Annotated in this window: 57 protein-coding genes, 1 tRNA gene, 2 pseudogenes and 1 riboswitch (2 of these 61 cut by a window edge); of the genes and pseudogenes, 17 read left to right on the top strand and 43 right to left on the bottom strand. The window is 70.9% G+C overall.

Going from position 1 to position 55049, the window contains the following annotated elements:
* Together ABZT93_RS09190 and ABZT93_RS09195 are read left to right on the top strand one after the other, a co-directional pair.
* Positions 1–195, top strand: the 3' end of a protein-coding gene (locus tag ABZT93_RS09190; RefSeq protein WP_356101146.1) for an FtsX-like permease family protein. 1794 nt of this gene lie to the left of the window's left edge; only the last 195 of its 1989 coding nucleotides appear in the window; the start codon falls outside the window, past its left edge; it ends in the stop codon at positions 193–195.
* Between the two features lie 164 nt (positions 196–359).
* Entirely contained in the window at positions 360–1061 is a 702-nt protein-coding gene (locus ABZT93_RS09195) for a response regulator transcription factor (protein ID WP_356101148.1), read from the top strand.
* 1 nt (position 1062) lies between these two features.
* Here the strand turns inward: ABZT93_RS09195 and ABZT93_RS09200 are convergent, their stop codons facing one another.
* The gene (locus ABZT93_RS09200; protein WP_356101150.1) at positions 1063–1506 is read right to left on the bottom strand and encodes a potassium channel family protein; all 444 of its coding nucleotides are present in this window, start codon (positions 1504–1506) and stop codon (positions 1063–1065) included.
* Positions 1507–1674: 168 nt separating this feature from the next.
* Here ABZT93_RS09200 and ABZT93_RS09205 point away from each other — a divergent pair, with 168 nt between their 5' ends.
* From ABZT93_RS09205 to ABZT93_RS09220, 4 genes are read left to right on the top strand one after another with little or no spacing between them, the layout of a single operon-like run.
* Positions 1675–2487 (top strand): SAM-dependent methyltransferase, encoded by an 813-nt coding sequence (locus ABZT93_RS09205; protein ID WP_356101153.1) that lies wholly within the window; start codon positions 1675–1677, stop codon positions 2485–2487.
* 38 nt (positions 2488–2525) lie between these two features.
* On the top strand, positions 2526–3929 hold the full coding sequence (locus ABZT93_RS09210; RefSeq protein ID WP_356101156.1) for a glutamine synthetase family protein: 1404 nt from the start codon (positions 2526–2528) through the stop codon (positions 3927–3929).
* A gap of 2 nt (positions 3930–3931) precedes the next feature.
* Positions 3932–5116 (top strand): amidohydrolase family protein, encoded by a 1185-nt coding sequence (locus tag ABZT93_RS09215; RefSeq protein WP_356101158.1) that lies wholly within the window; start codon positions 3932–3934, stop codon positions 5114–5116.
* 2 nt (positions 5117–5118) lie between these two features.
* Positions 5119–5655 carry an NUDIX hydrolase family protein gene (locus ABZT93_RS09220; RefSeq protein ID WP_356101161.1) on the top strand — a complete coding sequence of 179 codons (537 nt, stop codon included), beginning with the start codon at positions 5119–5121 and terminating at the stop codon, positions 5653–5655.
* A gap of 13 nt (positions 5656–5668) precedes the next feature.
* Here the strand turns inward: ABZT93_RS09220 and ABZT93_RS09225 are convergent, their stop codons facing one another.
* The 3 genes from ABZT93_RS09225 to ABZT93_RS09235 all read right to left on the bottom strand — a co-directional run bounded on the left by ABZT93_RS09225 (position 5669) and on the right by ABZT93_RS09235 (position 7700).
* Positions 5669–5998 carry a DUF2218 domain-containing protein gene (locus ABZT93_RS09225; RefSeq protein ID WP_356101164.1) on the bottom strand — a complete coding sequence of 110 codons (330 nt, stop codon included), beginning with the start codon at positions 5996–5998 and terminating at the stop codon, positions 5669–5671.
* A 98-nt stretch (positions 5999–6096) separates the two neighbouring features.
* Positions 6097–7026, bottom strand: coding sequence for a carbohydrate kinase family protein (locus tag ABZT93_RS09230; protein WP_356101166.1), 930 nt, complete (start codon positions 7024–7026; stop codon positions 6097–6099).
* The gene (locus ABZT93_RS09235; RefSeq protein WP_356101168.1) at positions 7023–7700 is read right to left on the bottom strand and encodes a class II aldolase/adducin family protein; all 678 of its coding nucleotides are present in this window, start codon (positions 7698–7700) and stop codon (positions 7023–7025) included. Before ABZT93_RS09235 ends, ABZT93_RS09230 begins: the two co-directional genes overlap by 4 nt.
* A 93-nt stretch (positions 7701–7793) precedes the next feature.
* On the opposite strand from ABZT93_RS09235, the gene ABZT93_RS09240 reads away from it, so the two are divergent.
* From ABZT93_RS09240 to ABZT93_RS09255, 4 genes and pseudogenes are all read left to right on the top strand, one after another.
* On the top strand, positions 7794–8453 hold the full coding sequence (locus tag ABZT93_RS09240) for a TetR/AcrR family transcriptional regulator (RefSeq protein ID WP_356101171.1): 660 nt from the start codon (positions 7794–7796) through the stop codon (positions 8451–8453).
* 24 nt (positions 8454–8477) lie between these two features.
* Positions 8478–8765, top strand: a complete 288-nt coding sequence (locus ABZT93_RS09245; protein ID WP_356101174.1) for a DUF1905 domain-containing protein — start codon at positions 8478–8480, stop codon at positions 8763–8765.
* A 244-nt stretch (positions 8766–9009) separates the two neighbouring features.
* A complete protein-coding gene (locus tag ABZT93_RS09250; RefSeq protein WP_356101475.1) occupies positions 9010–10005 on the top strand; it encodes a glycoside hydrolase family 43 protein in 996 nt (331 codons plus the stop codon).
* Between the two features lie 286 nt (positions 10006–10291).
* Positions 10292–10393: pseudogene (locus ABZT93_RS09255) on the top strand (sarcosine oxidase subunit gamma); the annotation flags it as partial.
* A 125-nt stretch (positions 10394–10518) separates the two neighbouring features.
* Here ABZT93_RS09255 and ABZT93_RS09260 read toward each other — a convergent pair.
* From ABZT93_RS09260 to ABZT93_RS09295, 8 genes are all read right to left on the bottom strand, one after another.
* Positions 10519–10592 (bottom strand) — tRNA-Pro (locus tag ABZT93_RS09260).
* Positions 10593–10919: 327 nt separating this feature from the next.
* Positions 10920–11276 (bottom strand): MmcQ/YjbR family DNA-binding protein, encoded by a 357-nt coding sequence (locus tag ABZT93_RS09265; RefSeq protein WP_356101176.1) that lies wholly within the window; start codon positions 11274–11276, stop codon positions 10920–10922.
* A 30-nt stretch (positions 11277–11306) separates the two neighbouring features.
* Positions 11307–11840, bottom strand: coding sequence for a GNAT family N-acetyltransferase (locus ABZT93_RS09270; RefSeq protein ID WP_356101178.1), 534 nt, complete (start codon positions 11838–11840; stop codon positions 11307–11309).
* Positions 11837–12415 carry an XRE family transcriptional regulator gene (locus ABZT93_RS09275; protein ID WP_356101180.1) on the bottom strand — a complete coding sequence of 193 codons (579 nt, stop codon included), beginning with the start codon at positions 12413–12415 and terminating at the stop codon, positions 11837–11839. The genes ABZT93_RS09270 and ABZT93_RS09275 overlap by 4 nt, the downstream gene beginning before the upstream one ends.
* 51 nt (positions 12416–12466) lie before the next feature.
* A complete protein-coding gene (locus ABZT93_RS09280; RefSeq protein ID WP_356101181.1) occupies positions 12467–13369 on the bottom strand; it encodes a LysR family transcriptional regulator in 903 nt (300 codons plus the stop codon).
* A 27-nt stretch (positions 13370–13396) separates the two neighbouring features.
* Complete coding sequence (locus ABZT93_RS09285; protein ID WP_356101183.1) at positions 13397–14590, bottom strand: glycine C-acetyltransferase; 1194 nt, start codon at positions 14588–14590, stop codon at positions 13397–13399.
* Positions 14591–14688: 98 nt separating this feature from the next.
* Positions 14689–15717, bottom strand: a complete 1029-nt coding sequence (tdh, locus tag ABZT93_RS09290) for an L-threonine 3-dehydrogenase (RefSeq protein WP_356101184.1) — start codon at positions 15715–15717, stop codon at positions 14689–14691.
* Between the two features lie 317 nt (positions 15718–16034).
* On the bottom strand, positions 16035–16202 hold the full coding sequence (locus ABZT93_RS09295) for a hypothetical protein (protein ID WP_356101185.1): 168 nt from the start codon (positions 16200–16202) through the stop codon (positions 16035–16037).
* A gap of 345 nt (positions 16203–16547) precedes the next feature.
* On the opposite strand from ABZT93_RS09295, the gene ABZT93_RS09300 reads away from it, so the two are divergent.
* Entirely contained in the window at positions 16548–16871 is a 324-nt protein-coding gene (locus ABZT93_RS09300; protein WP_356101188.1) for a hypothetical protein, read from the top strand.
* 41 nt (positions 16872–16912) lie between these two features.
* Positions 16913–17506 carry a GPP34 family phosphoprotein gene (locus tag ABZT93_RS09305; RefSeq protein WP_356101191.1) on the top strand — a complete coding sequence of 198 codons (594 nt, stop codon included), beginning with the start codon at positions 16913–16915 and terminating at the stop codon, positions 17504–17506.
* Positions 17507–17534: 28 nt separating this feature from the next.
* Here ABZT93_RS09305 and ABZT93_RS09310 read toward each other — a convergent pair.
* From ABZT93_RS09310 to ABZT93_RS09335, 6 genes and pseudogenes are all read right to left on the bottom strand, one after another.
* A pseudogene (locus ABZT93_RS09310) lies at positions 17535–17699 on the bottom strand (TetR/AcrR family transcriptional regulator); the annotation flags it as partial.
* A 59-nt stretch (positions 17700–17758) separates the two neighbouring features.
* On the bottom strand, positions 17759–18337 hold the full coding sequence (locus tag ABZT93_RS09315) for a GAF domain-containing protein (RefSeq protein WP_356101194.1): 579 nt from the start codon (positions 18335–18337) through the stop codon (positions 17759–17761).
* Between the two features lie 58 nt (positions 18338–18395).
* Entirely contained in the window at positions 18396–18995 is a 600-nt protein-coding gene (locus ABZT93_RS09320; RefSeq protein ID WP_007386183.1) for an ATP/GTP-binding protein, read from the bottom strand.
* Positions 18973–19344 carry a DUF742 domain-containing protein gene (locus ABZT93_RS09325; RefSeq protein ID WP_031052041.1) on the bottom strand — a complete coding sequence of 124 codons (372 nt, stop codon included), beginning with the start codon at positions 19342–19344 and terminating at the stop codon, positions 18973–18975. The genes ABZT93_RS09320 and ABZT93_RS09325 overlap by 23 nt, the downstream gene beginning before the upstream one ends.
* 2 nt (positions 19345–19346) lie before the next feature.
* On the bottom strand, positions 19347–19781 hold the full coding sequence (locus ABZT93_RS09330; RefSeq protein WP_057610220.1) for a roadblock/LC7 domain-containing protein: 435 nt from the start codon (positions 19779–19781) through the stop codon (positions 19347–19349).
* Positions 19782–19849: 68 nt separating this feature from the next.
* Positions 19850–22726 carry an ATP-binding protein gene (locus tag ABZT93_RS09335; protein WP_356101197.1) on the bottom strand — a complete coding sequence of 959 codons (2877 nt, stop codon included), beginning with the start codon at positions 22724–22726 and terminating at the stop codon, positions 19850–19852.
* Between the two features lie 691 nt (positions 22727–23417).
* On the opposite strand from ABZT93_RS09335, the gene ABZT93_RS09340 reads away from it, so the two are divergent.
* A complete protein-coding gene (locus ABZT93_RS09340) occupies positions 23418–23633 on the top strand; it encodes a hypothetical protein (protein ID WP_356101200.1) in 216 nt (71 codons plus the stop codon).
* 297 nt (positions 23634–23930) lie between these two features.
* Here the strand turns inward: ABZT93_RS09340 and ABZT93_RS09345 are convergent, their stop codons facing one another.
* A complete protein-coding gene (locus ABZT93_RS09345) occupies positions 23931–25124 on the bottom strand; it encodes an MBL fold metallo-hydrolase (RefSeq protein ID WP_356101203.1) in 1194 nt (397 codons plus the stop codon).
* 176 nt (positions 25125–25300) lie between these two features.
* Between ABZT93_RS09345 and ABZT93_RS09350 the strand changes: the two genes are divergently transcribed.
* Together ABZT93_RS09350 and ABZT93_RS09355 are read left to right on the top strand one after the other, a co-directional pair.
* Complete coding sequence (locus ABZT93_RS09350; protein WP_356101205.1) at positions 25301–26479, top strand: Glu/Leu/Phe/Val dehydrogenase dimerization domain-containing protein; 1179 nt, start codon at positions 25301–25303, stop codon at positions 26477–26479.
* Positions 26480–26530: 51 nt separating this feature from the next.
* A complete protein-coding gene (locus ABZT93_RS09355) occupies positions 26531–27139 on the top strand; it encodes a TetR/AcrR family transcriptional regulator (RefSeq protein WP_356101208.1) in 609 nt (202 codons plus the stop codon).
* Between the two features lie 93 nt (positions 27140–27232).
* Here the strand turns inward: ABZT93_RS09355 and ABZT93_RS09360 are convergent, their stop codons facing one another.
* The 4 genes from ABZT93_RS09360 to ABZT93_RS09375 all read right to left on the bottom strand — a co-directional run bounded on the left by ABZT93_RS09360 (position 27233) and on the right by ABZT93_RS09375 (position 32586).
* Positions 27233–28018, bottom strand: coding sequence for an SGNH/GDSL hydrolase family protein (locus tag ABZT93_RS09360; protein WP_356101478.1), 786 nt, complete (start codon positions 28016–28018; stop codon positions 27233–27235).
* Between the two features lie 145 nt (positions 28019–28163).
* The gene (locus ABZT93_RS09365) at positions 28164–28880 is read right to left on the bottom strand and encodes a DUF6250 domain-containing protein (protein WP_356101210.1); all 717 of its coding nucleotides are present in this window, start codon (positions 28878–28880) and stop codon (positions 28164–28166) included.
* 236 nt (positions 28881–29116) lie between these two features.
* Complete coding sequence (locus tag ABZT93_RS09370; RefSeq protein ID WP_356101213.1) at positions 29117–30040, bottom strand: peptidoglycan DD-metalloendopeptidase family protein; 924 nt, start codon at positions 30038–30040, stop codon at positions 29117–29119.
* 4 nt (positions 30041–30044) lie between these two features.
* Positions 30045–30206, bottom strand: a riboswitch (cyclic di-AMP (ydaO/yuaA leader).
* Positions 30207–30510: 304 nt separating this feature from the next.
* Positions 30511–32586 carry an alpha-galactosidase gene (locus tag ABZT93_RS09375; RefSeq protein ID WP_356101216.1) on the bottom strand — a complete coding sequence of 692 codons (2076 nt, stop codon included), beginning with the start codon at positions 32584–32586 and terminating at the stop codon, positions 30511–30513.
* A gap of 206 nt (positions 32587–32792) precedes the next feature.
* Here ABZT93_RS09375 and ABZT93_RS09380 point away from each other — a divergent pair, with 206 nt between their 5' ends.
* Positions 32793–33590: a tyrosine-protein phosphatase gene (locus tag ABZT93_RS09380; RefSeq protein WP_356101219.1), complete on the top strand. Its 798-nt coding sequence runs from the start codon at positions 32793–32795 to the stop codon at positions 33588–33590.
* Positions 33591–33602: 12 nt separating this feature from the next.
* Here the strand turns inward: ABZT93_RS09380 and ABZT93_RS09385 are convergent, their stop codons facing one another.
* The 20 genes from ABZT93_RS09385 to ABZT93_RS09480 all read right to left on the bottom strand — a co-directional run bounded on the left by ABZT93_RS09385 (position 33603) and on the right by ABZT93_RS09480 (position 54641).
* The gene (locus tag ABZT93_RS09385; protein ID WP_037716072.1) at positions 33603–33725 is read right to left on the bottom strand and encodes a DUF6126 family protein; all 123 of its coding nucleotides are present in this window, start codon (positions 33723–33725) and stop codon (positions 33603–33605) included.
* Positions 33722–34327 (bottom strand): XRE family transcriptional regulator, encoded by a 606-nt coding sequence (locus tag ABZT93_RS09390; RefSeq protein ID WP_356101222.1) that lies wholly within the window; start codon positions 34325–34327, stop codon positions 33722–33724. The genes ABZT93_RS09385 and ABZT93_RS09390 overlap by 4 nt, the downstream gene beginning before the upstream one ends.
* A gap of 75 nt (positions 34328–34402) precedes the next feature.
* Positions 34403–35788, bottom strand: coding sequence for an aspartate aminotransferase family protein (locus ABZT93_RS09395; RefSeq protein WP_356101224.1), 1386 nt, complete (start codon positions 35786–35788; stop codon positions 34403–34405).
* Positions 35785–37686 (bottom strand): 1-deoxy-D-xylulose-5-phosphate synthase, encoded by a 1902-nt coding sequence (gene dxs, locus ABZT93_RS09400; protein WP_356101227.1) that lies wholly within the window; start codon positions 37684–37686, stop codon positions 35785–35787. Before dxs ends, ABZT93_RS09395 begins: the two co-directional genes overlap by 4 nt.
* A gap of 27 nt (positions 37687–37713) precedes the next feature.
* Positions 37714–38871: a flavodoxin-dependent (E)-4-hydroxy-3-methylbut-2-enyl-diphosphate synthase gene (gene ispG / locus ABZT93_RS09405; protein ID WP_356101230.1), complete on the bottom strand. Its 1158-nt coding sequence runs from the start codon at positions 38869–38871 to the stop codon at positions 37714–37716.
* Positions 38872–38875: 4 nt separating this feature from the next.
* On the bottom strand, positions 38876–39898 hold the full coding sequence (gene hpnH / locus ABZT93_RS09410; RefSeq protein WP_007386169.1) for an adenosyl-hopene transferase HpnH: 1023 nt from the start codon (positions 39896–39898) through the stop codon (positions 38876–38878).
* A gap of 5 nt (positions 39899–39903) precedes the next feature.
* Positions 39904–40545, bottom strand: a complete 642-nt coding sequence (locus ABZT93_RS09415) for a 1-hydroxy-2-methyl-2-butenyl 4-diphosphate reductase (protein WP_356101233.1) — start codon at positions 40543–40545, stop codon at positions 39904–39906.
* Complete coding sequence (gene shc, locus ABZT93_RS09420) at positions 40545–42536, bottom strand: squalene--hopene cyclase (protein ID WP_356101236.1); 1992 nt, start codon at positions 42534–42536, stop codon at positions 40545–40547. Before shc ends, ABZT93_RS09415 begins: the two co-directional genes overlap by 1 nt.
* Positions 42537–42657: 121 nt before the next feature.
* Complete coding sequence (locus ABZT93_RS09425) at positions 42658–43722, bottom strand: polyprenyl synthetase family protein (RefSeq protein WP_356101480.1); 1065 nt, start codon at positions 43720–43722, stop codon at positions 42658–42660.
* Between the two features lie 71 nt (positions 43723–43793).
* On the bottom strand, positions 43794–45188 hold the full coding sequence (hpnE, locus tag ABZT93_RS09430; RefSeq protein WP_356101239.1) for a hydroxysqualene dehydroxylase HpnE: 1395 nt from the start codon (positions 45186–45188) through the stop codon (positions 43794–43796).
* On the bottom strand, positions 45185–45334 hold the full coding sequence (locus ABZT93_RS09435; protein ID WP_356101241.1) for a DUF6380 family protein: 150 nt from the start codon (positions 45332–45334) through the stop codon (positions 45185–45187). Before ABZT93_RS09435 ends, hpnE begins: the two co-directional genes overlap by 4 nt.
* On the bottom strand, positions 45334–46284 hold the full coding sequence (gene hpnD, locus ABZT93_RS09440) for a presqualene diphosphate synthase HpnD (RefSeq protein WP_356101244.1): 951 nt from the start codon (positions 46282–46284) through the stop codon (positions 45334–45336). The genes ABZT93_RS09435 and hpnD overlap by 1 nt, the downstream gene beginning before the upstream one ends.
* A complete protein-coding gene (gene hpnC, locus ABZT93_RS09445) occupies positions 46281–47183 on the bottom strand; it encodes a squalene synthase HpnC (RefSeq protein ID WP_356101245.1) in 903 nt (300 codons plus the stop codon). The genes hpnD and hpnC overlap by 4 nt, the downstream gene beginning before the upstream one ends.
* 387 nt (positions 47184–47570) lie before the next feature.
* Complete coding sequence (locus tag ABZT93_RS09450; protein WP_356101248.1) at positions 47571–48359, bottom strand: ABC transporter ATP-binding protein; 789 nt, start codon at positions 48357–48359, stop codon at positions 47571–47573.
* Positions 48352–49281: an ABC transporter permease gene (locus ABZT93_RS09455; protein ID WP_356101250.1), complete on the bottom strand. Its 930-nt coding sequence runs from the start codon at positions 49279–49281 to the stop codon at positions 48352–48354. Before ABZT93_RS09455 ends, ABZT93_RS09450 begins: the two co-directional genes overlap by 8 nt.
* Before the next feature lie 133 nt (positions 49282–49414).
* Positions 49415–50299, bottom strand: a complete 885-nt coding sequence (locus ABZT93_RS09460) for a glycosyltransferase (protein ID WP_356101253.1) — start codon at positions 50297–50299, stop codon at positions 49415–49417.
* On the bottom strand, positions 50296–51075 hold the full coding sequence (locus ABZT93_RS09465) for a CDP-alcohol phosphatidyltransferase family protein (RefSeq protein ID WP_356101255.1): 780 nt from the start codon (positions 51073–51075) through the stop codon (positions 50296–50298). Before ABZT93_RS09465 ends, ABZT93_RS09460 begins: the two co-directional genes overlap by 4 nt.
* Complete coding sequence (locus ABZT93_RS09470) at positions 51053–52114, bottom strand: iron-containing alcohol dehydrogenase family protein (RefSeq protein ID WP_356101258.1); 1062 nt, start codon at positions 52112–52114, stop codon at positions 51053–51055. The genes ABZT93_RS09465 and ABZT93_RS09470 overlap by 23 nt, the downstream gene beginning before the upstream one ends.
* Complete coding sequence (locus ABZT93_RS09475) at positions 52102–52854, bottom strand: phosphocholine cytidylyltransferase family protein (protein WP_356101261.1); 753 nt, start codon at positions 52852–52854, stop codon at positions 52102–52104. Before ABZT93_RS09475 ends, ABZT93_RS09470 begins: the two co-directional genes overlap by 13 nt.
* Entirely contained in the window at positions 52851–54641 is a 1791-nt protein-coding gene (locus ABZT93_RS09480) for a DUF5941 domain-containing protein (RefSeq protein WP_356101263.1), read from the bottom strand. The genes ABZT93_RS09475 and ABZT93_RS09480 overlap by 4 nt, the downstream gene beginning before the upstream one ends.
* Before the next feature lie 277 nt (positions 54642–54918).
* Between ABZT93_RS09480 and galE the strand changes: the two genes are divergently transcribed.
* A protein-coding gene (gene galE, locus ABZT93_RS09485) for a UDP-glucose 4-epimerase GalE (RefSeq protein ID WP_356101265.1) crosses the window boundary here: on the top strand, positions 54919–55049 show its start. Its footprint extends 838 nt past the window's final position; 131 of the gene's 969 nt are visible here — the first part of the coding sequence; it begins with the start codon at positions 54919–54921; its stop codon lies beyond the right edge, outside the window.

A 55049-nucleotide genomic window follows, 5' to 3' on the forward strand; every position in this document is an offset into this window, starting at 1 on the left:
GGCGGCACCACCGCCACCGGCGTCTATGTCTCCTCCCGCCTCAACGAAGCCTTCGGCGCCTCGATCAATGTGAAGGGCGCACTGGAGCTGGCCGTGTGCGTGGCCGTGGGCGCGCTGGCGATGTTCGCGGCGATCGGCGGCAGCAGGCCGTTGCTCAGGAGGGTGACGGAGGGCGCGGCACGGAGCACCGACTGAAGCGTCGGCACCACCCGCGGACAGAAGCGCAGCATCCCCGATCACCCGTCGATGCGGCCACCACACGTCACGCCCCCGCCCGCCCCACCGAAGCGACCACGCATCCACCCCGCCCTCCGTCCACAGCCGCACCGCACCCGCCCCCCCTGAGGCATGATCGACCCATGACGAGCCCCACCCCGCCGGCCGCGCCCATCCGTGTGCTGATCGCCGACGACCAGGACATGGTCCGTACCGGCTTCCGCTTCTTCCTGGACGCGCAGCCGGACATCACCGTGGTCGCCGAGGCCGCGGACGGGGAGACCGCGGTGCGGCTGGCCCGGGAGGTGCGGCCCGATGTGTGTCTGCTGGACATCCGGATGCCGAAGCTGGACGGGCTGGAGGCGACCCGGCTGCTGGCGGGACCCGGTGTCGCCGATCCCATGCGGGTGGTCGTGGTCACCACCTTCGACCTCGACGAGTACGTCTACGGCGCGCTGCGCGGCGGTGCCTGCGGGTTCTTGTTGAAGGACTCCGGGCCCACGCTCCTCGCCGAGGCGGTCCGTGCCGCCGCGGCCGGTGACTCGCTGGTCTCCCCGTCGGTCACCGTGCGCCTGCTCCGGCACGTCACGGCGGTCCCGGCGCCCGAGCCGGTCGTGGCGGCCCGCCCCGCCCCGGACACCGAGCCCCTGACCGACCGTGAGCTCGACGTGGTCCGCCTGGTCGCCCTCGGCCGTACGAACGCGGAGATCGCCGCCGAACTGTTCGTCTCCCTCTCCACCGTCAAGACCCACCTCTCCAGCGTCCAGCTCAAACTGGCCGCACGGAACCGCGTGGAGATCGCCGCCTGGGCCTGGCAGCACGGGCACGCGCGGCCGGAGGGCTGAGTCACTGTTTTTTCTTCGCCCCCAGCAGTTCTTCCAGCCGGTCGAACCGCTCGTGCAGGGCGTGCATCGTCTCGGAACCCACACTGTGCAGACGTTTGTGCTCCCGCGCCACGAACCAGGTGGCGAGCGCCGCCGTGACCATGCCGTACGTCGTGATCCCGACGACCATGACCACGATGCCGACGACGCGGCCCCACCAGGTCACGGGGTAGAAGTCGCCGTATCCGACGGTCGTCGCCGTCTCCACCGACCACCACAGGGCCTTCGGGTACGAGGTCAGAGTGGCGCGCCGCGCTCCCTCCTCGGCGACGACCACCGCCCAGGAACCGGTGAGCATCACCATGAGGAGCACGAGCGTCGCCCCGCCCGCCGCCCTCCGATGCAGCGAGCGCCCGTCCCGGCCGAGCATCAACTCGGCCACCCTGGTGAGGAATCCGGGCAGCATGCTCACTCCTCGAAGTCCTTGGGCGGGGCGGGCGTACGGGGCCAGTGTCACCGCCGAGAGGGCGCCCGGCACCTCGGGCAGGGCGTTCGAGTCGCGGTTTGCGGGACAAGCTGATCATCGGACGGCACAATGGCGGCAACGGCCGCAGGCGCGAGAAGGAGCACAGTCGTGAGCGAGAGCCACACCCCGTCGGGTGCGTCGGCGAGGCTGAACACAGGTGTGGCGCACAACGCGCGCGTGTGGAACTACTGGATCGGCGGCAAGGACAACTACGAGGTCGACCAGCGGGTCGGCGACCATGTCGCTGGAATGTTCCCGATCATCAGGGAGATCGCCCGCGCGGACCGCTGGTTCCTGGGCCGTTCGGTGCGCTTCCTCGCCGAGGAGCAGGGCATCCGGCAGTTCCTCGACGTCGGCACCGGGCTGCCGACCGTGGACAACACCCACGAGATCGCCCAGCGCATCGCGCCCGACGCCCGGATCGTCTACGTCGACAACGACCCCATCGTCCTCGTCCACGCCCGCACCCTGCTGACCAGCACTCCCGAGGGCGTCACGGACTACATCGACGCCGACGTCCACGACCCGGCCGCGATCCTCGAACGAGCCTCGCAGACTCTGGACTTCAGCAAGCCGGTCGCGGTGATGATGCTCGGCATCCTCAACTTCGTCCTCGACACCGAGGAGGCGCGCCGGATCGCACGCGAGATCATGGCCTCGATGCCCGCCGGCAGCCATCTGGCCCTGACCCACCCCACGTTCGACGCCGATCTCGGCGGCGAGGGCCAGATCCCGGCCATGAAGTTCTGGAACGAGAACGCCACTCCGCCGATCACGGCCCGCAGCGGCGAGGACATCGCCACGTTCTTCGAGGGACTGGACCTCCTCGAACCGGGCCTGGTCTCCTGCTCGCAGTGGCGTGCCGAGCCCGACTCCCCGCCCGTGGTACCGCAGTTCGGCGCGGTGGCCGTGAAACCCTGACGAGGGATCCGATCGGCCGAGCCCGTCGTGGAGGACGTATGACCACCCTTGCCGACCCCGTACCCGGGGGCCGTCCCGGGGACGTGGACCGGGCCACCGCACTGAGTGAGGAGCTGTCCGCGAAGGGCGTGCACGGTGTGGTCCTGGCGTATGTCGACACCGCGGGAATCTGCCGGGTGAAGACGATCCCGGCGGCGAAGCTGGCCTCCGCCGCCGCCTGGGGCGTGGGCATGTCACCGGTGTTCGACACCTTCCTGGCGAACGACTCCATCGTCACCACGGACACCCTGGGCTCCCCCGACGGCGATCTGCGTCTGTACCCCGATCTCGACCGGCTCGTGGCCCTGGCCGGGCAGCCCGGCTGGGCGTGGGCGCCGGTGGACCGGATCACCCAGGAGGGCGAGCGTCATCCGGGCTGTTCGCGCACGGTCCTCAGGCGGATCGTCGCCGAGGCGGCCGAGCGGCACGGGATCACCTTCGAGGCGGGCATCGAGATCGAGTGGGCGGTGGGCCGGGGCCCGGCGGCGGAGGGTGACTTCGTGCCCGCCGTGTCGGGACCGGCGTACGGCGCCACCCGGCAGGTGGAGCTGAGCGACTACGCGGCCGACCTGCTGGCCGCCTGCGCCGAGCAGGGCATCGAGGTCGCGCAGCTCCATCCCGAGTACGCGGCCGGGCAGTTCGAGATCTCCACGGATGCCCTGGACCCGGTGGCGGCGGCCGACGTCAGCGTCCTCGTACGGCAGACGATCCGTGCGGTGGCCCAGCGGCACGGCCTTGCCGTCTCCTTCGCCCCGGCCGTCTTCGCCGAGGGCGTCGGCAACGGCGGCCATCTGCATCTCTCCGCCTGGCGCGACGGCGTGAACCTGCACTCGGGCGGCAAGGGCCGGTACGGCATGACGCGCGAGGCCGAGTCGTTCGTCGCGGGTGTCCTCGCCCATCTGCACGCGCTGACGGCCCTGACCGCGCCGAGCCCGGCCAGCTATCTGCGCCTCAAACCCTCCCAGTGGGCCGGGGTGTTCACCGCCTGGGGCCGTGAGACCCGGGAGGCGGCCGTGCGCATCGTGACCGGCACGGCGGGCCTGACCGACCGGGCCGCGAACCTGGAGCTGAAGCCGGTGGACCTGGCCGCGAACCCGTATCTCGCCCTCACCGGCCTGATCGCCGCCGGACTCGACGGGCTGACCTCGGCCATGCCCCTGCCCAGGGAGATCACCGGCGACCCGGCCCTGCTCCCCGCCGACCAGGCCACCGCCATGGGCGTACGCCGGCTCCCGACCTCCCTCTCCCAGGCGGTACGGGCCTTCCGCGCCGACGAACAGCTGCGGGCCGCGCTGGGGCCGGCCCTCGCCGACGCCGTGGTCGCCGTGCGCTTCGGGGAGAGCGATTCCGTGGCGGACCTGGACGACGAGCAGATCGCGGCGGCGTACCGCTGGAAGTACTGAGCATGAGCGGACGTGTCCACGAGGCCCTCGCCGCCGCCCGGCTGGTGGACCACCACTGCCACGGGGTCGTCACCGGCGAACTCGACCGGACGGGCTTCGAGTCGCTGCTCACCGAGGGCAGCGCCTGGCCCGGAATCTCCCCGTTCGACAGCCCCGTCGGTGTGGCGGTCCGGCGTCACTGCGCTCCCCTGCTGGACCTCCCCCGCCACGCGCCGCCCGACACCTATCTGGCCCGCCGCGCCGAACTCGGCCCGCACGAGGTCAACCGCCGTTTCCTGACCGCCGCGGGTACGGACGTGTTCTGCGTGGACACCGGGTACCTGCCGGAACGTCTCTCCACCCCGGCGGAGCTGGCCGGGGCCGCGGGCGGGACGGCGTACGAGATCGTGCGGCTGGAGAGCGTCGCGGAGGCGGTGGCGGCGCGGGGCGTGGAGCCTGACGGGTACGCGGACGTGTTCCGCGCGTCCTGTCTGGAGGCGGTCGGGCGCCCGGGTGTGGTCGGAGTGAAATCCGTGGCGGCCTACCGCACCGGCTTCGACCTGGACCCGGTGCGCCCCTCGGACGCGGAGGTCACCCGGGCCGCCGCCGAGTGGCTCGCCCGCGGGGGCCGGCTCGCCGATCCCGTTCTCGTACGGCATCTGCTGTGGACCGCCGTGGACCTGGGGCTGCCGCTGCAGCTGCACACCGGGTTCGGCGACAGCGACATCCGCATGCACCGCGTGGATCCGACCCACCTCACCGACTGGCTGCACCTGACCGCGGGCACCATCCCGGTCCTGCTGCTGCACTGCTGGCCGTACCAGCGGCAGGCCGCCTACCTGTCCGCGGTGTTCGAGCAGGTGTATCTGGACGTGGGTCTCACCCTCCACCACGTCGGCCCCGCGCGATCCCGGGCGATCCTGGCGGAGGCGCTGGAGATCACGCCGTTCCGCAAGCTGCTGTACAGCTCCGACGCGTACGGAGTGGCCGAATTCCATCTGCTCGGCGCGCTGTCCTTCCGGCAGGGGCTGGCCGCCCTGCTCCAGGAGCGGGTGGACGCCGACGAACTGAGCCTGCCGGACGCCTTGCGCATCGCGGCCTGGACGAGCGCGGACAACGCCCGCCGCCTCTACGGACTTCCCGCCCCGTCCCCGTCCCACCAGGCGGGCGCGACTGAGCGCCCGCCGTCCCCGGAAAGTATGATCTAGCAATGTCTGACTTGACCGAAACCACGCCCGGCTGGCTGAGCGCCGACGATCTCGAGCAGGCGCGCGCCCGGATGCCCATCCTGTACGTCGAGGCCGTGCCCGTGCGCGTCGACGACAGCGGCGAAGTCACCAGCGTCGGCCTGCTGCTGCGCATCGGACCCGACGGGACGGTCAGCCGGACTCTGGTCTCCGGCCGCGTTCTGCACCACGAGCGGGTCCGGGACGCCCTGTTGCGCCACCTGGAGAAGGACCTGGGACCCGTGGCGCTGCCCAGGATCCCGTCCTCGCTCCAGCCGTTCACGGTGGCGGAGTACTTCCCCACTCAGGGGGTCACGCCGTTCCACGACCCGCGCCAGCACGCGGTGTCCCTCGCCTACGTCGTCCCGGTGGCCGGCGACTGCCGGCCGCGGCAGGACGCCCTGGACCTGGTGTGGTTCAGCCCGCAGGAGGCCCTGTCACCGGCGGTGGCGAGCGAGATGCCCGGCGGTCACGGAGTGCTGCTCAAGCAGGCGCTGGCCCACGTGGGCTGCTCGATCTGAGGCCTGCCCCCGGTCAGTCGGTCTCCTTGCGCTGCGTCGTGCCGGGCTCGCCGCCGTCCCTCGTCCACTCCACGACGAGTTCGTCCTTGCTGCCGAAGCGGACCAGGTGGCTGCCGACGACGCCCTCCAGGAGATCGAGATGTTCGGACTCCGTCTCCAGCGTCAGCAGCAGCGCGCCCTCGGTGGCGGTGAGGGAGCCCTTGCCTCCGTTCTGGAAGAGCAGGCTGCCCTCACCGCTGTCCTCGTCCCACGTGGTCTGGCTGCGACGCCCGAGGTGCGAGGCGAGCTGCTTGGCGTAGCGGTGCGGGCGTTCGGTGGCGACGCGGGCTTCGGAGCGGGGCATGGGAACTCCCAGGGTGCGGTGGTGCTGTACGGACTCGTCGCTGCCGCAACACCGGACGCCCCACGCCCATTCCGCACACCGTGGGGTAGATGTGCGGCCTAGGCGCGGGTCTCGCTCGTCATGGAGAACTCGTCGGCCTCCGCCAGGTCGAAGTCTCCGTGGTCGCTGCCCAGGCCCTGGGCCACCAGTGCCGCCGCGGCACTGCCCAGGATCGCCGCCTCGCGTGGCGTACGGCCCAGGCTCATCCCACGCAGGAAGCCCGCCGAGAAGGCGTCGCCGCAGCCGGTGCTGTCGACGACCTCGACCTGGAAGGCGGGGACCGTCTCCGTGCCGTCGGCGGTGACCAGGAGGGCGCCGTCGCCGCCGCGGGTGACCGCGACCAGGCCCACTCCACCGGCCAGGAACTTCTTCGCGCCGGTCACCACGTCCTGTTCCTCGCTGAAGCCGAGGACCTGGTCCTCGTTGGGGAGCAGGAAGTCGACGTACGGGAGCAGCGGTTCGATCTGGTCGAAGGTGCCGAGTTCGCCCGGGGCGAGGAGGTCCACCGAGGTGACCACGCCGTGCTCCTTGGCGTACGCCAGGATGCGGGCGGCGACCTCGGCGCCTATCAGCTCGGGGCCGCCGAGGTGCAGGTGGCTCGCCTCGGCGACCGCGTCCCAGGGCACGTCGTCCAGGCCGTAGGTGATGTTGGCGCCGAGCAGGTGGAGGGTGGGGCGGTCGCCGTTGGGGCGGATGGGCAGGACCGTCGCGGAGGTGGAGGTGTCGATACGGCGGACCAGCAGCCCGGTGTCGATCCCCGCCTTGCCGAGGAGCTGTGTGAGCAGGTCGCCCGTCGGGTCGGTGCCGATCGCCCCGGCGGTGCGTACCGAGGCGCCCAGCTTGGCCAGGGTGAGGGCGGTGCCTGCGGCCGTGCCGGCGGCGGTCATACGGATGTCCTCGACCAGGGTCGCGCCCTGGCCCTCGGGTATCTCCTCGACCGGCCGGACCAGGACGTCCAGCACGTGCACGCCCATGGTGACGACGTTCATCTGTTCCCCTCCTGTGCGGATTGCGTGGTGCCGTAGTTGCGGGCGAGGGCGGCCTCGATCACCGCGATCTGCTGCTGTTCGTCGAGGAAGCGCGGTGTACCGAGCGCGGCCGCACGCTGGTAGACACCGCAGGCCCACTCCAGGAGCAGCGCGTGCTCGACCGCCTTCTCAAGGGTCGGGGCGTGGGTGACGGCCCCGTGATTGGCCATCAGGGCGGCGCCCCGGCCCTCCAGCGCGGTGAGGACCGACTCGGCGAGTTCCGGGGTGCCGAAGGTGGCGTACGGCGCGACCCGGACGGTGCCGCCGAGGGCCAGCAACTGGTAGTGGACGCAGGGCAGTTCGTCGAGGACGAGGGAGAGTGCGGTGGCCATCGGGGCGTGGGTGTGCACGACGGCGCCGGTGCCGTAGCGGCGGTAGACGCCGAGGTGGAGGTCCAGTTCCGAGGTCGGCAGCAGGCTGCCGGTCACGATCTCTCCGTCGAGGTCGACGACGGTGACCTGGTCCGGGGTGAGCTCGGCCAGGACGGCACCGGTCGCGGTGATCGCCACGCGGTCCTCGACGCGTACGCTGACGTTGCCCGCCGTACCGATGAGCAGTCCCTCGGCTCCCAGACGGCGACAGGCGTCCGCCACGGCGACCCGCTCCTCGCTCAGCACCGGGCTTGAGTCGGTCATGCGCGCGACGCTAACCTAAACCTGAAACAAAGTCACGTTCACGTTCGGAGGTTGTCACGTGAGGTCGTCGCGTGGGTGAGCGGAGGTCGTCCCGTGGCTGAGCCCGCCCCGGACGCCGACCCGGCCGCATGGATCGCCTCCCTGCGCCGCACTCCCCAACAGGCCCGCAGCCGGGCCCGGTTGGCCAGGGTGCTCGAAGCCGCGGAGCGCATCCTGGTCGAGGAGGGCGTCGAGTCGCTCACCACGACCCGGATCGCGTCCGAGGCGCGGGTGTCGGTCGGTTCGCTGTACCAGTACCTGCCCGACCGGGGGGCGATCATCGAAGCGCTCGCGGCCGGCTACTTCGCGAAACTGGAAGCGGCGATGGACGCCCTCGTCGAGGCCGCGGCCGCCGAGCACTGGGAGGACCCGGTCGGTGTCCTCATCGACGCGTACGCCGAGATCTACCGCACCGAACACGGCTTCCGCGCCCTGTGGTTCGGCAGCGGACTGACCGAGCGGACCCGGGCCGCGGACCGCGAGCACAAGCACCGGATGGCCGACGGGATCCGCCGCATCCTGCTCGCGCTGCGACTAGCCGAGGACGACGAGACACTCGCCCGCGTCTGCCACACCGCGATCCTCGCCGCCGACGCCCTCGCCCAGGAGGCCTTCCGCCGGGACACGAAGGGAGACACGGCGCTGCTGGAGGAGGCGAAGATCCTGCTGCGCGGATATCTCACGGACATCGCGGCGCGGTACAGACTGTCCTGACACCATCGGGACAACGGGGGTCTCATGCAGCTCACCTTCACCGGCCGAGTGGTCGAATGGCGGGGCCCGGCCCCCTACTACTTCGTGCCCGTGCCCGGCCAGGAGTCCGCCGACATCGGTGAGGTGGCCCGGATGGCCACGTACGGCTGGGGCGTGGTCCCGGTCGAGGCCCGGATAGGCGAGGTCACCTTCACGACATCGCTGTTCCCGAAGGACGGCGGCTATCTGCTGCCGCTCAAGCAGGCGGTGCGCCGGCCGGCGGGGCTGTCGGCGGGGGACGCCGTGAGGGTGGAGTTGACGGTCCGCTTGTAGCGGCCGCCGGCACGGACCGCGCCCGCACTCGCGTCAGCACCGGCGCGGGCTGTACGGCGCCCCCGGCCGAGAACCGCGATCGCGAGCCCCGGTCCACGGCCGTCGGCGCGGTCATCCGGTCCTGCCGGTTCTGTTGGTCCTGCCGGTCCTGCCGGCGTCGGCACACGACGTCCTCGGCCGGCTGATCACGCCGCCCACGTATCGTTCAGCCGTGACCGACAGCGAGCCCCTGCGGCTGCCCGACATGCCCTTGCACGACCCGTTCGTCGTCGCCGACGAGGAGACACGGACGTACTGCCTCTACACGTCCAACGAACCGTCCGTGTCGGGTGTCGAGGGCGTCGGGACGATGGTCTACCGCAGCCGGGATCTGCGGGACTGGACGCGGCCCGTCGTGGTGTTCCGGACGGACGAGCAGGAGGGGATCTGGGCGCGGGACGGCGGGTGGGCGCCGGAGGTGCACGCGTGGGGCGGCAGGTACTACCTCTTCACCACCCTGCACGACGAGGGCCGGGTGCTGCCGGTGCCGCCCTCCGGGCGCTGGGGTACGCCCTTCCAGCTGCCGAACCATGCGCGCGGCACGATCACCGCCGTGTCCGACTCCCTGCTGGGCCCCTTCACCGTCGTCGACCCGTCCGGGCCGACCCCGCCCGCGCATCTCATGACCCTCGACGGCACGCTCTACGTCGATCCGGCCGGGCAGCCCTGGATGGTGTACGCGCACGAGTGGCTGCAGACCGTCGACGGGACGATGGAAGCCGTGCGGCTGGCTCCCGATCTGACCGGGACCGTCGGCGAACCGGTGTTCCTGTTCAAGGCTTCGGACGCGTTCTGGCTGGGTGAGCAGATCCCCGCCGGCGTACCGCACCAGCTCGCGCCCTACGTCACCGACGGCCCGCAGCTCCACCGCACCCCCGACGGCGCGCTCCTCATGCTGTGGTCGACGTACGAGAAGAACAGGGCCGGAGCGGACGGCACCGTGAGCGGCGGCTACGTGCAGACCTACGCCGTCTCCAAGTCCGGTGAGCTGACCGGTCCTTGGCAGCAGCGCCGACCGCTGGTCCGGGACGACAGCGGGCACGGCATGCTGTTCCGGACCTTCGAAGGCCGACTGATGATGATCCTCCACCGTCCCTTCGAGAACGCGCGCGGGAAGCTGTACGAGATGCGGATCGAGGGCGACGAACTACGGGTGCTGCGGCAGTGCACCGACCTCGACGGCGACGGAATCGGCCCCTGAGACCCGCGTTCCGCGCGGCGGTGACCGCCTGGTCCCGTGCGGCGGTGGCACCGGCACGGCCCAGTTCCCGCCGTAGGGCCGTCAGGTTCGCGCGGTCGGTGGCCGTGGCGCGCCGCGCGGCCTGCGCCGCCGCCAGGGGTTCCAGTTCCTGGCGGACCTCGGAGATGTGGGCGAGGTCGGTGATGTCGACCTCCGTGGCGAAGGTGCCGCGACGGGGGTACACAGTGATCAGCCGCGCACGTCCTGCGGGCATGGCTGGACCGGTGGCCCTGCGCACCAGCCCTCCGTGACGACGGAGCTGCGTGAAGCACTCCAGGGCGCCCCCGGTTCGGTCGTGGACGTCTCGGCGAACCGCACCACCCTGGAGCTGAGCGGCCCGTCCGCCCGGCCGGGGGTGTTCCACCGGCCTGCCCCACGCAGCGGAGACCGGCGGCGCCGGCCGGGTCGCCGTCACTCGCGGGTCACACGAAAAGGGCCCCCACAGGCTTTCGCCTGCGAAGACCCTTCGCACCGTCGGGACGACAGGATTTGAACCTGCGACCCCTTGACCCCCAGTCAAGTGCGCTACCAAGCTGCGCCACGTCCCGGTGCCCGTCTGACCTGGGGTTTCCCCTGGCCGAACGCGCAGAGAAACCATACCGCACTCGGGTCGGTGGTCGCGCACTCCTTTCTCCGCTTGACCTCAAGTTTGGTCGAGGTTGCACGATCGTCCGCGTGACGATCACCGAGCAACGTGGACGGACGTACGGCTACGAGGACCCGCCCCGGCTCATGGGGCTGATGACGGGCGACGAGAAGCACGGACCGGCGGCCACGTCGACGCTGGACGTGCTCTGGGTGCTCTACGACCGCGTGCTGCGGGTGCGCGCACGGGCTGGACGCTCGGTCGCTGCGGGAGCGGGTCGGCGCCTTCCTCACCCCCTGGACAGGCCCAGCTCCGGATACGCGTCGAGCAGCCGGGGCGGGGCGGCCTGTCGCCAGGAGTCGGCGAGGATGTCCCGCAGCTCGCCCTCGTCCTCGATCGCGGAGAGACGTGCGCGCACCCAGGCGAACTGCGCCTCGTGGCCGGCGATCCAGAACTTCCCGGGCTCGGCCAGCACCAGCTCGTCGCGCTCCTCCTTGGGGCAGCGCACGGCGATGGAGGTCTCGTCCTCGGGCAGCGTGGCGAACATCTTGTCCGCGACCCGGAACGTGGGCATGCTCCAGGCGATCTTCTCCGTCGTGTCCGGCAGGGACAGGGCGATACGGCGTACGTCTTCGGCGTCCGGCATGACAGGCACCGTAGCGGCTGCCTCTGACAATCACCTGGTCGGAGCGGGCGCCACGAGTCGCTTGTAGTAGAGGGTCGTCGGCCGCAGCACCCCGCCGGGATCTGCCGCGTAGTCGGGGATGACGCCGGCCCGGGTCCAGCCGGCCGCTCCGTAGAGGCGCTCGGCGGGGCTGTCGGTCTCGGTGTCCAGGTGGAGCAGAGTGATTCCGGCCGAACGGGCGGCGTCCTCCGCGGTGCCCAGAAGCCGCCGCCCGAGGCCGTTGCCGCGCGCGTCCCGGTGCACCATCAGTTTGACCAGCTCCGCGCGGTGGCGGGAGTTGGGCTTGTCGGGGAAGGCCAGACTGACGGTACCGACCGCGCGGTGCCCGTCGTACGCCGCCCACACCGCGAGGTGCCCCGCGGCCGCCGCGCTCGCTCGCTCCTTCCACCAGGCGACGGCCGCCGCGCGGTCCATCGGCGAGAGGAAGCCGATGGAGGCGCCGCCGGCCACGGTGTCGACCAGCAGGTCGGCCAACTGGTCTGCACAGTGGTTCAGTTGCACCTCGTTCAGGCGGGTGACGATCACGGCAGGACCACCGCCAGCACGTACCGCGCCGCGTCGGGGCCCGCGCACCGGAACCGCGTCGGTCCCCACACCCGCAGCCGCAGACAGTCCCCGGTGCCGAGGTGGTGCTCGACGTCCTGGGCGGTCACGTCGAGCGCGCCCTCCAGAACCCAGATGTGCTGCTCCAGGCCGGGCACGGGCGGCCGGTCGTAGGCGATGTCGGCACCGGCGGCGAGCCGTCCCTCGACGAGTTCGCCGCGCAGTCCGGAGTGCGGCGGCGACACGGACCGCCGTACGAACCCGGAGGCCCGGTCCTCCCACACGGGCTGGTCGGCGCCCCTGACCAGCAGAGCGGGCGCGGCCTCGACCTCGCTGAGCAGTTGGGACATGGTCCGTCCGTACACCCCGCACAGCCGGTTCAGCAGCGAGGCGGTGGGGCTGATCTCCGCCCGCTCGGCGCGGGAGAGGGTGGACCTGCTGACTCCGCTGCGCTCGGCCAACTCACCCAGGGACCAGCCCTGTTCGGCCCGCAGCTCGGCGAGTCGGACGCCGAGGCGGGTGTCGACGGGGTCGGGTCCGGGTTCATCGCGTTTCACATTCGGGATGCTATCCCACATACGAGAAACCCGTCGGCGTGGGCCGGCCCGCTACTCCGCGGCAACGGCTCCGAGCGCGTCCAGCACAGGACGGATGAGGGGGTGCTCCTCGGCTCCCCGCCGTACGGCCGCGAAGACCCGGCGGGTCGGGGCCACCCCGTCGACCGGCCGTACGACGACTCCGGCGAGGTCCATACCGATCAGTGCCGAACGCGGCACCAGCGCCACCCCCGCGTCCGCCGACGCGAGTGCGACCACCGCGCGGAAGTCGTCCGAGGAGTGCTCCAGGCGTGGCTGGAAACCGGCGTGCTCGCAGGCGAGGACCACCACGTCATGGCAGGGGTTGCCCGGGTAGGGGCCGATCCACGGGTCCTTGGCGAGCTCGGCCAGCGGCACCTCGCCCGCCTCGGCCAGCCGGTGGCTCACCGGCACGACCGCGTCGAAGGGCTCGGCGTACAGCGGCACATGCGCGAGACGGGGGTCGTCGGCGGGCGGGGCCCCGCGGTACTCCACCGCGACCGCCACGTCGACCTGCCGGTCAAGGACCATCGGCAGGCTGGCGTCGCCCTCGGCGTCCTGGACCCGGAGGTGGATGCCGGGGGCCGTCGAGGCGAGGCGGGCCACCGCGGGCGCCACGACCAGGGCGATCCCGGTCGCGAAGGAGGCGACGGTGACCGTCCCGGCCGCGCCCGAGCCGTAGGCGGCCAGCTCGGCCTCGGCCCGCTCCAGCTGGGCGAGGACCGCGTTGGTGTGGCTGAGCAGGATCTCGCCCGCAGGGGTCAGCCGTACGCCCTTGGCACCGCGCTCCACCAGACGGTGGCCGGTCTCCTGCTCCAGGGCCGTGAGCTGCTGCGAGACCGCCGAGGGCGTGAGATACAGCGCGGCGGCAGCCGCAGTGACCGTGCGGTGGTCGGCCACCGCACGCAGGATGTGGAGCCGCCGTGCTTCGATCATGGGATCGATTATCGCAATACGTCCGGACTAGGCCCCCAGCTCGGCCCTGGCCGCGACGAAGGCGTCGACCGCACGGTTCACGTCGTCCGTGGAGTGCGCGGCCGACAGCTGCACCCGGATGCGTGCCTGCCCCTGCGGTACGACCGGGTACGAGAAGCCGATCACGTACACGCCCCGTTCCAGGAGCAGCTCAGCAAGGCGTCCCGCCTGCGCCGCGTCCCCGATCATCACCGGCGCGATGGCATGGTCGCCGGGCAGGACGTCGAAGCCCTCCTCGGTCATACGGCGCCGGAACAGCGCGGTGTTCTCCCGCAGCCGCACCCGCAGGTCGTCCGCCGACTCCAGCAGGTCCAGGACCTTCAGGGAGGCCGCGGCGATCACCGGGGCGAGCGTGTTGGAGAAGAGATACGGCCGTGAGCGCTGGCGCAGGAGCGCGACGATCTCTGCGCGGGCGGCCACGTAGCCGCCGGAGGCGCCGCCGAGCGCCTTGCCGAGGGTGCCCGTGATGATGTCGACGCGGTCCATGACGCCGTGCAGCTCGGGGGTGCCGCGGCCGCCGGGGCCGACGAAGCCGACCGCGTGGGAGTCGTCGACCATGACCATGGCGTCGTGGCGGTCGGCGAGGTCGCAGATCTCCTTCAGCGGCGCGACGTAGCCGTCCATCGAGAAGACGCCGTCGGTGACGACCAGCCTGCGGCGGGCTCCCGCGGCCTCCTTCAACTGCCGTTCCAGGTCGGCGAGATCACGGTTGGCATAGCGGAAGCGGCGGGCCTTCGACAGCCGGATGCCGTCGATGATCGACGCGTGGTTCAGGGCGTCGGAGATCACCGCGTCCTCAGGGCCCAGCAGGGTCTCGAAGACACCGCCGTTGGCGTCGAAGCAGGAGGAGTACAGGATCGTGTCCTCCTGGCCGAGGAAGCTGGACAGCCGCGCCTCCAGCTCCTTGTGCACCTCCTGGGTGCCGCAGATGAAGCGGACCGAGGCCATTCCGTAGCCCCAGCGGTCCAGGGCCTCGTGCGCTGCGGCGATCACCTCGGGGTGGTCGGCGAGGCCGAGGTAGTTGTTGGCGCAGAAGTTGAGGACCTCGCCGGGGCGGCCGCCCGCGGCGACCCGCACGGTCGCGGACTGCGGGGTGTCGATCACGCGCTCGGGCTTGTGCAGTCCGGCGGCGCGGATCTCGTCGAGGGTGGCGCGCAGGTCGTCGCGCACGGAGTCGAACATCGTCAGTCCCTAAGTCAGTTGGTCCAGAAGTCCGTTGGTCCAGAAGTCCGTTGGTCCAGAAGTCCGTTGGTTCAGTCCAGTCAGCTGGTCCAGTCGAGTCAGCTGGTCCAGTCGAGGATGACCTTGCCGCCGCGGCCGCTCGCCGCGTCGGCGAACGCCGCCTCGAAGTCGCGATAGCCGTACCGGCCGGTGATCACGGGGGCGAGGTCGAGGCCGCCCTCCAGGAGGACCGACATCGCGTACCAGGTCTCGAACATCTCGCGGCCGTAGATGCCCTTGATGGTGATCATGGAGGTGACGATCCGGGCCCAGTCCACCGGGAACTCCGCGGCCGGCAGTCCCAGCATCGCGATCCGGCCGCCGTGCGTCATGTTGGCGATCATGTCGCGCAGGGCCTCCGGCCGCCCGGACATCTCCAGGCCGATGTCGAAGCCCTCGCGCAGCCCCAACTCCCTCTGCCCGTCGGCGATCCGAGCGTCCGACACGTTCAGTGCGAGGCTCACGCCGATCTTGCGGGCCAGTTCCAGGCGCTCCTCGCTGACGTCGGTGACGACGACGTTGCGGGCACCAGCGTGCCGGGCGACCGCCGCCGCCATCAGACCGATCGGCCCGGCTCCGGTGATCAGCACGTCCTCGCCGACCAGCGGGAAGGACAGCGCGGTGTGCACGGCGTTGCCGAACGGGTCGAAGATCGCGGCCACGTCGAGTTCCACGGGGACGCGGTGCACCCAGACGTTGGCGGCGGGCAGCGCGACGTACTCCGCGAAGGCCCCGTCCCGGCCGACACCGAGTCCGACCGTGGCCCGGCACAGGTGCCGCCGCCCGGCGAGGCAGTTGCGGCACTTGCCGCACACGAGGTGCCCCTCGCCGCTCACCCGGTCCCCGATCCGGATGTCCGGGACGTCGCGCCCGGTCTCCACGACCTCGCCGACGAACTCGTGTCCGAGCACGAGCGGGGTCCGGATCGCCTGCTGGGCCCACCCGTCCCAGGACCGGATGTGCAGATCGGTGCCGCAGATGCCGGTGCGCAGCACCTTGATCAGTACGTCGCCGGGGCCGACGGCCGGCTCCGGGACGTCCGCGAGCCACAGCCCGGGCTCGGCCTTCTCCTTGACCAGCGCCTTCAAGGTACGGCTCCTGTGGGTGCGAGGGTGGGTACGAGGGGTGGGTACGAGGGGTGGAAACGCCCAGCAATCTGCCGTACGACACCGTCCTGGTCCATCGAGGATTTCTTAAGCGGTGCCACAGCTCCGCTTCACGCCCTCGCACGAGCCTCGGGACCCGGGCCGACCGACGACAAGCCTGCGGCGTCGCTCACCGGGGTGAGCGCCCGCGGAGTGCCTGTGTCAGCCGCGGTACCCGCCGACCGGCCGAGGCGAGACGTGAACGAGACGTGAAGGGCGCGGGCGCCCTTCTGCGGCGGCAGGACGCTGGTGCAACGGCGTCAGGCGTAGCGCTCCTCGAAGTCCGGCTGGGGCCTCGGCGGAGTGGGCTGCGGCATCGCGCTGTCGGGCCTGCTGGTCCTGGTCGTGCGGCCCGTCGCCGACTGGCGCGCCGCCTGGTGGGCCGCCGCCGGGCTCACCGCGCTGCCCGCCGCCGCCTCGTGCAACACACGGCAGGACGAGGGGCCGGCCGCCCACCACGGGTGGGGGCAGCGCGAGGCCCCGCACACACCGCTGGTTCGGTGCGCTGTTCGTCAGCTACACGCTGGAGGGCGTCGGCCACATCGTCGCCGGGACCTTCCTGGTCGCCGCCGTCGGACAGGGCTCGGCGGGCCGGGTCGGCCGCGGCGCCCGGATGCTCGTGGGCCTGGCCGCCGTACCGTCCGCCGCGCTGTGGGCCCGGCTGGGCCGCCGCTGGTCCCTCCCCGGACTGCCGGCAGGGCGCTCGGGGTCCAAACGGCCGGCATCGCGCTGCCCGCCCTGGTCGGGGTACGGCCGCGGCGCTCGGCTCGGCGATGCTGTTCGGCGCCACGTTCATCGGCGTCAGCACCCTCGCCCTGGCCCTCGGAGCGCACCTGAGGTTCCCCCGCGCGGTCGCCCTGCTGACCGCCGGGTACTCGGCCGGACGGATCCTGGGCCCGTTGGTCGTCGCTCCCTTGCGGTACCACGGGTACCACCGGGCGCTGCTGCCGACGGCCCTCGTGGTCCTGGTGGCGGCCGGGGCCGCCGGCGTGCTGCGGATCGGCTTCCCGTACGACATGGTCGTTTCGGGACGCACGGTCCCCGGGCAGCAGCGAGAATCGACCGGGGACGTCCGGCCCGCCGTGGCCGGCCCCTGAGCACTCACCGCAGAACCCGGCCGACTCACGTGGAGCCACTGATGACCACCGCACGGGACCTCGCGATCGTCGCCCTCGACGTGACCGCCGACAAGCCGGTCGAGCAGGGCGATCTCTCGCTCGCGCTCGCGGGAGCCGAGCTGTTCGACCTCCTCGACGCCCAGGCACTCGTCCTGGACGGCGACCGCATCCTGCCCAGCGCCCAATCCCCCACGGGAGACCGGCTGTTGGACGAGGCCGCCGGTTCGCTCGTACGGCAGGAGCCGTACGAGTCGGTCGAGGACTGGCTGTGGCGGCGAGGCCGCGGGCTGTCCTCGGCCTACGTCGAGGAGCTGGAGCGGACCGGGCTGACGACCCGCTCGCGAGGCCGCCGGATCCCGCTGCGGACCGGGCGGACGGAGCTGGTGGACTCGGCGGCGCGGCGGCAGGCCGAGGAGCGCCGGGCGGCGGGCGAACCCGTCCTCGCCGCCCTGGCGTCCGCCGCCGGGATCGGTGACGAACCTGCAGGTGAACTCGCCGACGAGACGGCCACCGTGCTGGCCGCGGTCGGGGACGCGGTGATGGAACTGGAGGCCGTACGCCAGCGGAAGGTCATCGAGGACGCGGCGTTCGACAACGTCTGGCGCGGTTACTAGAGCCGGCGACGTCCGGCGCGCGCGGACCCTAGGAGGCGGCCGCGTCGGGGAGTGCCCGGCAGTTGTCCCGCAGGGGGCTCAGGCGCCGCGGGCTGTTGTAGAGCTTGGCGAACATCACCTGACCCTCCAACTGGGCCACCACCGCCCGAGCCGCCTCGCGCGCGGAGGACACGGTGGCGTCATCTCGGCCACGCCCAGCGCCGAGTAGTCGCGCCCCTCGATGAGCGAGCAAAGAGGGGGCCCACTCACCCGTCACAGCACCGGGAGCCCGTCGGCCTCCCGTCGCTGCAGGCGTGCGACCAGTTCCGCCGCCGAGGACTTGATGGTCTCCAGGCCGGACCTCCCCCAGGTCCGGGGCTGCACATCCGCCGCGCACACCGTGCCCAGCACCATCCCCGCGGAGTCGATGAGCGGCGCGCCCAGATAGGAACGGATGCCGAACTCGTCGACGACCGGGTTGCCCGCAAACCGCGGGTAGTCACGGACGTCCTCCAGGACCAGTGCCTTGCGGCGGGCGACCACATGGGGGCAGAACCCATGGTCGCGCGCCATATAACGCCCCACTTGCGGCTTGGCCTCCTCGCCGTCCTCGGAGGGCCGAGCCGCGGGGATCCTGAGACCGGCGAAGAACTGCCGGTGCTCGCCGAGGAAGTTGACCATCGCGTACGGCGCCCCCGTGCGCTCGGCGAGCCGCTCGGCGAAGGCGTCGAGCGCGGGCTCCGGATGCTCCCCGAGGCCGAGCAGGCGCAGCCGACGGGTCCGGTCCGGGGCCTCCTTGTCCTCCGGGGTGAGCAGCAGTCGACCGGCCGGGCGTGGTGGGTCGTAGCTCATGGGCGGCCGTCGCTGTGGACGTCGGTCATATGCGGCTCCGTAGCGGTGTGTTTGGGCGTCACATGTGGGCGCCGTGGCTCGGCGCGGGCGCCGGGCTATGGGCGATGAGATGCCGTACGAGGGTGAGCAGGGTCTGCACCCCGGAGCTGGAGATCCGGGCGTCGCAGCGCACGATCGGGATCTCCGGCGGGAGGTCGATGGCGGCGCGGACCTCCTCGGGGTCGTAGCGGTACCCCCCGTCGAACTCGTTGATCGCGACGATGAATCCGAGACCGCGCTGCTCGAAGAAGTCGACGGCGGCGAAGCAGTCCTCCAGTCTGCGGGTGTCCGCGAGGATCACCGCGCCGAGCGCGCCCTCGGAGAGTTCGTCCCACATGAACCAGAACCGTTCCTGGCCGGGCGTGCCGAACAGGTACAGGACGTGTTCCGGGTCGAGGGTGATCCTTCCGAAGTCCATGGCCACCGTCGTCTCGACCTTGTTCTCGATGCCGTCGAGACTGTCGGTCGCGGCGCTGACCGTGGTGAGCAGTTCCTCCGTGCTGAGCGGGGCGATCTCGCTGACCGCGCCCACGAAGGTGGTCTTGCCTACCCCGAACCCTCCCGCCACCAGGATCTTCAGTGCGGTGGGGAAGGGATCAGAGCTGTCGTCGTAGTCCATCGAGCACTGCCTCCAGAAGAGCCCGGTCAGTCGGGTTGTGGGTGAACTCGGGGGGCTTGGTGGTCAGCGCCCCGCAGTCGACGAGGTCGGACAGCAGTACCTTGGTGACCACCGCCGGCAGCTTGAGATGGGCGGCGACCTCGGCGACCGAGACGGGCGCGCGGCACAGGTCGAGCGCCTGCGCGTGCTCGGGGCCGAGGTAGCCGATGGGGGTGGCACCGGTGGCCATCACGTGCGACAGGAGGTCGAACGCGATGGACGGCCGGGTGCGGCCGTTGCTGACCGTGAAGGGCCGCACCAGCCGCCCGGCCGCGTCGTCGAGCCAGGGCCCGTCGCCGACCGCCGCCACGCTCAAGGCCTCATCGCCGGGGATTCGACGGCGTGCTGCCGGGGCGCGGTCACCAGGTAGGGGCGCACGCTCTTGACGAGCATCGCCATCTCGTAGCCGAGCACCGCCGCGTCGGCCTCGCGGCCGGCGAGCACGGCGAGACAGGTGCCGGAGCCCGCGGTGGTCACGAACAGCAGCGTCGAGTCGAGTTCGACGACGACCTGGCGGACTTCTCCGCCGTCGCCGAAGCGGACCCCCGCGCTGCGGCCGAGGGAGTACAGCCCGGAGGCCAGGGCCGCCATGTGGTCGGCGCTGTCCCCGTCGAGGCCGTGGACCGACTTCACGAGCCCGTCGCAGGACAGCAGGACCGCACTGCTGGTGTGCGGCACGCGCTGCACGAGGCCGCTCATCAGCCAGTCGAGATCGGATACATGGCCGGTCGGCGCTTCGCTCGCCATGGTGGATCGACTCCTTGAGGTACGAAGGTCTGCGGGAGCGCTGGGGGGTGGGGTGAACGCGGGGGTGGTCATCCGGCGGGTGCGCTCCCGTCGTGCCGGGGGGTGGTGCGGTGGTGACCGAGGCCTTGCGACTCGGATATATGGGGCCGCTCCATGGGGGTTACGTCGATGGCGGCGGCGTCGGCCGTGGGGGTGCCGTCCGTGTGGCTCGCCTCGAGGTCGATGTGGAGGCTGCTCTCGAAGCCGAAGGAGGCCGACGGATCCGGGGAGGGGGCGGGGCGAGGCTCCAGAGGGGCGAATGCCGATGAGCCGGTGTCGGGGGTGGCCGTACCTGTGTAGGCGGTGTCCGTATGCGTACGGCCCGTTGTGGCCGGGTCCGGGTCCGGGTGGGCCGTACCCGTGTCGCCGGGGCCCATGTCGCCAGGGCCCATGTGGGCCGAGTCCACGAGGGCGGGCCCCATGGGGGTGTCCTCCACGGAGGCCGGGCTCATGGGGGTGGACTCTGTGTGCTCCGAGTCCAGGTAGTCGGCCTCCCTGCGCGGCGACGGCAACGGCAACGGCCTGGTCGGTTCACCGTGCTCCCGCTCCAGGTGTTGCTGGGCCTCGGCGAGGCTGATCCCACGCTGGAAGGCCGCCATCAGCCCCGGGTCGTGGCCGGCGACGTACTCGGCGTCCTGCCGTGGCGCCGGTCCGCCGCGCAGCTGGGGTGCGATGTGCTCCTGGGCGCGCCGCCTGGGCAGTTGGGGCTTGCCCATGGTGCCGCGCACGGTTCCGGTACGGGGGGTGGGCGGAGCGACCACGTGCTCGGCGACCAGCCTCCGGTCGTCGGGCCTGATCCCGGGCACGGCGTCGGCGGGAGTGGGTCGCGCCCCGCGGGCCCCGCGCACGGGCAGCGGCGCGGGACGCCCGGAGTGCGCTCCACCACCGTTCGGTCCGGCTCCACCACCAAGCTGCCCATCGGCCACCGTTCCCTTGCCACCGGCCGCAGGCCGGCTTCCGCCGGAAGCGGGCCCGCCCATCACGCGCCCTGGCCCGGCGGCACTCGATACGGCCGAGCCACCGTTCATCGAGGACCCGCTGCCACTCGACAGGGGGTCCCCGCCAGGCATCGGGCCACCGCCACCCGGTCCACCCGGGCCGCCATCCAGAGGGGCTCCGCCGCCACCCGGCCGGGATCCACCGCCGGACACCGGGCCTTCGCCACCCGCCACGCCTCCGGGACCGTCCAGGGGAGTGCCGTCTGCCCCATGGGGCCCGCCGTCACCCGGCAAGCGGCCGACCTCTTGAGGGACGCTCCCACCGCTGCCCGGTGCCACCGAGCCGCCGTTCAAGAAGCGCCCGTCACCGCCGGACAGAGGATCGCTGCCGCCCGGCCCACGCTCCCCACCGCTCGACACGGCCCCGCCACCATCCGTCGCACCCCCGTCGCCGACGGATACGCCATCACGCGTCGCGCTTCCACTTCCGTTCAGTCCCGGCCCACGGCCACTTCGCCCGTGCCGGGCGCCGTGCGGCACCGCTGCGCCGCTCTTCGCCGACGGCGCCGTACTGCCGTTGAGACCGGCCTCCGCACCGTGGAATTCCCGCCGCTGCGGGTCGGCGCCGGGAGGCGGCTCCCCGGGCGCTCCCCGGTGCCGTGCCTCCTGCCCGGACCGCGGATGGCCCGGACCCTGCGGGGCGGTCCCGACGGCCCCGCCCGTCCCCACGGCTTCCGGCGCGTGCGCCCCGACCGCTCCCGGCGCCGAACCCAGCAGTACCTGCGGCACCACGAGGACGGCCTGGACGCCGCCGTAGATGTTGGTCTGGAGCCGGACGTGGATGCCGTGCCGCTTCGCGAGCTGCGAGACCACGAACAGTCCGATGCGCCCGTCCGCCAGCAGACTCGCGACGTTGACCTGGTCCGGGTCCGCCAACAGGGCGTTCATCCGGTGCTGTTCGGCGACCGGCATGCCGAGCCCGCGGTCCTCCACCTCGACCGCGAGCCCGGAGGTGACGAGGTTGGCGCGCAGCAGCACTTGGGTGTGCGGCGCCGAGAACACCGTGGCGTTCTCGACCAGTTCGGCCAGCAGATGGATGACGTCGGCGACGGCGTGTCCGCGCAGCGTGCCGTCGATCGGCGGCACGAGCTTGACCCGCGAGTACTGCTCGACCTCGGCGATGGCGGAGCGCAGTACCTCGGTCATGGAGACGGGGTTGCTCCACTGCCGACGCGAGACGGCTCCACCGAGGACGGCGAGGTTCTCGGCGTGCCGGCGGATCCGGGTGGCGAGGTGGTCGACGTGGAAGAGGCCCTTGAGCAGGTCGGGGTCCTCGATCTCGTTCTCCAGCTCGTCGAGGATCGAGATCTCGCGATGCACGAGCGACTGAAGGCGCCGCGCCAGGTTGACGAAGACCTCCAGTTTCTGTTCGCTGCCGGCCTGGCTGGAGAGCTGGGCGGCCTGGACCACGGCGGTGACGGCCCCGTCGTGGGCGCGGGCCAGGTCGGCGGCGAGCAGTTCGAAGTCGTCGGCGTCGTCGGGCGGGCCGCTGTGCGGGCTGCGCCGCTGCGGAACCTCCCCGCGGCGCAGGCCCTCGACCAGGGCCCGCAGGTCGGCCTCGCGGCGCGCGCTGCTGCGGCGCAACGCCACAACGCGGTCGCTCACCGTTTTCGCGGCGCGGTCGGCCGCCACGGCGGCGATGAGGACGGCCGCGAGGGTCACCGAGACCGCGCCGGCCAGGACACCCCACAGGATGAGGCCGGGTTGTGCGCCGGTGGAGCGAACCGTGAACAGGACGGCCGCGCAGCCGCTGAGGGCGACCGCGATCGGCGGGAGCACGGCCAGCCGCAGCAGTTGCGGCCGTATGTGCGTCTCAGGCAGCGAGGGGGTGGGGCGGGCGACCGGCCGCCCGTGCCGCCCGCCCTCACGGCGGTCTGCGCGTGCGGCCGGTGCGCGGAGGTGAGACATCGGTGTCCTTGTAGTGGTCCGTCGGTCCTGTTGGCCGGAGAGCTCCGGGCCGGCCGGCCCGGGTCGGCGGGCTCCGGCACGTGCCCCGACCGGCTTCGGGGTGGGTTGCCGCGCGGCTCGCGCGGCGGCATGGTCGTCGGTCACCGGCGCGTCGCCTCCCTCCTCCCCGTACCGCGGCTGTGTGCCGTGGGCATGCGTCATGGCGTACCGGTCGAGAGAACCGCAGACTTCAACCCGTCGTCGCCCGGCGGACACTCACAGTAGTCGCCAAGGCATCATGTGCGAGCGGCAGTTGACAAACTCCCCCGCGGAGCGTCCCGCTCTGGTATGAGGACTCGCACGACAGACCGACAAGCCGAACGACCTGGCGCCCCCGAACGGGTGAACGCCGATCACCCCTGCTCAGAAGCGGTCACAGACGACCACCCGGGGCTCGCGTCACCCACGCACCGCGGTCACCGCGTCGGCCTGCTCCCGGAGCAGGGCGGGCCCACCCACACCCCTCCAGAGCCTTGGCCTGACCCTCCCGCATTGTCACTGAGGGTGTCGAAGGCAGACGTCGGTGTCGCACGCACCGCGGCAAGGGCGTCGACCACAGGCGGTCCCGCGAACGCGCAGGCGATGTTCCGCCGCGCGACGTGCTGCGCCCTTCGCGGATCACCTCGCCTCGCCGACGACCCACCGTTCACAGGTGAGGATGAGCCTGGTCGGCACCTTCCCGGCGCGGATCATCCAGGTCGAGCCGTTCAGCGAATTCGTCCACCTCATGGACGGCTGCCGCCATCTCCTTCGTGAAAGCCTCATCCTCGTGGACGGCATTCACCCGGAGGACGCCCCTCTTCCGGTCCGCGAACGCATCGAGCTTTCCCAACAGGCGGCGCGGAAAAGAATCGGAAGCGCGAAATAGCCCCAACGGCGTTTCGCCGCGGGCTTGTACATCTCGACTCCGAATGCGAAATCAAAGAGTTCCATCGCGCGCTCGCAGTCATGGACCAAACGGTCGATGACCGGGACAGCTCCACCAGCGCAGTCTGCCGACCACTCGGGACGAGCCGTCTCGGGACGGCAAGAGCGTGCAATCGCCGCGCGGCGATTGCACGCTCTCCACAGAGCCCCGCCCACCGTCAGCAGCAGACGATCCAGCCCCTCCGCCGGAGACGGCCGAGCACCCGGATCATCCCCCCGAGCTCGTCCCCGACCGACGTCACCGCTCACCCGCGAGGTCGAGGTCTCCCTTGCTCGATCCGGCCGCACCCTCGACGATCCGGGGACGGCGCCACGGATGCGCGATCGGCTGGGACACCGCCCGCCACCACGCCTCCGCCGGCAGCTTCCCCGCCGGCTCGAACGGCTCACCCGGCCGCGGGAACGCCACCGCCTGGCCGGCCTCCTCGGCAGCGTCCTTCGTCCACTCCCCCGGCTCCGCCCACGCGTGCGTCGCGAGGTTGAACGTCCCCCAGTGGATCGGCAGCAGCACCCCGCCCGGACTGCCTCCCTGCAGGTCCAGGTGGGACCGCACAGCCTGTTCGGGGGTCATGTGGATGTCGGGCCAGAACTCCGAGTAGGCGCCGAGCTGGATCATCGTGGCGTCGAAGGGCCCGAAGGCCGCGCCGATGTCCTTGAACCCGTCGAAGTACCCGGTGTCACCGCTGTGGTAGATCCGGTGCTCGCCGCTGGAGACGACCCAGGAGGCCCACAGCGTGTGCTGGGTGTTCCGCAGCCCACGTCCGCAGAAGTGCCGGGCCGGAGTGGCCGTCAGCGTCAGCCCGGCGACCTGGGTCGACTCGTGCCAGTCCAGCTCACGCAGCCGGTCCGCGGACACTCCCCAGTGCTCGAGGTGGGCCCCCACCCCGAGCGGCACGGCGAAGACGGTGTCCGTCCCGGCCAGTGCCTTGATCGTGGGCATGTCCAGGTGGTCGTAGTGATCGTGGGAGATGACGATCACGTCGACCGGCCCGAGCGCGGCGATCGGCAGGGGCACTGGGTGCAGCCGCTTGGGCCCGGCGAAGGGGAACGGGGAGCACCGCTCACCCCACACGGGGTCGAACAGCACCCTTCGCCCGTCTATCTCGGCGAGCACGCTGGAGTGTCCCATCCAGGTCAGCCGCAGCCCGGTGGCAGGAGGCTTGGAGAGGTCGGCGAGCGTCGTGGCATGCACCGGGATCCGGCCTTGTGGAGCCCGCTGCTTTCGGCCGTCGCTGTCGAAGAACGTCTTGGCGAACTCCATCGCCGACCCTTCGGGCCGGGTCCGGGCGGTTCCGCCGGGATTCTGGAAGACACCGTTCTCGAAGTGGGGGGATCTGCGGATACGCGCCATGCGCTCGCCGCTCGGGTCCGCACCGAAGGCCGCGGGCTGCAGCGCACGGAGCCCGGAGCTCAGGGGACGGAAGCCGGTCACGGTACCTCCAGGTGGGGTGGCTGAGGCATCCATTATGGTCCGCCCCTGTGACAGTGCCGGGGTCTGTCCGGTCACACCGGTGAGGACGCCGTAGCGGCGGATCACGTTGACAGGGCGTACCCGGATGCCAATACTGACCCCCCGTTCAGTAGCCGTCCCACCGCACCGGAGCCCGTGTGACCACCCCCCTGCTGTCGCTCACCTGGACCGACCACCTCACCGGCCGCCAGGGGTTCCTGGTCGTCGACCGGCTGGTACGGGGTGTCGCCAGCGGCGGCCTGCGTATGCGCCCGGGCTGCACGCTGGAGGAGGTCACCGGGCTCGCCCGCGGGATGACCATGAAGGAGGCCCTGCACTACGACCCCCAGGCGCGGTACATCCCGCTGGGCGGCGCCAAGGGCGGCATCGACTGCGACCCCCGGGACCCTGAGGCGTACGGCCTGCTCGTGCGCTACCTGCGCGCCATGCGGCCGTACGTCGAGAGCTGCTGGACGACCGGCGAGGACCTCGGGCTCAGCCAGGACCTGGTGGAGCGGGCGGCCGCGGAGGCCGGTCTGGTCTCCTCGATCCAGGCGGTCTATCCGCTCCTCGACGACGAGGCCGCGGCCCGGCGGCGGCTCGCGGACGCGTTCGCCGTGAAGGTGGACGGCATCGGACTCGACGAGCTGGCGGGGGGCTGCGGGGTGGCCGAGTCGGCGCTCGCGGCCCTGGACGCGGCCGGAGTGCCGTACTCGGGCACGCGGGTGGCCGTACAGGGGCTCGGCACCATGGGCGGGGCCACGGCGCGCTTCCTCACGCGCGCGGGGCTCGCGGTCGTGGCCGTGGCCGACATCAAGGGCACGATCTTCAATCCGGCGGGGCTCGACGTCGAGGCGCTGCTGGCCGCCCGGGACGCCCACGGCACCGTGGACCGTTCCGCCCTGCGCCCCTCCGACCGCGAACTGCCCGGTGAGGCCTGGCTGTCGCTCGACGCGGAGGTACTCGTGCCCGCGGCGGTCTCGTACGCGATCGACACCGGCAACCAGGAGCGGATCCGGGCCCGTTGGATCGTCGAGGCGGCCAACATGCCCGTCCTGCCCGCGGCGGAGGCACTGCTGGCCGCGCGCGGGGTGACCGTACTGCCCGACGTGGTGGTCAACTCCGGGACGAACGCCTGGTGGTGGTGGACCCTGTTCGGCGACATCGGCTCGGACGCGGACGCGGCCTTCGCGCACATACGACGTTCCATGCGCGCCCTGGTCGAGCAGTTGCTGGCGCGCGCGGAGGCGGACGGCACCTCGCCGCGTGCCGCCGCGCACGCGCTGGTCGCGGACCGGTTGCCGGTGATCGCGGAGCGGTTCGGCTGGTACCGCTGACCTCGCCCCCGTCGGTCGGTGCCCTGCAGGTCGACGGATTAGGGTGACCTCGTGGCGAGAGTGCGATTGACGGTGGCCGAGCGGCGCGAGGAGCTGCTGCGGGCCGCCATCGAGCAGATCGAGGCGCGGGGCGTGGCGGCCGTCAGGATCGCCGACGTGGCCTCGGCGCTGGGGGTGAGCAACGCCCTGGTGCTCTATCACTTCTCCACGAAGGAGAAACTCGTCGCCGCCGCGTTCACCTACGCCGCCGAGGACGACCTGGCCCAGCTGCGCAAGCTCCTCGGCCGCCGTACCAGCGCCTTGCGCCGGCTCAGGTCCGCCGTGCGCTGGTACGCGCCGACGGGCCAGGCCAAGGGCTGGCGCCTGTGGATCGAGGGCTGGGCGGTGGCCCTGCGCGAGCCGGCCCTCCGAGAGGTCACCCGCGACCTCGACAGACGGTGGAAGGCGGCGCTCGCAGAGGTGATCGCCGAAGGCGTGGCAGCGGGCGAGTTCCGCTGCCCGGACCCGGAGACCACCGCACTGCGCCTCACCGCCCTCCTGGACGGCCTGGCGGTCCAACTGACGTCCTACGCGGGCGCGGTGGCCAGGTCGCGGGCGCAGGAGTGGGTGGACGAGGCGCTGGCGCGGGAACTCGGGCTGGACGGCGCGAGGCCCGCCTAGCGGCGGCACCCGAGCCGGGTCGCCCAGGTGGACGACCCGACCGAGGACGCCGGACGAAACCCGCCCCGACCGGCCCCGGGACCCCGCCCCGGCTCAAGCCACCTTGGCGATCCGCGTCTTGATGTCGTCCGGCGACAGCACACCCTTGGCCGTCACATGGTCCCCGGAGGACTCGCCCCGCAGTCGACGCCCGATCCACGGCACCAGATACTCGCGAGCCCAGTGGACATCGTCCCGCCGTACGTCCAGCGGTCCGCGAGGGGGAAGCGGCGGCCAGGGCTGGTCCGGATCCGCCGGCACCCCCAGGCCCAGCACCTGTCCCGCACGGAGCGCCACACGCGTGTGCCCCTCAGGGGAGAGGTGCAGCCGGTCGCTGTCCCAGGCCCGCCGGTCCTGCACGGTCTTCAGGGACCACAGATCGAGCACCGGGCACCCGTACCGGTCGGCGACGGCCCGCACATGTCCGTTGTACGTGGCGATCTTGCCGCGCAGATGCTTGAGCACGGGCACACCACGGGTGTCGAAGCCGGTCGTCACCATGACCGTGCCGCACGCCTGCGTGAGCCGGGCGATGGCCCGTTCGAAGCGTTCGGCGACCTCGTCGGGGTCGGTACCGGGCCGGATGATGTCGTTGCCGCCGGCGCAGAACGACACCAGGTCCGGTGCCAGTTCGACGGCCTGCGGGAGCTGGTCCTCGACGATCTGGTCGAGCAGCTTCCCGCGTACGGCGAGATTGCTGTACCTGAAGTCGCCCTCGGGCCGGCGGTCCGCGAGAAGTACCGCGAACCGGTCGGCCCAGCCGACGAACGCCCCGTCAGGGCCGGGGTCGCCGACGCCCTCGGTGAAGCTGTCCCCCACCGCCACGTACGACCCGATCACTGAGCTGCTGTCATTCTTCGAATCGTCTGCCACAGCCGTTCATGATTCACCTTCGAATGTGACCTACGCGACCGTAGGAAGAGCTTGACGGGCGGTGAGATAAGCCACTCCTAAAGTGTTGGCCAAACTAGGAATAGCCTTCTCGTCAGGAGTGTTGACGCTGCGGTCGCCACACCCGGAAGTCACTGATCCGGAAGTGGCTCCATGTGGTCCGGAACGCGAAGTGCCCACTCCGGTAAGGCTCCGGGTCGGTGTGGTCGAAGACCAGGCGCCCGTTGTCCCACCACTGCACCGTGGAACCGTCGGAGACGATCCGCACCCGGTTCGGCTCGCCGGCTACGAGCAGCGGTTCGGTGTAGTCGTAGATCAGCGGCCGCACACCGGGTTCTCCCACGTATCGGCGCAGCCGTGTCGTGGTGTTGTAGTTGGCTCCGTAGCCGGAGTAATACGTCTTCAGGTAGTCGTACTCCGCGAGCGCCCCGCCCCGGCGGACGGCGAAGAGGTCGTCGGGGGACCGGACGTCGACCGCGTTCCAGAAGTTGTTCAGGTCGGACACCCGGTCGTTGACCCCACCTGCCGACACCGGCGTCGCGGTGTACTCCAGGACGTACGGCCCTTCGAGCGGCTGCCTGAACCAGATCGTCGCCCCGGCGGGCACGTCGACCTCCAGGACCCCGTGCCGCGCGGTGACCGTGCCGCCCTGCTCCAGTTCGACCGCCCAGCGGTGAAGGCCGTGGCGGAAGTCGTCGTGAGCGATGAGACGGCGGTGGCGGGGCGAGGCGCTCGCGTCGGCCGCGGGGGCGAGGGCGGCCAGGGCGGCGCCGGCCGCGAGGGCTCCGAAGGCTCTACGCGTGGTCGTCATGACGGACGGTTCCTTCCGTGAAGGGCTGAACTCCAAAGGCCGTAGAAAGCGCTTGCGCAGCTACGGAGTTCACTGTGCCCCGCCCTTCCCCCACCTGTCGACGCTCTGAGCACGCCCGCCACAAGAACGCAACGCAGTGATCATGAAGGCACTGGCCATCTCGTGTTCCTGCGGAAACACCGAAGGCCGGACCCGGGGATCGGGGTCCGGCCTTCGGTGGCACAGGAGACGTCGGGTCAGCCGACGGCGACGCCCTTCGAGCGGAGGTAGGCGACCGGGTCCACGTCGGAGCCGTAGTCCGGCGTGGTGCGGATCTCGAAGTGCAGGTGCGGGCCGGTCACATTGCCCGTCGCGCCGGAGAGGCCGATCTGCTGCCCCTCGGTCACGGTCTGGCCGGCCGAGACGGAGAGCTGGGACAGGTGGGCGTACTGCGCGTAGTAGCCGTCGTTCAGCTTGATGACGACCTGGTTTCCGTACGCACCGCCCCAGCCCGCGGAGACGACCGTGCCCGCGGCCACTGCCTTGAGCGAGGTGCCGGTCGGGACGACGAAGTCGACACCGGTGTGGTAGCCGCTGGCCCACATGCTGCCCGCGACGCGGTAGCCGGTTCCGATGGTGGCACCGCTGACCGGGAGGGTGTAGCCACTGGAGCTGCTGGTCGTGTCGGAGCTCTGGACTGCGGCCGTCGACTTCGAGGACGACTTCTTCGGCTCCGCCTTCTTGGCCTTCGCCGGCGACGAGGACCCGGTCTTCACCGTGCTCGCCTTGGCCTTCTTGCCGATCGAGAGCTTCAGGCCCGGGTGTATCAGCGACGGGTCGTCGCCGACGGCCGCACGATTGTCGGCGTAGAGCTTCTTCCAGCCACCGCTGACGTGCTGTTCGTCAGCGATCTTCGAGAGATAGTCGCCGACCCGCACCGAATAGATGCGCACGGTCGAGGTCTTCGCCGTGCTCTTCTCGGCTGCCGTCTTTTCGGCGGACTTCTGCGTGACCGGCAGCGACTGAACCGCCTTTTCCGACACGGACTGAGGGGTGGCGGCGTGAGCGCCGGTGGCCCCCATGAGCGGGAGGGCCAGCGCGGCGCCTCCGGTTCCGGCGACGGCGATCGAGCGGGCGAAGCGCTGGGACTTCGGGCGGCGGTGCTTACCCTTCGCGGGCATGACGAATTCCTCTCCGGCGCCTGCGAGGTGAGCTGTCGGGTGCGGGCTGGAGATGCCCGGCCGCGTCGAGACGCGACTAAACCCCAAGCCGTTCCGGAGACCGGAACAGGCGGTAATACCTGTGGGTCCCCCGCTCCTGCCTTGCACGGGTGGGTGAGTGTGGGGAATCCGTTCGGCGGCAGGATTGGGCGTCCGACCGGATCGGTGGTGAACGTAAACGAGCAGGACGCAAAGGGACAAGTGAGAGGTTGCCTGTATATGCGTTTCTCTTGATCCGGTATGAGAATTACCGGTCACCCTGCGTGAATCGGACGTCCTTCACCCACCCAAATCCCCTTGAAGAGCCTGTGAATTACGTGAACATGACGGGCGACGCACCGTCACGGATATGACGCTCCTCACGTCACGAATTCACAGGAATTCTCATCCCGGGCGGAGCCGGAGGGAAGCCGTCAATTCGGACAGAAGCCCTAGATGCGACGCAGCCGGATAACCGTCGCATCAAGGTCTCCTCGCAAACCGGTACGAAGTCCGTGATGCAGCAATACGACTCCGCGGTGAATTTCACCCGTTTCGGGGCATTCATACGATGCCGTGGGGTCGAGCCCCCGCAGCCGCAGCGAGGGGACGGGCTCGCCGTACTTCTGCGCCTGAAGCCAGGCCAGGACCACGGTCTCGTCCCCGAGGACGTACTGCACCGCGCTCAGCCCGCCCCGCGGAGGCCGCAGCCGATAGAGGTCACCGCGCTGCACCAGGGGCCGGATCTCCTTGTAGAGCCCCACCCAGCGACCGGCTTCGGCGAGCTCGTCCTCGGTCCACTCCGAGAGGTCCCCGCCGACCCCCAGCACCCCTGCCATCGCGCTCACGAACCGGAACCGCAACGAGCTCACCCGGCCGTTGAGCTGGGTGTTCGGGCTGTCGGTGACCCAGGCGGCCATCACGCGCGCGGGATGGATCTGACTGAAGCCGTCCTGGATGGCGAGCCGGTCGAGCGGGTCGGTGTTGTCCGAGGTCCACACCTGGTCGGTGCGGCTCAGCACCCCGAGGTCGATCCGGCCGCCGCCCCCCGAGCAGGACTCGAAGGCCACGCCCGGGTGAGCCTCCCGCAACCGGTCCAGCAGGGCGTAGAAGCCGCGTACGTGGTCGACCCACAGGCGCTGCGGATAGGACTCGCCGGGCCAGCCCGCGTCCGTGAAGCAGCGGTTGAAGTCCCACTTCACATAGTCGATCGGGGCCGAGGAGAGCAGGGTGTCGAGCTGCTCCCACAAGTACTCCTGGACGTCCTCACGTGCGAGGTTCAGTACGAGCTGGTTGCGGAACTCCGTCCGCTTTCGACCCGTTTGGTACTGCACCCAGTCCGGGTGGGCGCGGTACAGCTCGCTGTCAGGGTTGATCATCTCCGGCTCGACCCAGATACCGAACTGCATGCCGAGCGCGCGTACGCAGTCGGCGAGCGGCTTGAGACCGGAGGGGAAGCGGTCGGGGTTGGGCGCCCAGTCGCCGAGCCCGGCCCGGTCGCTGGTGCGGGCACCGAACCAGCCGTCGTCGACCACGAACAGCTCGACGCCGATCGCCGCGGCCCGCCGGGCGAGGGTGCCCTGCTGCTCCTCGGAGATGTCGAAGTTCGTGGCCTCCCAGGAGTTGAACAGCACGGGCCGGTCCTGGTCGGCGTCCGGGATGACGTACGCCCGCTGGTAGGCGTGCCAGGCGCGGCTCGCGCCGCCGAAGCCGCCGTCGCTCCAGAGACCGGCGAAGACGGGCGTCGTGAAGGACTCGCCGGCCGCCAGCCGGAGCAGGCCCGAGTCGTCGTACCCGGCGCCGCCGGTGATCTGCACGCGCGCGTCGGGCAGTTGTGCCACGGCGATCCGCCAGGACCCCGACCAGCCGAGAGCGACGCCGTAGACCTCGCCCCGCTCCTCGGTGGCGTCGGTGTCGAGCGCGACCCACGGCAAATGCTGGTGCCCGGTGTGGCCGCGGCGGCTGCCGATGACCTTCTCGCCGTAGGTGAGCGGGGTCCGGGTGAGCAGGGACTCGGCGGCCCAGCGGCCGTGCAGCTGGGACAACCGCCAGTCGTCCTCGCGGTCGGGCAGGGTCCAGGTGGCGGAGTCGGCGCGCAGCAGCTCGACCGGCGCCGGGCCCTGGTTGTCCAGGGTCACCCAGCGCTCCAGGATGTCGTCGCGCATCCGGTAGTGCAGCGTGATGGACAGCCCGCCGTCACGGAACCGCAGCCGCAGCTCGTCCCCCTCGGTGTCGTACACCTCGAAGCTCCACTCGGTGCCGCGCCGCTCGTCCGTGCGCACGGACAGGGCGGGGCGGGTGAAGCGGGGACCGCCCTCGACGGGGTACTCCTCGCGTCCGTCGAGCGGGGACTCGAAGGGCCAGTACTCGGGCAGCGGACGGACGGCGAGGGCCTCGGCGTCGGCCAGGGCGATCCTCGGACCCCAGTGCAGGTGCAGCAGCTCGTCCTCGGCGGTGAGGTGCAGGGCGTAACTGCTGGTCGGCCCGGACAGAATCCACGTACGGCCGTTCTCGGCGATCTCCAGCATGGCGTTCCTCACAGATCCGAACAGGTGCCAACAGGTGCACTCAGGCCCCAACATCATCAACGGCCGACGGCCCTGGCTGCAACGGCTGTGGACAAGTCATTGCCGGCCCTGTGGACAACTCATTGCCCCAGGAATCCATGTCGTATCGTCGAGAGCGCGCCCCGCCGACGAGCCGCGTCGGCGGAGCCCGGCTGGGAGGAGCCCCCGTGACGCAGCAGATCCCGTCGACCGAACCCGAACTGTCAGGTGTCCGCAACTTCCGCGATGTGGGCGGACTGCCGACGGCGGACGGACGGCGGGTGCGGTACGGAGTGCTGTTCCGCAGCGGTCACCTCGCGCACGCGACCGAGGAGGACGCGGCCTTCCTGTCCTCCCTGGGCCTGCACACGATCTTCGACTTCCGCAACGCGGCGGACCAGAAGCTGGAGGGCCCCGACATCGACCTGCCGGGCGTCACCAACGTGAACCTGCCGCTGAGCGACCCGGCGGAGGGCACCTGGTTCTGGAAGATGGTCCGGGACGGCGACATAGAGCAACTGCGCGAGCTCCTCGGTGACGGCAAGGCCGCGGAGCGCATGACCAACTCCTACCGCACCATGGTCAAGGAGCGCACCGCCGAGCACGCCGAGGTGCTGCGCTCCCTCGCCGGGGACAGCGTGCCCGCCCTCATGCACTGCGCGGCCGGCAAGGACCGCGCGGGGCTGTCCATCGCCGTGACCCTGCTCGCGCTGGGAGTGGAGCGCGAGGCGATCGTCGCCGACTACCTGGAGTCGAACGCCAAGCACCGCCGCTACAAGGTCCGCCGCACCAGCACCACCGCCGACGCCTACTCCCCCGAGGTCATGGAGTTGCTCAGCCCGCTGTTCGAGGCGCGCGCGGAGTATCTGACGGCGGCCTTCGAGACCATCGAGGAGACGTGGGGCAGCGTGGAGACGTATCTGGAGGAGGGCCTCGGCCTGACGCCCGAGATCCGTGAGCGGCTGCGGGAGCGGCTGCTCGACTGAGGCGTACGGCCGCTACTGCCCGGCTCCCACCTCGAAGAGGAAGTAGATGAAGGCCGCGAAGACGTGGCCGACCGCGAGGTAGATGATCAGGCGCACCCACAGGGCGCGGGGGAACTTCTCCTCCATGTCACTCATGGCATCTCTCCAGGGATGGGGCCCAGGCACAGCGTGGCCGTGGGGCTCTGCAACAGGGTGTGGACGAACAGGAGCTCGACGCCGTCGGGATCCTGGGCGGCGATGCGGTGCGGGGTCAGCGAGTCGAAGTGCGCGCTGTCGCCCGGGCCGAGCCGGTGCGTGGTGTCCCCGAGGCGGAGCCTGAGCCGCCCCTTGAGGACATACAGCCATTCCTCGCCGGGATGCACGCGCACGATGTCGCCCTGGGAGCCGTGCGGCACCTGCACGCGCAGGGCCTGCATCCCACGGCCGGCCGCGCCCGCCTGGAAGTAGGTCCAGCCGCCCGCCTCGGTCGGTTCCATGTCGGCGGCGCGGACCACCGCGTCCCGATCGACGGCCGTCTCACCGAGAAGTTCCGAGACCGTCGTACCGTAGATACGGGCCAGCGCGAGCAGCATCGGCAGCGAGGGCTGGCGCTGACCGGTCTCCAGCCGGGAGAGATGGGCGGGCGACAGCCCCGCGGCACCGGCCGCCGCCTCCAGGGTGAGGGAGGCGCGACGGCGCTGGGCGCGAAGCTGGGGAGCCACCGAGGGCAGCTCCGGGAAGGCTTCCGGGGAGGTCATATCTCCATTGAGCCGGAGACTTGCCTCTGCGGCAAATTTCTTGCCTCAGAGGCAAAGACCTCTCGGGTGGGGCCGTTACCGGTTGGCCACCGCCTGCTTCACCAGCGTCTTTCCGAAGTCCCACATCAGCCCGCCACCGCTGTGCGCGTCGTCCATGACGTCGGTGAAGGCGTCCACGAACCGGTCCACCTCCTTCTCCCCGACGACGAGCGGCGGGATGAGCTTGATGACCTCCAGGTGATCGCCGGAGACCTGGGTGAGGATCCGGTGCCGCTGCAGGAGGGGGACGACGACCATCTGCGCGAACAGGCCCTTGCGCGCGGCCTGGAGCATGGTCCAGCGGCTGCGCAGTTTCAGCGACTTCGGCCTGCCGAACTCGATGCCGATCATCAGGCCCCGGCCTCGCACGTCGGCGAGCAGCTCGTACTTGTCGATCAGGGCCGCGAGCCGGGACCTGAGCAGGTCGCCGGTGGCGCGGGCGTTCGCGACGATCTGCTCGTTCTCCATGACCGACAGGACGGCGAGCCCGGCCGCCATCGCCTGGGCGTTGGATCCGAAGCTCGCCGAGTGCACCAGCACCCGGTCCATCGACGAGTAGACCTTCTTGAAGATCCAGTCCTTGCCGAGGGTGGCGCCGACCGGGACATAGCCGCCGGAGAGCGCCTTGGCCACGCACACCAGGTCGGGCTCGACCCCGTCCTCGTGCTGGTAGGCGTAGAAGTCCCCGGTCCGGCCGAGCCCGGTCTGCACCTCGTCGGCGATGAGCAGCGCCTTGTGCCTGCGCAGCAGCTCCTGCGCGGACCGCAGATACCCGGACGGGGGCTCGTGCACTCCCTTGCCCTGGATCGGCTCGACCACCAGGGCGGCGACATCGCCCTTCTTCAGCTCCCGGGCCAGGGCGTCTAGATCGCCGAGGGGTACGGCGGTGTCGGGCAGCAGGGGCGCGAATCCGTCCCGGAAGCCGGACTCGCCGTTGACCGACAGCGATCCGGTGGTCAGTCCGTGGAAGGCGTGGTCGCAGTACAGGACGCGGGGCTTCCCGGTGGCGTACCGGGCGAACTTCAGCGCGGTCTCCACCGCCTCGGTGCCGCTGTTGCCGAAGAACACCCGGTCCAGGTGCGGGCTGTAGGTGAGCAGCTTCTCCGCCAGCAGCCCGGGCAGCGGCTGGCAGTCGAAGCGGGTGAGGTCGGCGAGAGAGGCGTCGAGGACGTCGTGCAGTGCCTTGCGGACGACGGGGTGGTGACGGCCCAGGCCCATCACCCCGAACCCGGCGAGCATGTCCAGGTAGTCGTTGCCGTCCGCATCCCAGAAGTAGGCGCCCTCGCCGCGCTCGTAGACCTTGTCGAAGCCGATGGTGTGCAGCATGCGCGGGAGCTGGTGGTTCAGGTATCTGCCATGCAGCTCGTAGCGTTCGGCTCCGCGCTCGGCCAGGAGTCTGCCGAGGTCGAACTCCGTGGTCATTCAGCCGTCTCCTTGACTTCGGCCTGTGCCTTCACGGCCAGGCTCGCGCTGATCCGTCCGGCGACCTCGACCGGCGTCAGGCCGATGTCGGCGAGCACCTCGCCCCGTTTGGCGTGCGCGAGGAACTGCTCCGGAATCCCGAACCGCCGTACGGGCACGTCGACTTCGGCGTCCCCGAGGGCCAGCGCCACCGCCGCGCCCACCCCGGCGGCCCGGCTGTTGTCCTCGACGACGGCCACCAGCCGGTGTTCCGCCGCGAGGCCGGGCAGCGCGGGATCGACGGGCTTGACCCAACGGGGGTCCACAACCGTGCAGTTGATACCCCGCGCCTCCAGCAGCTCGGCGGCCTGGAGGCAGACGGGCGCCATGACACCGACGGCGACCAGAAGGACATCCGGCACGTCCGGGGAGCGGTGCAGTACGTCCAGGCCCCCCACCCGGTCGATGGCCGGCACCGAGGGGCCCACCGACTCCTTCGGGAACCGCACCAGCGTCGGCGCGTCGTCCACGGCGACCGCCTCCCGCAACTGCGCCCGCAGCTGGTCGGCGTCGCGGGGCGCGGCGATTCTCAGTCCGGGCACGACCTGGAGGATCGACATGTCCCACATGCCGTTGTGGGAGGCGCCGTCGACACCCGTGACCCCGGCCCGGTCCAGGACGAAGGTGACCCCGCACCGGTGCAGGGCGACGTCCATCAGGAGCTGGTCGAAAGCCCGGTTCAGGAAGGTGGCGTACACGGCGACGACGGGGTGCAGCCCACCCGTGGCGAGACCGGCCGCGGAGACCGCCGCGTGCTGCTCGGCGATGCCGACGTCCCACACCCGGTCGGGGAAACGCGCCGCGAACTTCCCCAGCCCCACCGGGTGCAGCATGGCCGCCGTGATCGCCACGACGTCCTCCCGCTCCGCCCCGATGGCGGCGATCTCGTCGCCGAACACCGAGGTCCAGGAAGGCCCGTTGGACGGGGCGAGCGGCTCGCACGTCAGGGGGTCCATCACACCGACGGTGTGGAAGTGGTCCTCCTCGTGGGCGAGGGCGGGCTCGTAACCGCGCCCCTTCTCGGTGAGGCAGTGGACGAGCACCGGCCCGTGGAAGCGCTTCGCCCGCCTCAGCGCCGACTCGACGGCGCCGATGTCGTGTCCGTCGATGGGGCCGACGTACTTCAGCCCGAGGTCCTCGAACATGCCCTGCGGTGCGAAGGCGTCCTTGAAGCCCTTCTTCGCGCCGTGCAGGGACTCGTAGACGGTGTTGCCGACCAGCGGGGTCTTCAGCAGTACGTCCTTCCCCCAGGCCAGCACCTTCTCGTAGCCGTCGGTCGTGCGCAGGGTCGCCAGGTGGTTGGCGAGGCCGCCGATGGTCGGCGAGTACGACCGCTCGTTGTCGTTGACGACGATGATCAGCGGCCGGTCCTTGGCGGCCGCGATGTTGTTCAGCGCCTCCCAGGCCATCCCGCCGGTGAGCGCGCCGTCGCCGATGACCGCGACGACGTGTCCTCTCTCCCCGCGCACCTGGCGGGCCTTGGCGAGCCCGTCGGCCCAGCCGAGCGCGGTGGAGGCGTGGCTGTTCTCGACGATGTCGTGCTCGGACTCCTCGCGCGAGGGGTAGCCGGACAGCCCGCCCTTGCCGCGCAGTTTGGAGAAGTCCTGCCGCCCCGTCAGGATCTTGTGCACATAGCTCTGATGGCCGGTGTCCCACACGATGCGGTCTACCGGCGACTCGAAGACCCGGTGCAGGGCGATGGACAGTTCCACCACCCCCAGGTTGGGCCCGAGGTGGCCACCGGTCCTGGCGACCGCGTGCACCAGGAACTCCCTGATCTCCTCGGACAGTTCACTGAGATCCGACTCGGACAGCGCCTTCAGGTCGCGTGGTCCCCGGATGTTCTCCAGCATCGTCACGCTCGGGCCCCCTTCGGTCCGTGCTGTTCAACTCACGGTGACGGCCGGCTCCCCCGCCGCGACGCCGTCCTGCTCCATCTGTTCGGCGATCTTCATCGCCTCCTCGATGAGGGTCTCCACGATCTTCGACTCCGGGACGGTCTTGACGACCTCTCCCTTCACGAAGATCTGCCCCTTGCCGTTGCCGGAGGCGACCCCCAGGTCCGCCTCCCGGGCTTCGCCGGGACCGTTGACCACACATCCCATCACCGCGACCCGCAAAGGCACTTCCATGCCGTCGAGACCCGCCGTGACCTCCTCGGCCAGCTTGTAGACGTCGACCTGCGCGCGCCCGCAGGACGGGCACGAGACGATCTCCAGCCGGCGTTGCCGCAGGTTCAGCGCCTGAAGGATCTGGATGCCGACCTTGACCTCCTCGACGGGCGGGGCGGACAGGGACACCCGGATGGTGTCGCCGATCCCCCTGCTGAGCAGGGCTCCGAAGGCCACCGCCGACTTGATCGTCCCCTGGAAGGCGGGCCCGGCTTCCGTGACCCCGAGGTGCAGCGGGTAGTCGCACTGCTCGGCGAGCTGCTGGTAGGCGGCCACCATCACCACGGGGTCGTTGTGCTTGACGGAGATCTTGATGTCCCGGAAGCCGTGCTCCTCGAACAACGACGCCTCCCACAGCGCCGACTCGACCAGTGCCTCCGGAGTCGCCTTCCCGTACTTCTGGAGCAGCCGGCGGTCCAGCGACCCGGCGTTCACCCCGATCCGGATCGGCGTGCCGTGATCCTTCGCGGCCCGCGCGATCTCCTTCACCTTGTCGTCGAACTGCTTGATGTTCCCGGGATTGACGCGTACGGCCGCACAGCCGGCCTCGATCGCCGCGAACACGTACTTGGGCTGGAAGTGGATGTCCGCGATCACCGGGAGCTGCGACTTGCGGGCGATCGTCGCGAGGGCGTCCGCGTCGTCCTGCGTGGGGCAGGCCACACGCACGATCTGGCAGCCGGACGCGGTGAGTTCGGCGATCTGCTGGAGCGTGGCGCCGATGTCGGACGTACGGGTCGTCGTCATCGACTGGACCGACACCGGGGCCCCGCCCCCGACCGCCACCGGGCCGACCATGATCTGCCGCGACAGGCGCCGCTCGGCGATCGGCCGGACCGGTACCTCGGGGACGCCCAAGGGAATGGCGGTCATGGCGCTACTCGCGGTTTCCGGAGACCGTCTCGCGCATGGCGCGCAGCGACTCCTTGAGGGATCCCATGGTGGCGAGCACGGCGGTGGGCTCGTAGCCGCAGTGCGCCATGCAGTTGGCGCAGCGCGGGTCCTTGCCGCGGCCGTACTTGTCCCAGTCGGTCTCCTCGATGAGTTCGCGGTACGTGGGCACGTACCCGTCGCTCATCAGGTAGCAGGGGCGCTGCCAGCCGAACAGGGAGTAGTTCGGGATCGCCCAGGCCGTGCACGGGAAGTCGACCTTGCCTTCCAGGAAGTCCAGGAAGAGCGGGGAGTGGTTGAGCCGCCACTTCTTGCGGTTGCCGCCCGCGAAGGCCTTCTTGAACAGCTCGCGGGTCTGCTCCACGCCCAGGAAATGCTCCTGGTCGGGTGCCTTCTCGTAGGCGTAGGCGGGCGAGATCATCATCTCGTCGACCTTGAGGTCGTCGTTGAGGAAGTTGAGCACCTCGATGATGGTCTGCGGGGTGTCGGTGTTGAAGAAGGTCGAGTTGGTGGTGACCCGGAAGCCGCGCTTCTTGGCCTCCTTGATCGCCTCCACGGCCTCGTCGAACACACCTTCCTTCGCCACGGACTCGTCGTGCCGCTCACGCAGCCCGTCGATGTGCACCGCGAAGGCGAAGTAGGGGGAGGGCTTGAACTTGTCCATCTTCTTACGCAGCAGCATGGCGTTGGTGCAGAGGAAGACGTACTTCTTCTTCGCCACCAACTGCCGCACGATCTCGTCGATCTGAGGGTGCATCAACGGCTCGCCGCCGGCGATGGACACCATCGGCGCACCCGACTCCAGCACCGCGCCGACGGCCTGCGCCACCGGCATGCGCTGCTTGAGCACGCCCGCCGGATGCTGGATCTTGCCGCAACCCTCGCACTTGAGATTGCACGCGAAGAGGGGCTCCAGCTCCACGATCAACGGGAACTTCTCCCGCTTGCGGAGCTTCTGTTCGGCCAAGTATGTAGCGACCTTGATGGACTGACGCAGCGGCATGGCCATCTGGCTCACCTCCTGGGGAGCAGCAAGGAACGGTGCCATTCATAGAAAGCGGGAAGGACGGAACGAAGAACGCGGAAGGCTGATATTCCACCGCGTACCGTGCCGATCCGGACGAGTTCATGTTGCGGAGCGTCCACGACCACCCGGACGGCGGCAACGGGGCGCTCGCCCGCGCGCACGGCGCTCAGGAGCGTGGCCGCGGACTCCATGTCGACCGCGATCGCGCCGGTCGCGAGCAGCTCCGACCGCGGGTGACCGCGAACGACGTGATCGGAGCCGATGAGGGGTCCGGTGTGCACGGTACGTCCCGGCACGGCCCGCACCAGCTCCTTGACGAGCAGGTCGGTCTCCGCGCACGGAACGGTTCCGTCCGGGTCCCGGGTCTCCTCGGCGACGACCAGGTCGCCGGGGTGCATCCCGGGGGCGAGTCCCGCGCAGAAGCCGGTGGCCAGCACGGCGGCCCCGGCGAGGGCCGGGTCGGCCAGGCGCCGGGTGACGGACCGTTCCGCCGCCTTGGGACCCATGCCCGTCCGGAGCAGGGTGACCGGCCCGCCGGCCCCGCCGCGCTCGCCGGTGCGCAGGGCGAGGTGCTCGATGCCGAGGGCGCAGGCGATCAGCAGCGGGGCGATGGCGGGCTGGGGGCTCATCAGAGGGCCTCGGTCCGGGAGAACGGTTCTCCATGGACGTAACGGCCCAGGGCGGTGAGCGGGAAGACCTGCCGGTAGAGGTGGTAGTTGATGGAGAAGTCCCAGGGGAAGCCGGTGCCGGTGAAGTAGGGCTCGTCCCAGGAGCCGTCCTCGCGCTGGGTGCTCGCGAGCCACTCGATGCCGCGCTCGACGGCCTTGGAGTCCCGCTCCCCCGCGGCCAGCAGCGCCATCAGCGCCCAGGCCGTCTGGGAGGCGGTGGAGGCGCCGCGGCCGCTCCACTCCTTGACGTACTTGTAGGAGCGCAGGTCCTCGCCCCAGCCGCCGTCGTCGTTCTGCACCTTCTCCAGCCAGGCCACGGCCCGTCGGATCGCCGGGTGCGAGGCGGGCAGTCCGGCGGCGGTCAGCGCGGGCACCACGGACCCGGTGCCATAGATGTAGTTGACGCCCCAGCGCCCGAACCACGAGCCGTCCGGCTCCTGTTCGGCGAGCAGCCACTCGATGCCGCGCCGGGTGCGCGGGTCGTGGGAGAGCCCCTCGATAGCGAGCATCTCCACCACATGGGCGGTGACGTCGGCGGACGGCGGGTCGATGACCTCGCCGAAGTCGCAGAACGGCAGCCGGTTGGGGAACGGGCTGGTGTTGTCGGCGTCGAAGGCGCCCCAGGCCCCGTTCTTCGACTGCATCCCGAGGTTCCAGCGCACCCCGCGCCCGATGGCCTTCTCCACCCGCTCGGGGTCGTGGTGCCGGACCCGGCGCAGGGCGAGGACGACCTCGGCGGTGTCGTCGATGTCGGGGTAGTTGTCGTTGTGGAACTCGAACGCCCAGCCGCCCGGCGGAAGTTGGGGCCGCTTGACAGCCCAGTCGCCGGGCCGCACGATCTCCTCGCCGAGCATCCAGTCCGCGGCCCTGACGAGCTGCGGGTGGTCGGCGGGCAGACCGGCGTCGGCGAGCGCGATGGTGGCGAGGCAGGTGTCCCACACCGGCGACTGGCAGGCCTCGATCATCCGGGACCCGTCCTCGCGCCAGATGGCGAACCGGTCCAGCGACTCCAGACCGGCCCGCATGACCGGGTGCTGGAGGTCGTAGCCGAGCAGGTGCAGGGCGATCACCGAGTACACGGCCGGGGGCTGGATGCCGCCCCAGCAGCCGTCGTTCTCCTGCCGCTCGATGATCCAGCGGGCCGCGCTGTTCATGGCGGCTCTGCGGAGTCTGCGGGGGGCGACCTTGCGCAGCTGGTGCAGGGCCTTGTCGAGCCGCTGGAAGGCGCCGTCCCAACTCGCCACCGGGGCAAGCGGCTTGGCCGGGTTCGGGTCGGCCGGGTCGGCGTGCAGTTCGTCGAGCGGGAAGGGCGCGGGCCGCACCGGGCGCTTCGCGGAGACGATCGTCAGCGGGACGATCGTCTGGCGGGCCCAGCAGCCGAAGTCGTAGATGTTGAGCGGGACCCACTTGGGGAAGTAGATGAGCTCCGGCGGGAGTTCGGGCAGGTCCTCCCACTTCCACCAGCCGAACAGGGCGAGCCAGATCCGGGTGAACACCCGGGCGGCGGCGATGCCGCCCTGGGCGCGGATCCAGGCGGAGGCCTTCGCCATGTGCGGGGCGTCCGGAGCGTCGCCGTCCAGGCGGAGGGCGACGTACGCCTCGACGGTGGTGGAGAGTTCGCCGGGCCCGCCGTAGAAGCTGGCCCAGGTGCCGTCCTCGCGCTGCTCGCCGCGGATGAACTTGGCGGCGGCCCGGGTGGTCGACTCGTCGCGGATGCCCAGGAACTGACGGAGCAGCAGGTCCTCGGCGTCCATGGTGACGTTGGTCTCGAGGTCGCCCTTCCACCAGCCCTCGGCGTCCTGCCGGGCGAGCAGGTGCTCAGTGGCGCGCTGTACGGCACGTACGGCGGCTTCTTGTATCCCGGCCGCCACGGGGGTCTCGAGGTGGGTTTCGCTGGCCGCGGCAGCGCGGGGCGGCAGGGCCCCGGTGCTTCCGTCGGTCGTCGCTGTCATGGCTTCCCCTTCGTGCAGTGTGCAATGTGGTGCTCTGCTGTGGGTCCGCCGTCGGCCGGTGCCTTTCCTTTCCTCGCAGCACCGGCCGGCGACTACGCGAGGGCTATTCGACCGATAGTGATCATCTCTTTCGTACGACGACGAAGTCGGCGAGCGCCACGAACTGGTCCCGCACCCGGTCGGGCATGTCGATGGCGTTCAGGGCCTCGATGGCGATGGTGTGCTGGCGGCGGGCCTCCGCGGCCGTCCACTCGCGGCCGCCGGCCTCCTCGATGAGGGCGGCGCGGGCCGCGAACTCCTCCTCGGAGAAGTTCTCGAAGTCGCTGCTCTTGGCGTCGGCGGCGAGGATCTCGCCGAGCCGCTCGGAGGCGGCCCCGCCCGCCGCGAGCGCGGCCACGACCGGCAGGGACTTCTTGCGCTGGCGCAGGTCGCTCCAGGTCTGCTTCCCGGTGGATTCCGGGTCGCCCCAGATGCCGAGGAGGTCGTCGACGGCCTGGAAGGCGAGGCCGAGGTGGTAGCCGTACTTCTCCAGGGTGTCGGCGGTGCGGTCGTCCGCGCCGCCGAGCACGGCGCCGATGGAGGTGGCGCAGGCGAGCAGGGCGCCGGTCTTGTTGCCCTCCATCTCCAGGCACTCCTCGACGCTGACGCGGTCGCGGTGCTCGTAGGAGATGTCCTGGGCCTGGCCGTCGATCAGGGCGCGGGTGGCGGTGGTCAGCCGGCGGGTGGCGCGGCCGGCCTCGACGGTGCCGAGCTCCAGGAGGACCTCGTTGGCCAGGGCGAACAGGGCGTCACCGACCAGGATGGCCTGGGCGGGGCCGTGCACCTTCCAGACGGTGTCGCGGTGGCGGCGCTGCTCGTCGCCGTCCATCAGGTCGTCGTGCAGCAGCGAGAAGTTGTGGACCAGCTCGACGGCGACCGCGCCGGGGATGCCGGTCTCGGGCGCGGCACCGGTGACCTCGGCCGACAGGACGGCGAGCGCGGGGCGCACGGCCTTGCCGCCGTCTCCGTCCGCGGGGTTGCCCTGGGCGTCGATCCAGCCGAAGTGGTAGGCGGAAACAGTGTCCATCGGGGATGCGAGACGGTCGACCGCCGCCTTCAGCACCGGAGTGGCCAGGGTCCGGCCGCGCTCCAGGAGCGCGGTCACGTCCACCGCGGACCTCGCAGCGGCCGTCTCGGCCGGGGGCACAGTGGGCACAGTCTCTCCTCTTGTTGCGGTACCGGAGGTGCTGGGGCCGGATACGCCGTGCTGGTCGAGCATCACGCGGCCTCCTCGAACTCGAAGAGACGGGCGGGGCGGGGCCGGCCCAGGGCGGCGAGGGCGGCGTCCGCCGCACTCACACCACTGCGGACCGCACTCTCCATGGTCGCGGGCCACCCTGTGGCGGTCCACGCGCCGGCCAGGTAGAGGCCGGGGGCTTTCGTACGGGCGCCGGGCCGCAGCCGCCCGACGCCGGGGGACGGGGCGAACGTCGCCGTGCGCTCCCTGGTCACGAAGAAGTCCTTCACCTCGGCGCCGCGCGCGAGCGGCAGCAGCCGCTCCAGCTCGGGCAGATACCGCTCGCGCAGTTCGGCCACCGGCGAGTCGATCTCGTCGTGCGCGGCCGACTGGGACAGGGCGAGGTACTGGCCCTCGCGCAGCCCGGAGGCGTCGGTGCGGTCGAAGACCCACTGCACGGGCGTGCCGAGGGCCGCGAAGAACGGCTTGTCGAGGACCTTGCGGTCGTAGACGACGTGGACGTTGAGGATCGGGGCGGTGCCGATGTCCCGAAGATTTTCGGGGGCGTCGAGCGCACCCTCCGGCAGCAGGTCAACGGCCTCGCCCTGGGCCACCGCGAGCACCACCGCGTCGGCCCGGAGCGTCTCCCCGGGAACCTGAACGCTCCAAGTGCCGTTCTCGTCAGTAGAGATGGAGGTGACGCGTGTACGGACCTCGGTACGCACGCCCGCGGAGTCGAGCGCCTTGCGGGCGAGCCGGTCATGCAGTTCACCCAGCGGGACGTGCGCCCAGCCGATGTCGGCCGCGCCCGGGTCGGACAGCAGACCGGTCTTGAACACCATCGCGGCGAGCCCCAGCGAGGCGTCGCCCGCGACCGCGTTGAGGGTGGCGACCCCGACCAGGTCCCACAGGGCCTCCACGGCACGCGCCGACTGACCGTGCGCGGTCAGCCAGCTGCCGAAGTCCTGTGCGTCCAGGCTCGGATCGGCGAGGTCGAGCCCCTTGAGCGCGAGCGCGGCACGCCCCACAGCGGCCCGCTCGGCGAGCGAGAGATGCGGATAGGTCGCGAGGCTGCGTCCCAGATGCAGGGGCACCGGCAGAGCGTCGCGCCGCAGCCTGCCGAGCCGTCGGCCCTCCGGCCGGGCCAGGTCGAGTACGGGCACGTCGAGACGATCCTGCAGCGGTGCCAGCGCCGTCCCCTCGATGCGGTCGAGGAACCAGCGGTAGGCGGTGCAGCAGCGCAGGTAGACATGCTGTCCGTTGTCGACGGTCAGTTCGCCGCGCTGGAAGGAGAAGGCGAGTCCGCCCAGGCGTGGCCTGCCTTCGAGCAGGGTGACGCGCACTCCGGCGTCGGCGAGCGCGAGCGCGGCGGTGATACCGGCGAGCCCGCCGCCGATCACTACGGCGTCCCGTCCGGACCGCTGTCCGTCGGTCATCGCACACCCTCCCCTGCCCGGACGCCGTGGTGCTCGAACGGTGCACGGCCGGCCGTCGCAGTCAGGGACGCCGTCCCGGAGCGGAGGGTTGCGTGCCGCTTTTCTCCGGTGGCATCACCTTGGACCGAATTGTCCACCTCGCCCATCAGGCGCGCCTCCTGACAGGCCGCCGCGTCACATGCCGGGTGTCGAGGCCGGACAGGCCGCGGACGGCGACGTACGCCTTCTCGCGTCCGGGCAGCGAGACCCGGCCGCGCAGCACCGCCTCGGGGTCGCGCTCGATGCGGTCGAGCAGTCGGCGGTAGATGCCGGCCATGGCGGCGACACAGGCGCCGCTGCGCCGGTCGAGCATGGGGAGCAGCCGGTAGCCCTCGGCGAAAAGGGCGCGGGCCCGTCGCACTTCGAAGTGCACGAGGCCCGCGAAGTCGGCGCCCTCCGGTGGTGTCGGCCCCTTGAAGCCGACCGAGCAGCCGAACTTCGCGAGGTCGTCGGCCGGCAGATAGGTGCGCCCGTCCTCGGCGTCCTCCCGGACGTCTCTGAGGATGTTGGTGAGCTGGAGCGCGAGGCCGAGCGTGTCGGCATACTCCGGCGCGCGTTCGGCGGCGCGCGCCCCGGGCTCGGTGCCGAACACACCGAGCGAGAGCCGTCCGATGGCGCCCGCCACACAGCGGCAGTACACCTTCAGGTCGTCCCAGGTCTCGTAGGTCTCGCCGCGTACGTCCATCAGGACGCCGTCGATCAGCTCGTCCAGGCCGCCCAGCGGGATCGGGAAGGTCTCGGCGGCATGAGCGAGGGCGACGGCCACCGGATCGATGTCGTCCTCGTCGACCGAGCCCTCCCGCACCCGGGTCAGCATCGCCCGGGTGTGCTCGAGTCTCGCGGCCTTGACGTCGCTCGCCAGCGCACCGTCGCCGATGTCGTCGACGCGTCGCGAGAACGCGTAGAGCGCCGACATCGCACGCCGCTTGGACGTCGGCAGCAGCCTGATGCCGTATGCGAAGTTACGCGCCTGCTGTCCGGTCACGGCCTCGCAGTAGCTGTAGGCGGCGAGTACCGGTGCGGACACGTGCGGTGGTGACTCCACGGTCCGGATCACCCCTCTCCTCGCAGAGCGACGCCCACCTCGCGCAGCAGCTGGAGCTTGCCGGGCTTGGGCGGGCCGGGAAGTACGTCGTGTTCGGCGGCGGCGATCGCACGGAGCGCCGCCCTTCCCCCCGCCACGAACCCCGCGAGCAGCAGCTTCAGTCTGCCGTGGACGCTACCCACCAGGGGGGCGCCTTCATTCAGGAGTTCGCGGGCGCGTTGTGCCTCGTATGCAACCAGAGCGCGCACCGATGCGCCCGCGGTTTTCGTGGCGAGATCCGCCTCCTGGACGTGAAAACGCTTCATGTCCGCGGCGGGCAGATAGATCCGGTCACGGCCGAGGTCCTCGGCGACGTCCTGGAGATGCTCGACGATCTGCAGGGCCGTGCAGATCGCGTCCGAGAGGCGGACCCGCTCGGGGGTGGAGGTGCCGGTGACAGCGAGCACGAGACGCCCGACGGGGTTGGCGGACAGCTCGCAGTAGGCGAGCAGATCGTCGTAGGTCTCGTAGCGGGTGACGAGCTGGTCCTGGCGGTTGGCGGCGATCAGACCGAGGAAGGGGTCGGGGGTGAGGGAGCGGCGGCGGACCGTGGGCTGGAGGCGGCGCAGCAACGGATGGCGTGGCTCTCCGGAGAAGACGCGGTTCAGGTCGGCCTCGAAGGCGTCCAGCAGGAGCAGCCGGTCGTCGGCCTCCTCGGGGGACACGCCGAGCAGTGCGGCGTCGGCGCCGCCGGGGGCCAGGTCGCCGTCGCCGATGTCGTCGACCAGGCGTGCGAAGCCGTACACCGCCATGAGGTCGGTGCGCCAGTCCTTGGGCAGGAAGAACGGAGCCACGGGGAAGTTCTCCGCCGCGGCCTTGTCGAGCGTTTCGCGCTCCGTCACTCCGGGGCGCGTCGTGCCGGTCTCCGTCATCGCGGCCTGCCCGAGGCGGGGACGGCACGTGCTGCGCTGAGCTGGGGAGTCTCCGTAGCCATCGCCGTCACATCTCCCGTTCTACACCGCCGACCCAATACACACTATTTCGGACACGCCGCCCAGCCGTCCGCGCGGCGCCCCAGTGATCGGGTGTCGCGCATTATCGCCCCACTTGCCGCGATTCGGCACCGGTACAGCTTACGTTGTACAACGCGGCATGGATCGTCGGGGTGTCCTGCACATCACAACAACACACCGATTGGCCCCAAGATTCCTAAGGAGCGCCGAAGTTGACGTTTCCTTTGCAGACGTGTGGCCCCGCCGGAACAGTTCCGGCGGGGCCCGGTCAAGCGGAGCGGTGACTTTCGTCCGGGGCGCGGTGGACTACTTGCCGGTGAACTTCTCGTACTCCTTGATGACCTCGTCGGTCGGGCCGTCCATGCGCAGCTCGCCGCGCTCCAGCCACAGGACGCGGTTGCAGGTGTCACGGATCGACTTGTTGTTGTGACTGACGAGGAACACCGTGCCGGCCTCCTTGCGCAGTTCCCTGATGCGTTCCTCGGAGCGCTTCTGGAACTTGCGGTCACCGGTGGCGAGGGCTTCGTCGATCATGAGGACGTCGTGGTCCTTGGCGGCGGCGATGGAGAAGCGCAGCCGGGCCGCCATGCCGGAGGAATAGGTGCGCATCGGAAGGGTGATGAAGTCGCCCTTCTCGTTGATTCCGGAGAAGTCGACGATCTCCTGGTAGCGCTCCTTGATCTGCTCCCGGGACATGCCCATAGCGAGCCCGCCCAGAATGACGTTGCGCTCGCCGGTCAGATCGTTCATCAGGGCCGCGTTGACGCCGAGCAGGGAGGGCTGGCCGTGGGTGTAGACGCGGCCGCTCTCGGCGGGCAGCAGGCCGGCGATGGCGCGCAGGAGGGTCGACTTGCCGGAGCCGTTGGAGCCGATCAGGCCGATCGCCTCGCCCTTGTAGGCGACGAAGGAGACGCCCTTGACGGCGTGCACCTTGCGCACACCGCGCGCGGCGTCGTCGGAGCCTCGCTTGAGGATCCGGCTCAGCGCGGCGGTCGCGCTGCCCTTGCCGGTCTTGGCGCCGTTGACGCGGTAGACGATGTGCAGTTCGTCCGCGATGACGGTGGGGGTCTGCTCGTCCCGGGTGTCCTCAGCCACGGCCGTACCTTTCCTCCGCCTTCCAGAAGTACACGAAGCCGCCGAGCGCGAAGAGCGCGGCCCAGCCGCCGGCGGCCGCCCAGACGTGGTCGGGCAGGTTCTCGGCGCCGTAGTCGTCGAGCAGGGCGAAGCGCATGAGGTCCATGTAGATGGCCGCCGGGTTCCACTGGAGCACCGTCGCGAGCCACTGCGGCTTGTCGGCCAGCATGATCGGGATCGAGAACATCACGCCGGACGCGTACATCCACGTACGCATCACGAACGGCATGAGCTGCGCCAGGTCGGGGGTCTTGGCTCCCGCGCGGGCCATGATCAGCGCCAGGCCGGTGTTGAAGAGGAACTGCAGGATCAGCACCGGGACGATCAGGGCCCAGGACAGATCCGGGTAGTGGCCGAAACCGATGGCCACGGCGAACAGCACGACCATCGAGAACAGCAGCTGCTGGAGCTGCTGGAGCGCGAAGGAGATCGGCAGGGAGGCCCGCGGGAAGTGCAGCGCGCGGACCAGGCCGAGGTTGCCGGAGATGGCGCGTACGCCCGCCATGACGGAGCTCTGCGTGAAGGTGAAGACGAAGACACCCGTCACCAGGAACGGGATGTACACGTCCTTCGACATGCCCCGGCTCGCGTCCAGGATGACGCCGAAGATGAAGAAGTACACGCCCGCGTTGAGCAGCGGCGTCGCCACCTGCCACAGCTGGCCGAGCTTGGCCTGGCTGTACTGTGCGGTCAGCTTCGCCCGCGAGAACGCGAGGATGAAGTGGCGCCGGTCCCAGAGCTGGCGGACATACTCGACGAGCGAGGGCCTGGCACCACTCACGGTCAGGCCGTACCGGCCGGCGAGCTGCGCCGCCGTGAGGCCCTCGTCGGGCGACGCGGACGCGCTCAGCGCGACCGTGTCTTCGTGCGTTGTCTCACTCACTGGATGGATAGCTTTCCTCTTCGGATGCTTCGGGATGCTGCGGACTGCTTCGGGCTGCTTGGGATGCGCGGCCTGTTCGGGCAGGGCACGAGCGTGGGCCGTGCCGCGGCCGCCGCTCTCGGCAACGAGCTTGTCAGATGACCGGGGGCCGGCCCAGTCGCGTCAGGCGCCAGACGGTACGCCACTTCATCGGGCGGCGCGGTCCGCAGGGCGTGCTCCAACCTTCCCGGAAGCCGCCGAACCATGCCTTCAGGGCGGGCCGCGAGGGGCGGCGCGCGAGCGTCAGCAGCATCCAGACGCCGAGGTAGACCGGGACCAGGAGCGCGGGCAGGTTGCGGCGGGCGAGCCAGACGCGGTTGCGGGCGACCATGCGGTGGTAGACCGCGTGCCGCGAGGGCGCGGTCGTCGGGTGGTACAGCACCATGTCGGACCGGTAGTCGATCATCCAGCCCGCGTCGAGGGCCCGCCATGCCAGGTCGGTTTCCTCGTGGGCGTAGAAGAACTCGTCCGGGAGGCCGCCGACTTCGGCGAAGACCTGGGTGCGTACGGCGTTGGCGCCGCCGAGGAAGGTGGTGACCCGGGAGGAGCGCATCGGGTCGGCGGCCCGCAGCCGGGGGACGTGCCGGCGCTGGGTGACCCCGGTGTCGGGGTCGGCGATACGGAAGCTGACGATGCCGAGCTTCGGGTCGACCGTGAAGGCCTGGCGGCACAGTTCGGCGGTGTCGTGGTTCGGGAGGAGGCCGTCGTCGTCCAGGAAAAGCAATATGTCGACGTCGCGACCGCTGGGGCCGAAGGCCTCGATGCCGACGTTGCGACCGCCGGGGATGCCGAGGTTCTCGGGCAGCTCGATGGTCCGGACGCCGTCGGGGACGTCCGGGACGGGCGAGCCGTTGCCGACGACGACCACCTGGACCGGGTCACCGTCCTGCTTGGCGACCGAGTCGAGCAGGGCACGCAGCTCCTCGGGCCGGTTGCCCATGGTGATGATGACGGCGCCGACCTTCATGCCGGTGCTCACTTCAGCCTGCTGGAGGCGAGGATCGACACGAGGTGCAGCAGGGTCTGGAGCAGGGCGATCCCGGCGAGCACCGCGACACCGAGCCGCGAGAAGAACAGGTCGCCGCGCGCCTGGTCCGCGACCGCCAGGACCAGGATCAGCAAGGACGCCTCGATGCCGAGGATCAGCCGGTGGAACTTGAGCAGGGAGGCGGCCCTGCGGGCCAGTGCCATGCCGGAGGAGCGCATCTCGGCGGCGGCCTCCTGCACGGGCGGCTTGCCGGCCTGGTGCCGGGCGACGCCCACGAGGTCGGTCTCGGCCTTGATGAGGATCGCGCCGAGCGCGGCGAGCGTGCCGAGGAAGGCCCACAGCCAGTCGATACGGCCGCTGCCGAACAGGTCGGCGGCGCGCAGGCCGAAGCCGACGAGCACGGCCGCGTCGGTCAGGTAGGCGCCGACGCGGTCCAGGTAGACGCCGTTGAGCGAGTACTGCTTCTTCCAGCGCGCGATCTCGCCGTCGACGCAGTCGAGCAGCAGATACATCTGGACGCACACCACACCGAGCACGGCCCCCGGGATCCCCGGCACCAGGAGGGCCGGGGCCGCGAGGACGCCGAAGACGGTCATCAGGTACGTGAGCTGGTTGGGCGTGACCCTGGTGTTCACCAGGTAGCGGTCCACCCGCAGGGACACCTCACGCATGTAGAGGCGTCCCATCCAGTGCTCACCGCTGCGCCGGTCCTTGACCCCTGCGGGGTGGACGACCGGACGGAGTTCAGCTACCGATGGCCTTGACATAGTCGGTGTAGATGTCCTTGATCTGGTCGGTCTTGAGGTCGAGGTGTTCGAGGATGGTGTAGCGGCCGGGGCGGGTCTGCGGAGCGAACTCCACGGCGCGGACGAACTCCGCGGGCGTGAAGCCGATCTCCTCCGGCAGCACCGGAAGTCCGTGCCGGCGCAGTACCTCGGCCATGTACGCCGATTCCTCGTGGGCTCCGCGCAGGTACATCGCGAAGGCCGCGCCCAGGCCGCACTGCTCGCCGTGGGCGGCGGCGCGCTTGGGGTAGAGCAGGTCGAACGCGTGGTTGATCTCGTGGCACGAGCCGGAAGCGGGCCGTGAGTCGCCCGAGATCGACATCGCGACGCCGGTGAGGACCAGGGCCTCGGCGAGTACCTGGAGGAAGTCGTTGTCCCCGACGCCGCCGGGGTGGCGGAGCACGGCCTCGCCGGCCTGGCGGGCCATGGCGGCCGCGAGTCCGTCGATCTTCTCGCCCTTGACGCGGTTCGCCAGCTCCCAGTCGGCGATCGCGTTGATGTTGGAGACCGCGTCGCCGATGCCGGCGCGCACGAAGCGCACCGGGGCCTCGCGGATGACGTCGAGGTCGATGACGGCCGCTATCGGGTTGGGCACGCCGTAGGAGCCGCGGCCCGCGTCGTTGTCGAGGGTCGCCACGGGAGAGCACAGGCCGTCGTGTGCGAGGTTCGTCGGTACGGCGACCAGGGGCAGGCCGATGCGCGCCGCGGCGAACTTGGCACAGTCGATGATCTTGCCGCCGCCGAGTCCGACGACCGCGTCGTAGTGGCCGGCCTTCATCTCGCCGGCCAGCCGGATCGCGTCGTCGAGGGTGCCGCCGCCGACCTCGTACCAGGTGGCGCCGGGCAGGGCGGGAGCAATCCGCTGCTTCAGCTTGGCGCCGGAGCCGTTGCTGACGGCGACGGCCAGCTTGCCGGAGTGCGAAATGCGCTCGTCGGCGAGCACGCCCGCCAGGTCGTCGAGGGCACCCGGGCGGATGTCCACGACGACCGGCGAGGGAATCAGCCTTGTCAGTAGCGGCACGCGATCTCCCGTCCACGGGCGAGGTCGTCGTGGTTGTCGATCTCCACCCACGGGACGTCACCGATCGGCGCGACGTCGATACGGAAGCCGCGGTTCACGAGCTCCTGGTAGCCGTGCTCGTAGAACTGCTGCGGGTCGGTCTCCCAGACCGTCTTCAGCGCGTCGGCCAGTTCGGGGGCGGCGTCGCCCTCGATGAGGGTGACCCCGATGTACTCGCCGGTGGCCTCGGCGGGGTCCATCAGCTTGGTGATCTTCGTCATGCCCCGCTCGGGGTCGACGACGACCTTCATCTCCTCGTCGGCGAGGTTCTTCACCGTGTCCAGGGCGAGGATGATGCGCCGGCCCTCGCCGCGGGCGGCGAGCAGCGTCTTCTCGACGGAGACCGGGTGCACGGTGTCGCCGTTGGCGAGGATCACACCGTCCTTGAGGGCGTCACGGCCGCACCACAGGGAGTAGGCGTTGTTCCACTCCTCGGCCTTGTCGTTGTCGATGAGGGTGAGCTTGAGGCCGTACTTCGCCTCCAGTGCCGCCTTGCGCTCGTACACGGCCTCCTTGCGGTAGCCGACGATGACCGCGACCTCGGTCAGACCGATCTCGGCGAAGTTGCCGAGGGTGAGGTCGAGAACCGTCGGTTCGCCCTCTATGCCCGCGGGGCCCACCGGCACCAGAGCCTTGGGGAGGCTGTCGGTGTAGGGGCGCAGACGCCGACCGGCGCCGGCCGCCAGCACGAGGCCGATCATGCGGGTTCTCCTTCGTCGTGTACGGCGGGCGCCCCAGCGGACACCCAGAAACGAATGCTCTCGACGACCACCACCAGGGCGACGGCCACGGCCATCACCGTGAGCGCGACCGTGAACTGCGAGGCGGTGAGCGCGGCGGCCAGGACGGTGACGAGCAGCGTCCGTCCTTCATGCCCCCCGACAGCGCGCACCAGCCAGGCCGGGGGCGCTCCGGCGTTGCCGCGGATGCGGTACACCGTGTCGTAGTGATGGTAGGCGACGGCGCCCACCAGGCCGAAAGCCGCAGGCAAGGCTCCGTTCACGTCCGCCTGGGCCGCCAGCACCAGGACGGTGCCGTACTCGGCGGCGCGGAAGAGCGGGGGGACGAGCCAGTCGAGGGCGCCCTTGAGGGGGCGGTACAGGGCCTGACCGGCGGCGATCGCGTAGACCAAGGCACTGCCGACGGTCGCCCAGGTGTCCCCGGAGAACAGGGTGAGGGCCAGGATCGCCGTGCCCGCCAGCGCCACAGCCGCCCGGGGTCCTCCGAGAGGGGCCAGCGAGACACGCGCCAGCAGGCCGGCCAGCGGTCCGTTGTCCGCCAGGTCCGCCAGCGCCTGCGCCGCGCGGTCCGTGCGCTGCGCCTTGCGGGTCAGCGACCGCAGCACCCGGCCCGCCGTGGTGTACGTCGCCGCGAAGGCGCAGCCGACGAGAAGGACGTAGAAAGTGATCCGCGGAGTCGTGACCGCCGTGAGCACCGCGATCATCGCCCAGCGCTCCCCGATGGGCAGCACGATCATCCGCCGTACCCAGACCGTCCAGCCGACGCTGTCGAGCTTGTCCGAAAGGGCCGCCGTCGGGCTGGTGTTGGCGGTCGCGTCGTGGTTGGCCTCGTTGAAGGAGAAGTCGACGACGTGCCGGCAGGTCTGGAGGATCATCGCGCCGAGGGCGAGGGCCCATACGTCGTCGCCGCCGCGGGCCGCGCCGAGGGCGAGGCCGGCGTAGTAGGCGTACTCCTTGGCGCGGTCGAAGGTGGCGTCGAGCCAGGCGCCGAGCGTGGAGTACTGCAGGGAGTAGCGGGCGAGCTGGCCGTCGGTGCAGTCCAGGACGAACGAGGCGATCAGCAGGACGCCCGCCGCGATGAAGCCGCCGCGCGTACCGGTCGCCGCGCAGGCCGCCGCGATGAGGGCGGTGATCAGGGAGGCCGTGGTGACCTGGTTCGGGGTCAGGCCGCGGCGGGCGCACCAGCGGGCGATGTAGCGGGAGTAGGGGCTGATGAAGTGGGTGGTGAAGAACCCGTCCCGGGACTTCACGGCGGACTTCAGGCGTACGGCCTCGTCGTCGACGTCCGCGACGGCCTGCCGTGCCTCGTTGCGGGCCTGCGGGTCGGCGGGGACAGCGGCGACCAGGCTGCCGAGCTCGGGGCGGTACACCTCGGCGCCGTCGTCGGCCAGCGCGGTGACGAGGCGGTCGGGAAGGCTGTCCACGGCGACCGCCGTGCCGCCGCCCGACGAGTTCTCGCGGGCCAGCGCCCTGGTGAGGGTCGCCCGGCCGTCGGGCTGTGCGGTGACGGCGCCGGGCAGCGCGGCGAGGGAGAAGCGGGGGTCGGTGAGGCCCAGGCGCAGAGCGTGTATGTGTCCGACGAAGCGGGCGTCGACGAGTGCGACGCGCTGGTCGCCGGGTGCCTCGGCGACCAGCCGTTCGGCGTCGGCGGCGTCCGCGGCGACCTGCACCTCGAATCCGAGGGACCGCAGATCACCCTCGATCGACGATCCGGGGACCGGCTGACCGGTGAGGATGGCGGTCGACAACCGAACTCACTCCCTGAGTGCCGACGCGCGGGCGCCGGTCATGTGCACGATGGGGGCGCCCCTTGGCTGGACCAGGCGGGCGGCATGTCGGCAGAGGCTATCGGATGCCAAGAAGGCTGCGTTCACCGCCCGTTAACGGACCGATCAACAGTGCCTCCCCCGGCCTTTGCCGCGATCATCATCGGTGATCCGGGCCTCCGCCCACAAACCGTGCCCCACAGAGCGGACATCCAGGACATCGTGAGGGTCCGGGTGCGTCGGCATAGGGTGGACGACCATGACGTGGCTGATCACCGGCGGTGCCGGATACATAGGGGCGCATGTGGCGCGGGCCATGACAGGGGCCGGGGAGCGGGTGCTCGTCCTGGACGACCTCTCGGCAGGCGTGCCGGCGCGGCTTCCCGCCGA

It is taken from the genome of Streptomyces sp. NPDC005303, assembly GCF_040607335.1.
GTDB lineage: Bacteria > Actinomycetota > Actinomycetes > Streptomycetales > Streptomycetaceae > Streptomyces.

Excerpts from the sequence above, each read along its gene's own strand:
- ABZT93_RS09195 (WP_356101148.1), top strand. The coding sequence starts at position 360 with ATGACGAGCCCCACCCCGCCGGCCGCGCCCATCCGTGTGCTGATCGCC.
- ABZT93_RS09200 (WP_356101150.1), bottom strand. The coding sequence starts at position 1,506 with ATGCTGCCCGGATTCCTCACCAGGGTGGCCGAGTTGATGCTCGGCCGG.
- ABZT93_RS09210 (WP_356101156.1), top strand. The coding sequence starts at position 2,526 with ATGACCACCCTTGCCGACCCCGTACCCGGGGGCCGTCCCGGGGACGTG.
- ABZT93_RS09215 (WP_356101158.1), top strand. The coding sequence starts at position 3,932 with ATGAGCGGACGTGTCCACGAGGCCCTCGCCGCCGCCCGGCTGGTGGAC.
- ABZT93_RS09220 (WP_356101161.1), top strand. The coding sequence starts at position 5,119 with ATGTCTGACTTGACCGAAACCACGCCCGGCTGGCTGAGCGCCGACGAT.
- ABZT93_RS09225 (WP_356101164.1), bottom strand. The coding sequence starts at position 5,998 with ATGCCCCGCTCCGAAGCCCGCGTCGCCACCGAACGCCCGCACCGCTAC.
- ABZT93_RS09230 (WP_356101166.1), bottom strand. The coding sequence starts at position 7,026 with ATGAACGTCGTCACCATGGGCGTGCACGTGCTGGACGTCCTGGTCCGG.
- ABZT93_RS09235 (WP_356101168.1), bottom strand. The coding sequence starts at position 7,700 with ATGACCGACTCAAGCCCGGTGCTGAGCGAGGAGCGGGTCGCCGTGGCG.
- ABZT93_RS09245 (WP_356101174.1), top strand. The coding sequence starts at position 8,478 with ATGCAGCTCACCTTCACCGGCCGAGTGGTCGAATGGCGGGGCCCGGCC.
- ABZT93_RS09250 (WP_356101475.1), top strand. The coding sequence starts at position 9,010 with ATGCCCTTGCACGACCCGTTCGTCGTCGCCGACGAGGAGACACGGACG.
- ABZT93_RS09265 (WP_356101176.1), bottom strand. The coding sequence starts at position 11,276 with ATGCCGGACGCCGAAGACGTACGCCGTATCGCCCTGTCCCTGCCGGAC.
- ABZT93_RS09280 (WP_356101181.1), bottom strand. The coding sequence starts at position 13,369 with ATGATCGAAGCACGGCGGCTCCACATCCTGCGTGCGGTGGCCGACCAC.
- ABZT93_RS09285 (WP_356101183.1), bottom strand. The coding sequence starts at position 14,590 with ATGTTCGACTCCGTGCGCGACGACCTGCGCGCCACCCTCGACGAGATC.
- ABZT93_RS09300 (WP_356101188.1), top strand. The coding sequence starts at position 16,548 with ATGCTGTTCGGCGCCACGTTCATCGGCGTCAGCACCCTCGCCCTGGCC.
- ABZT93_RS09305 (WP_356101191.1), top strand. The coding sequence starts at position 16,913 with ATGACCACCGCACGGGACCTCGCGATCGTCGCCCTCGACGTGACCGCC.
- ABZT93_RS09315 (WP_356101194.1), bottom strand. The coding sequence starts at position 18,337 with ATGAGCTACGACCCACCACGCCCGGCCGGTCGACTGCTGCTCACCCCG.
- ABZT93_RS09320 (WP_007386183.1), bottom strand. The coding sequence starts at position 18,995 with ATGGACTACGACGACAGCTCTGATCCCTTCCCCACCGCACTGAAGATC.
- ABZT93_RS09330 (WP_057610220.1), bottom strand. The coding sequence starts at position 19,781 with ATGGCGAGCGAAGCGCCGACCGGCCATGTATCCGATCTCGACTGGCTG.
- ABZT93_RS09335 (WP_356101197.1), bottom strand. The coding sequence starts at position 22,726 with ATGTCTCACCTCCGCGCACCGGCCGCACGCGCAGACCGCCGTGAGGGC.
- ABZT93_RS09365 (WP_356101210.1), bottom strand. The coding sequence starts at position 28,880 with ATGACGACCACGCGTAGAGCCTTCGGAGCCCTCGCGGCCGGCGCCGCC.
- ABZT93_RS09370 (WP_356101213.1), bottom strand. The coding sequence starts at position 30,040 with ATGCCCGCGAAGGGTAAGCACCGCCGCCCGAAGTCCCAGCGCTTCGCC.
- ABZT93_RS09375 (WP_356101216.1), bottom strand. The coding sequence starts at position 32,586 with ATGCTGGAGATCGCCGAGAACGGCCGTACGTGGATTCTGTCCGGGCCG.
- ABZT93_RS09385 (WP_037716072.1), bottom strand. The coding sequence starts at position 33,725 with ATGAGTGACATGGAGGAGAAGTTCCCCCGCGCCCTGTGGGTGCGCCTG.
- ABZT93_RS09390 (WP_356101222.1), bottom strand. The coding sequence starts at position 34,327 with ATGACCTCCCCGGAAGCCTTCCCGGAGCTGCCCTCGGTGGCTCCCCAG.
- ABZT93_RS09395 (WP_356101224.1), bottom strand. The coding sequence starts at position 35,788 with ATGACCACGGAGTTCGACCTCGGCAGACTCCTGGCCGAGCGCGGAGCC.
- ispG (WP_356101230.1), bottom strand. The coding sequence starts at position 38,871 with ATGACCGCCATTCCCTTGGGCGTCCCCGAGGTACCGGTCCGGCCGATC.
- hpnH (WP_007386169.1), bottom strand. The coding sequence starts at position 39,898 with ATGGCCATGCCGCTGCGTCAGTCCATCAAGGTCGCTACATACTTGGCC.
- ABZT93_RS09415 (WP_356101233.1), bottom strand. The coding sequence starts at position 40,545 with ATGAGCCCCCAGCCCGCCATCGCCCCGCTGCTGATCGCCTGCGCCCTC.
- shc (WP_356101236.1), bottom strand. The coding sequence starts at position 42,536 with ATGACAGCGACGACCGACGGAAGCACCGGGGCCCTGCCGCCCCGCGCT.
- hpnE (WP_356101239.1), bottom strand. The coding sequence starts at position 45,188 with ATGACCGACGGACAGCGGTCCGGACGGGACGCCGTAGTGATCGGCGGC.
- ABZT93_RS09435 (WP_356101241.1), bottom strand. The coding sequence starts at position 45,334 with ATGGGCGAGGTGGACAATTCGGTCCAAGGTGATGCCACCGGAGAAAAG.
- hpnC (WP_356101245.1), bottom strand. The coding sequence starts at position 47,183 with ATGACGGAGACCGGCACGACGCGCCCCGGAGTGACGGAGCGCGAAACG.
- ABZT93_RS09465 (WP_356101255.1), bottom strand. The coding sequence starts at position 51,075 with ATGTCAAGGCCATCGGTAGCTGAACTCCGTCCGGTCGTCCACCCCGCA.
- ABZT93_RS09475 (WP_356101261.1), bottom strand. The coding sequence starts at position 52,854 with ATGATCGGCCTCGTGCTGGCGGCCGGCGCCGGTCGGCGTCTGCGCCCC.